Origin of the sequence: Arthrobacter sp. Bi83, assembly GCF_918698095.1 — a bacterium.
Classification (GTDB): Bacteria; Actinomycetota; Actinomycetes; order Actinomycetales; family Micrococcaceae; genus Arthrobacter.
This window is the reverse complement of record NZ_CAKKLY010000040.1, coordinates 1-43,729: the sequence shown is the minus strand read 5'-3', so window position 1 is coordinate 43,729 and position 43,729 is coordinate 1. Positions and strand designations below refer to the sequence as shown.

Annotated in this window: 39 protein-coding genes and 3 pseudogenes; 21 read left to right on the top strand and 21 right to left on the bottom strand. The window is 66.7% G+C overall.

The features are described from left to right. Positions 1-352: 352 nt before the first annotated feature. Complete coding sequence (locus tag LQ144_RS17085; protein ID WP_230119896.1) at positions 353-919, bottom strand: NADPH-dependent FMN reductase; 567 nt, start codon at positions 917-919, stop codon at positions 353-355. Between the two features lie 127 nt (positions 920-1,046). On the opposite strand from LQ144_RS17085, the gene LQ144_RS17080 reads away from it, so the two are divergent. Then, positions 1,047-1,658, top strand: coding sequence for a TetR/AcrR family transcriptional regulator (locus LQ144_RS17080; protein ID WP_230119895.1), 612 nt, complete (start codon positions 1,047-1,049; stop codon positions 1,656-1,658). Between the two features lie 9 nt (positions 1,659-1,667). After that, on the top strand, positions 1,668-2,771 hold the full coding sequence (locus tag LQ144_RS17075; RefSeq protein ID WP_290369785.1) for a Gfo/Idh/MocA family oxidoreductase: 1,104 nt from the start codon (positions 1,668-1,670) through the stop codon (positions 2,769-2,771). 92 nt (positions 2,772-2,863) lie between these two features. On the opposite strand, the gene ald is transcribed toward LQ144_RS17075, so the two are convergent. Continuing rightward, positions 2,864-3,982: an alanine dehydrogenase gene (ald, locus tag LQ144_RS17070; protein ID WP_230119894.1), complete on the bottom strand. Its 1,119-nt coding sequence runs from the start codon at positions 3,980-3,982 to the stop codon at positions 2,864-2,866. Between the two features lie 235 nt (positions 3,983-4,217). Between ald and LQ144_RS17065 the strand changes: the two genes are divergently transcribed. Further along, on the top strand, positions 4,218-5,432 hold the full coding sequence (locus tag LQ144_RS17065) for a helix-turn-helix domain-containing protein (RefSeq protein WP_230119893.1): 1,215 nt from the start codon (positions 4,218-4,220) through the stop codon (positions 5,430-5,432). Between the two features lie 41 nt (positions 5,433-5,473). On the opposite strand, the gene LQ144_RS17060 is transcribed toward LQ144_RS17065, so the two are convergent. Together LQ144_RS17060 and LQ144_RS17055 are read right to left on the bottom strand one after the other, a co-directional pair. Beyond that, positions 5,474-5,797, bottom strand: coding sequence for a hypothetical protein (locus tag LQ144_RS17060; protein WP_230119892.1), 324 nt, complete (start codon positions 5,795-5,797; stop codon positions 5,474-5,476). 119 nt (positions 5,798-5,916) lie between these two features. After that, positions 5,917-6,315 carry a helix-turn-helix domain-containing protein gene (locus LQ144_RS17055; protein WP_230119891.1) on the bottom strand — a complete coding sequence of 133 codons (399 nt, stop codon included), beginning with the start codon at positions 6,313-6,315 and terminating at the stop codon, positions 5,917-5,919. Positions 6,316-6,381: 66 nt separating this feature from the next. Between LQ144_RS17055 and LQ144_RS17050 the strand changes: the two genes are divergently transcribed. Then, positions 6,382-7,284 (top strand): alpha/beta hydrolase, encoded by a 903-nt coding sequence (locus tag LQ144_RS17050; protein ID WP_230119890.1) that lies wholly within the window; start codon positions 6,382-6,384, stop codon positions 7,282-7,284. 18 nt (positions 7,285-7,302) lie between these two features. Here the strand turns inward: LQ144_RS17050 and ptsP are convergent, their stop codons facing one another. Next, entirely contained in the window at positions 7,303-8,988 is a 1,686-nt protein-coding gene (gene ptsP / locus LQ144_RS17045; protein ID WP_230119889.1) for a phosphoenolpyruvate--protein phosphotransferase, read from the bottom strand. Positions 8,989-9,148: 160 nt separating this feature from the next. Between ptsP and LQ144_RS17040 the strand changes: the two genes are divergently transcribed. Genes LQ144_RS17040 through LQ144_RS17030 form a run of 3 tightly spaced genes read left to right on the top strand, consistent with a single transcriptional unit; the run spans position 9,149 to position 13,110 of the window. Then, positions 9,149-9,877, top strand: a complete 729-nt coding sequence (locus LQ144_RS17040) for a TetR/AcrR family transcriptional regulator (RefSeq protein ID WP_230119888.1) — start codon at positions 9,149-9,151, stop codon at positions 9,875-9,877. Between the two features lie 57 nt (positions 9,878-9,934). Continuing rightward, positions 9,935-11,947 (top strand): PTS mannitol transporter subunit IICBA, encoded by a 2,013-nt coding sequence (locus LQ144_RS17035; RefSeq protein WP_230119887.1) that lies wholly within the window; start codon positions 9,935-9,937, stop codon positions 11,945-11,947. Then, positions 11,947-13,110 carry a mannitol-1-phosphate 5-dehydrogenase gene (locus LQ144_RS17030; RefSeq protein ID WP_230119886.1) on the top strand — a complete coding sequence of 388 codons (1,164 nt, stop codon included), beginning with the start codon at positions 11,947-11,949 and terminating at the stop codon, positions 13,108-13,110. The genes LQ144_RS17035 and LQ144_RS17030 overlap by 1 nt, the downstream gene beginning before the upstream one ends. 88 nt (positions 13,111-13,198) lie before the next feature. On the opposite strand, the gene LQ144_RS17025 is transcribed toward LQ144_RS17030, so the two are convergent. Continuing rightward, on the bottom strand, positions 13,199-14,071 hold the full coding sequence (locus tag LQ144_RS17025) for an SDR family oxidoreductase (protein ID WP_230119885.1): 873 nt from the start codon (positions 14,069-14,071) through the stop codon (positions 13,199-13,201). Between the two features lie 104 nt (positions 14,072-14,175). Between LQ144_RS17025 and LQ144_RS17020 the strand changes: the two genes are divergently transcribed. Further along, a complete protein-coding gene (locus LQ144_RS17020; protein WP_230119884.1) occupies positions 14,176-14,595 on the top strand; it encodes a helix-turn-helix domain-containing protein in 420 nt (139 codons plus the stop codon). Here the strand turns inward: LQ144_RS17020 and LQ144_RS17015 are convergent. After that, positions 14,592-15,269 (bottom strand): DUF2306 domain-containing protein, encoded by a 678-nt coding sequence (locus LQ144_RS17015; protein WP_230119883.1) that lies wholly within the window; start codon positions 15,267-15,269, stop codon positions 14,592-14,594. The genes LQ144_RS17020 and LQ144_RS17015 overlap by 4 nt on opposite strands. 102 nt (positions 15,270-15,371) lie before the next feature. Between LQ144_RS17015 and LQ144_RS17010 the strand changes: the two genes are divergently transcribed. Then, positions 15,372-16,121, top strand: a complete 750-nt coding sequence (locus LQ144_RS17010) for a TetR/AcrR family transcriptional regulator (RefSeq protein WP_230119882.1) — start codon at positions 15,372-15,374, stop codon at positions 16,119-16,121. Positions 16,122-16,125: 4 nt separating this feature from the next. Next, entirely contained in the window at positions 16,126-17,061 is a 936-nt protein-coding gene (locus LQ144_RS17005; RefSeq protein WP_230119881.1) for a hypothetical protein, read from the top strand. A gap of 76 nt (positions 17,062-17,137) precedes the next feature. Here the strand turns inward: LQ144_RS17005 and LQ144_RS17000 are convergent, their stop codons facing one another. Further along, the gene (locus tag LQ144_RS17000) at positions 17,138-18,598 is read right to left on the bottom strand and encodes an amino acid permease (protein WP_230119880.1); all 1,461 of its coding nucleotides are present in this window, start codon (positions 18,596-18,598) and stop codon (positions 17,138-17,140) included. 252 nt (positions 18,599-18,850) lie between these two features. Here LQ144_RS17000 and LQ144_RS16995 point away from each other — a divergent pair, with 252 nt between their 5' ends. Beyond that, entirely contained in the window at positions 18,851-19,294 is a 444-nt protein-coding gene (locus LQ144_RS16995; protein ID WP_230119879.1) for a MarR family transcriptional regulator, read from the top strand. 27 nt (positions 19,295-19,321) lie between these two features. Beyond that, positions 19,322-20,563, top strand: coding sequence for an MFS transporter (locus LQ144_RS16990; protein WP_230119878.1), 1,242 nt, complete (start codon positions 19,322-19,324; stop codon positions 20,561-20,563). A gap of 120 nt (positions 20,564-20,683) precedes the next feature. Here the strand turns inward: LQ144_RS16990 and LQ144_RS16985 are convergent, their stop codons facing one another. The 3 genes from LQ144_RS16985 to rraA form a co-directional block, all read right to left on the bottom strand. Then, positions 20,684-22,123, bottom strand: coding sequence for a sugar porter family MFS transporter (locus LQ144_RS16985; protein ID WP_230119877.1), 1,440 nt, complete (start codon positions 22,121-22,123; stop codon positions 20,684-20,686). Between the two features lie 261 nt (positions 22,124-22,384). Beyond that, a complete protein-coding gene (locus tag LQ144_RS16980; RefSeq protein WP_230119876.1) occupies positions 22,385-24,049 on the bottom strand; it encodes an MDR family MFS transporter in 1,665 nt (554 codons plus the stop codon). Between the two features lie 163 nt (positions 24,050-24,212). Continuing rightward, complete coding sequence (gene rraA, locus LQ144_RS16975; RefSeq protein WP_230119875.1) at positions 24,213-24,734, bottom strand: ribonuclease E activity regulator RraA; 522 nt, start codon at positions 24,732-24,734, stop codon at positions 24,213-24,215. A gap of 104 nt (positions 24,735-24,838) precedes the next feature. Between rraA and LQ144_RS16970 the strand changes: the two genes are divergently transcribed. From LQ144_RS16970 to LQ144_RS16945, 6 genes are all read left to right on the top strand, one after another. Beyond that, positions 24,839-26,140: an MFS transporter gene (locus LQ144_RS16970; RefSeq protein WP_230119874.1), complete on the top strand. Its 1,302-nt coding sequence runs from the start codon at positions 24,839-24,841 to the stop codon at positions 26,138-26,140. Positions 26,141-26,266: 126 nt separating this feature from the next. Then, positions 26,267-26,866 (top strand): TetR/AcrR family transcriptional regulator, encoded by a 600-nt coding sequence (locus tag LQ144_RS16965; protein ID WP_230119898.1) that lies wholly within the window; start codon positions 26,267-26,269, stop codon positions 26,864-26,866. 275 nt (positions 26,867-27,141) lie between these two features. After that, the gene (locus tag LQ144_RS16960; RefSeq protein ID WP_230119873.1) at positions 27,142-28,347 is read left to right on the top strand and encodes a malic enzyme-like NAD(P)-binding protein; all 1,206 of its coding nucleotides are present in this window, start codon (positions 27,142-27,144) and stop codon (positions 28,345-28,347) included. Between the two features lie 130 nt (positions 28,348-28,477). Further along, positions 28,478-28,981, top strand: coding sequence for a DUF456 domain-containing protein (locus tag LQ144_RS16955; protein WP_230119872.1), 504 nt, complete (start codon positions 28,478-28,480; stop codon positions 28,979-28,981). 26 nt (positions 28,982-29,007) lie between these two features. Beyond that, complete coding sequence (locus LQ144_RS16950) at positions 29,008-29,970, top strand: hypothetical protein (protein ID WP_230119871.1); 963 nt, start codon at positions 29,008-29,010, stop codon at positions 29,968-29,970. 86 nt (positions 29,971-30,056) lie between these two features. After that, positions 30,057-30,416, top strand: coding sequence for a nuclear transport factor 2 family protein (locus LQ144_RS16945; protein ID WP_230119870.1), 360 nt, complete (start codon positions 30,057-30,059; stop codon positions 30,414-30,416). A 25-nt stretch (positions 30,417-30,441) separates the two neighbouring features. Here the strand turns inward: LQ144_RS16945 and LQ144_RS16940 are convergent, their stop codons facing one another. Next, positions 30,442-31,089 (bottom strand): LysE family translocator, encoded by a 648-nt coding sequence (locus LQ144_RS16940; protein ID WP_230119869.1) that lies wholly within the window; start codon positions 31,087-31,089, stop codon positions 30,442-30,444. Between the two features lie 103 nt (positions 31,090-31,192). Here LQ144_RS16940 and LQ144_RS16935 point away from each other — a divergent pair, with 103 nt between their 5' ends. Further along, positions 31,193-31,648 (top strand): Lrp/AsnC family transcriptional regulator, encoded by a 456-nt coding sequence (locus LQ144_RS16935; RefSeq protein ID WP_230119868.1) that lies wholly within the window; start codon positions 31,193-31,195, stop codon positions 31,646-31,648. Between the two features lie 132 nt (positions 31,649-31,780). Here LQ144_RS16935 and LQ144_RS16930 read toward each other — a convergent pair whose 3' ends face one another. Continuing rightward, a complete protein-coding gene (locus tag LQ144_RS16930; RefSeq protein WP_230119867.1) occupies positions 31,781-34,495 on the bottom strand; it encodes an FG-GAP-like repeat-containing protein in 2,715 nt (904 codons plus the stop codon). Between the two features lie 185 nt (positions 34,496-34,680). Continuing rightward, positions 34,681-35,148 (bottom strand): Lrp/AsnC family transcriptional regulator, encoded by a 468-nt coding sequence (locus tag LQ144_RS16925; RefSeq protein ID WP_230119866.1) that lies wholly within the window; start codon positions 35,146-35,148, stop codon positions 34,681-34,683. 367 nt (positions 35,149-35,515) lie between these two features. Here LQ144_RS16925 and gluQRS point away from each other — a divergent pair, with 367 nt between their 5' ends. Together gluQRS and LQ144_RS16915 are read left to right on the top strand one after the other, a co-directional pair. Beyond that, positions 35,516-36,397 carry a tRNA glutamyl-Q(34) synthetase GluQRS gene (gluQRS, locus tag LQ144_RS16920; protein WP_230119865.1) on the top strand — a complete coding sequence of 294 codons (882 nt, stop codon included), beginning with the start codon at positions 35,516-35,518 and terminating at the stop codon, positions 36,395-36,397. Positions 36,398-36,423: 26 nt separating this feature from the next. Then, positions 36,424-37,011, top strand: a pseudogene (locus tag LQ144_RS16915) (phosphohydrolase); the annotation flags it as partial. 343 nt (positions 37,012-37,354) lie between these two features. On the opposite strand, the pseudogene LQ144_RS16910 reads toward LQ144_RS16915, so the two are convergent. From LQ144_RS16910 to LQ144_RS16880, 7 genes and pseudogenes are all read right to left on the bottom strand, one after another. Further along, positions 37,355-37,480 (bottom strand): annotated as a pseudogene (locus LQ144_RS16910) (low temperature requirement protein A); the annotation flags it as partial. Positions 37,481-37,575: 95 nt separating this feature from the next. Continuing rightward, entirely contained in the window at positions 37,576-38,214 is a 639-nt protein-coding gene (locus tag LQ144_RS16905; RefSeq protein ID WP_230119863.1) for a hypothetical protein, read from the bottom strand. Between the two features lie 8 nt (positions 38,215-38,222). Then, entirely contained in the window at positions 38,223-39,539 is a 1,317-nt protein-coding gene (locus LQ144_RS16900; protein ID WP_230119862.1) for a GNAT family N-acetyltransferase, read from the bottom strand. A 126-nt stretch (positions 39,540-39,665) separates the two neighbouring features. Then, positions 39,666-40,154, bottom strand: a complete 489-nt coding sequence (locus LQ144_RS16895) for a universal stress protein (protein WP_354962169.1) — start codon at positions 40,152-40,154, stop codon at positions 39,666-39,668. A 37-nt stretch (positions 40,155-40,191) separates the two neighbouring features. Further along, on the bottom strand, positions 40,192-41,559 hold the full coding sequence (locus LQ144_RS16890; RefSeq protein WP_230119861.1) for an MBL fold metallo-hydrolase: 1,368 nt from the start codon (positions 41,557-41,559) through the stop codon (positions 40,192-40,194). A gap of 137 nt (positions 41,560-41,696) precedes the next feature. Beyond that, positions 41,697-43,073: an FAD-binding oxidoreductase gene (locus LQ144_RS16885; RefSeq protein WP_230119860.1), complete on the bottom strand. Its 1,377-nt coding sequence runs from the start codon at positions 43,071-43,073 to the stop codon at positions 41,697-41,699. Between the two features lie 410 nt (positions 43,074-43,483). Then, positions 43,484-43,729, bottom strand: a pseudogene (locus LQ144_RS16880) (L-asparagine permease); the annotation flags it as partial.

Sequence of the window (43,729 nt, the reverse complement as noted above, 5' to 3'; positions counted from 1 at the left end):
GGGGTGTGTCCGGCGCCGGCATTTTCGGAAAATGCCGGCGGAGCCGCGCAGGACCCCAGCCACAACGGAAGCAACAGGCAAAAGGCGGCAGACGCCGTCGTACGCGCCCTTCCGCCCTGGCTGCTCGTCATGACTGCACCGCACTTCCTGCTCCGGTACGTCCGGTAACTCAACGTTACGGCGGCGGAAGTCGGCGGGGAACGGAGTGGCGGTGACAGTTCGGCCGCAGCTCAGTCACGGAATGGTTGCGCCGGTGGACCGCCAACCGGGCTGCCATGCCGGGCGAGAAGCGGAAAGGCAAACGCCCCCGGCAACGGTGACGTGCCGGGGGCGTTTGCTGAAAGAGCCTGGACTAGGCTGCTGCCTCGGCCTTCTCGGCAGCGGCGAGGGCGCCGAAGATGCCCTTGATCTGCTCAACAACCTCGGCGTCGTCCTTCGGGTGGGTCTCCGCGAAGCGGACCATGGAACCGGGTACGGCCAGCTTGACGTCCTCAAGGATGCGGGCACCGGCGATGCCGGCGGCCTTGCGGGCCTCGTCCTGGGCCCAGACGCCACCGAACTGGCCGAAGGCGGTACCGACGACGGCGGTGGGCTTGCCTGCGAGGGCGCCGGCGCCGAACGGGCGGGACAGCCAGTCAATGGCGTTCTTCAGCGAGGCGGGCATGGTGCCGTTGTGCTCCGGGGTGACCAGAAGCAGGGCGTCGGCCTCATTGGCTGCGGCGCGCAGGGCAGCGGCAGCTTCGGGCACCTGGCCTTCGACGTCGACGTCCTCGTTGTAGAAGGGGAGGTTGCCCAGGGTTTCGTGGATCACGATTTCAAGGTTCTCCGGGGCGTTCAGCTGGATGGCCTCGGCGAGCTTGCGGTTGGTGGATTCGGCGCGGAGGCTGCCGACCAGGGCGAGTACGGTGCTCTTGGACATGTGAACTCCTTGATATCAGGCCGCGGAACGCTCCGCCGGCTGGTTGGTTGTTGGAGGCGTCTTAGGCCTTCACCGATACTAAACGGACTACGGTCCGGATATTATTCCCCGGTCTAGAATGTTTTGTGTGAGCCTCATCCCAATCCGCTCCGGAACCCCCTTCGGGTCCGGCCAGGAACGCAGCGATGCCGCCCGGAACCGGGAACTGCTCCTCTGCGCCGCCCGGGAACTGATCGACGAATGCGGCGTGGACGGCCTCACGATGGACAAGCTGGCCGAACGCGCCGGCGTGGGTAAGGGGACCGTTTTCCGCCGCTTCGGCAGCAGGGCCGGGCTCATGATGACCCTGCTCAGTGCCGCCGAGGCCGAGTTCCAGAGCCGTTTCATGTTCGGGCCGCCGCCGCTGGGCCCGGGGGCTCCGCCCCTTGAGCGGCTCATCGCCTTTGGTGCCGGGCGCATCGGCTACGTCCTGGAGTACGGCGACCTGGCCCGGGCCGCGGACCACTCGCCGTACAACCGGTTTGAGGTGCCGGCCGCTGTCCTGTGGCACCGGCACATTGAGCATCTGCTGCGCGCCGCCGGCTTCGACGCGGACCCGTGGCTTATGGCGGTGTCCCTCAGCGCTACCCTGGATCCGGAGCGGCTGCTCCATGCGGTACGGGTGCACGGGGTTTCCCCGGGGCGCCTCGAGGAGTCATGGCGCCAGCTTGTCACGCGTGTGGTGGGGCCTGCGGAGTAGCGTTGCACCATGAGCACCGACTCCTCCTCCTCGCCCCTGTCCGCGGCCTCCCGGCCCGAGCCGGCTGACGCCGGCCAGCCCATTCGCACCGCCGTGATGGGTTACGGCCTGTCCGGAAGCGTCTTCCACGCGCCGCTGATCGCGGCCAATTCCCGGTACTCGCTGGACGTTATCGCAACGTCCGATGCCGGACGCCAGACGGCCGCGCTGGGACGTTATCCGGGTGTGAAAACAGTGGCCGACGGAGAGGCCGTCCTCGCGCTGGCGGCCGACCTTGACCTCGTGGTCCTGGGGACGCCTCCGGCCACCCACTACCCCTTGGCGAAGGCCGCCCTGGAGGCGGGGCTCGACGTCGTGGTGGACAAGCCCTTCGCGGTGACCAGCGGGCAGGGTCAGGAACTGATCGAACTGGCAGCCCGTCTGGGCAGGGTGCTGACAGTGTTCCAGAACCGCCGCTGGGACGGCGATTACCTCACCGTCAAGGAGCTGTTGGCTGAAGGTTCGCTGGGGAAGGTAACGCGGTTCGAATCCCGGTTCGAGCGGTGGTCCCCGGAGGTGTCCAAGGCCTGGAAGGCGGAGGCCACGGCGGCCGACGGCGGTGGCGTCCTGTTCGACCTTGGCACGCACCTGCTGGACCAGGCACTCGTGCTCTTCGGGCCGGGCGAGGTGGTGCACGCGGAGCTCCTGGCGCGGCGCCCCGGCGAGAGGGTGGACGACGACTGCTTCCTGGCGGTGCGGCACGAGTCCGGCGTGCTGAGCCACCTCTGGATGAACATGCTGTGCGCCCAGCAGGGTCCCCGCTACCGGGTGCTCGGATCCGAGGGGGCCTTCACCAAGCACGGCGTGGACCCGCAGGAGCCCTACATTGTTGCCGGCGGGGGACCGCTGGACGAAGAGTACGGTGTCGAAGCGCCCGAGTGGGCCGGGAAGCTGGGCCGCGACGGGCACCTCGACCGGCTGTCCACAGAGCGCGGCGCCTACCCGGAGTTCTACCGGATCCTTGCGGACAAGATTTCCGACGGCGGCGCATCCTCGCCGCTGCCGGTTCCGGTCGATCCGGCCGGCCCGGTCGACGTGCTGAAACTGATTGAGCAAGCCCGGGCCTTGGCTTAAGGCGGGCTTAAACAGCGATCGGCTGCTCCGTAACTGCCGTTCTGGGGGTCCAAAAGGGCGGCTATGGAGCAGCCGATGCTAACTCCGGCGGGCTACGCGGAGACCAGCTCGTGCCAGTCGGATACCAGGGGCAGGTCGTGGGCCTCGGAGACCGAGTGGTGTGCCACGTGTCCTGCGGCGATGTTCAGGCCTGCGGCCAGGGCGGGATCGCGGTCGAACGCTGCACGGACGCCGAGATTGGCCAGGGCGACGCCGTAGCGGAGCGTGACGTTGGTCAGGGCGTAGGTGGAGGTGTTCGGGACGGCGCCGGGCATGTTGGCCACGCAGTAAAAGATCGTGTTGTGGACCTTGTACGTGGGTTCCTGATGCGTGGTGGGGTGGGTGTCTTCGAAGCAGCCGCCCTGGTCCACGGCGATGTCGACGAGCACGGAGCCGGGCTTCATGCGGGCGACGAGTTCGTTGGTGACGAGCTTGGGGGCCTTGGCGCCGGGGATCAGGACGGAGCCGATGACCAGGTCGGCGTCGACGACGGACTTTTCGATCTCGTACTTGTTGGATGCGACGGTCTTCAGGCGGCCCTGGTACTGGGCATCGAGTTCCCGCAGGCGGTTGATGTTGATGTCCAGGATGGTGACGTCCGCGCCCAGGCCCAGGGCCATGGCGGCGGCGTTGGTGCCGGCCACACCGGCGCCGAGGACGACGACCTTGGCCGGGCGGACGCCCGGGACGCCGCCCAGGAGCACGCCCTTGCCGCCGGCGGGGGCCATGAGGGAGGTGGCCCCGACCTGGACTGAGAGCCGGCCTGCGACCTCGGACATCGGGGCGAGCAGCGGAAGGGTGCGGCCTTCCTGGACGGTTTCGTAGGCGATGGCGGTGACGCCGGAGTTGATGAGCTCGGCGGTGAGTTCAGGTTCGGCGGCGAGGTGGAGGTAGGTGAAGAGAATCAGGTCCTTGCGGAAGCGGTGGTATTCCGCGGCGATGGGTTCCTTGACCTTCATGACCATGTCCGCGCGGGCCCAGACCTCGTCGGCGTCGGTGACGATTTCGGCGCCGGCGATGGCGTATTCCTCGTCCGTGATGCCCGAGCCCAAGCCTGCGCCGCGCTCAAGAAGGACCGTGTGGCCGTGGGTGCGGAACTCGTGAACGCCGGCAGCGGTGATGGCGACTCGGAATTCGTTGTTCTTGATCTCTTTGGGGACACCGATGATCATTTTCTGGGCTCCATGTTCTATGGCTTTGTGGGCCGGAAGTTGCGGGGGAGTTGTGCTTCCAGAATAGATCCGGCTGTGAGGTACACGACAGGTTGAGCCGAGGCTGACCGCAGCGAGAACCGCGACTTTCCGCGATTTTTGGAGTCCGCGCCTAGACGTTTGTCGAGCATGGGGGCGTCAAGTGTCGCCTGCTGTCCGTTCGCCCGGAATGCCTTCCGGGACGTAGTCTTGCTGCATGCAGCAGGACGTGGAGGAGCTCGTGGAGCGCGTGGCGCAGAAGCTGGGCCGCGGCCTGTCGCTTGAGGACCTGGACGGGCTCTTGCTCGCCTACAGTTCCAACCAGTCGCACGCCGACCGGGTCCGGGTGAACTTCCTGCTCAGCAAGCGCGTGCCGGTCGACGTCAAGGCGTGGCAGCTCTCGCACGGGATCGCCACGGCGGTGCGCCCCGTCGTGGTTCCTGCCAACCAGGAGCTGGGAATGCTGGGACGCGTCTGCGTCCCGCTGATGGTCCGCGGTTTCCGCGTCGGTTACCTCTGGGTGCAGCAGGACCTTGAGGAGGAAAGCGCGACGGCGATTCTCACCCAGCTGCCCGACGTCCGGAACGAGCTTGAGCTGCTTTCCGGGCTGCTCCTGGACTCCAACACGGCTGAATCCGAGTTCCGGCGCAGCCGCGAACGCGAGTTCCTGGCCGCTTGTGCCGGGGAGGCCAACGCTGTGGCCGCGGTGGCAGGCTGGAAGGAAGTGCAGGACCGCGGCCCCTGGCAGCTGGTGACGGTCCTCGACGCCGACGGCTGGGCGGCGCCTGATCCGATCGCCTCCACGCTCATTCACAGGTCCGCGGCGCTGCAGGCAACCATCGGCGTGGACGCGGCCCTGTTCAGTGCCGGCGCCGAAACCCATGCCGTGGTGCTGTTCCGGGAATCCACGGGCCGCGCCAACCACGCCCAGGTGCTGGTCCACTACCAGCTGGAGCTCGCTAAACGTTCGGGCCGACACGTGCACCGCATCATCCTCGGAATCAGCGAGGGCTTCACCCGGACCAAGGACTTCGCCGAGGCCTACCGGCAGTCGCGGGTGGCCGCCCAGGCCGCGGCGGTGGACGCCCAGCTGGGGGAACTCGTGGATTGCCGGGCGACGGGCGTCTACCAACTCCTTGCCTCAGCCGGCGGAGGCGCCGGCGTCTGGGGCGATGCGGGGTCCGTGAACTTCCGGGCGCTGGAGGACCACGACCGCAACGGGGAACTGCTGCCCGTTCTTGAGCTGCTCTACGACAACGACGGTTCCGTGCAGGATGTCGCGGAGAAGCTCCATCTGCACCGCAGCAGCATTTACAACCGGCTGGGCCGGATCCGGCAGCTGCTGGGGGTGGATCCGCTGAAGGGCATGGTCCGGCTGGAGCTGCACGCCGCACTCAAAGCGCGGCGGTGGGCGGCGCGGCCGCGGATCTAGGCCGCGGGTCCGTTCCTGCGTCCAGCCGTCGGATCCAGCCGTCAGGCGGCATTTCCGTCCAGCAGCGGCCGCTGTTCCACCGGGCGCTGCTCCCCGCCGGGCTGCTCGCCCGGGAAGTGTTCCTTCACAAGCTGCTCAGGCGGGTGCTCCAGCGCCGTGGCGTCCGGGATCTGCGGCAGCAGGCCCTGCAGCTGGCCGCGGCGCCGGGAAATCCTGCTTTCCGCCCACATTGAGACGGCCACATAGGCTACGCAGCTGGACGTGAAGATGGCCGTGTTGTTCAGTTCCACGATCATTCCGAGTACGGCTGCCACACTCATGGCGGCAATGCCCGCCACGATGTGCAACCCCCGGAATCTCAACACGAGTAAAGAGTAACCCCGCCCAGTGGCTCGATTCCCTGGTTTGGCGGGATCGTTGCTTGATCCTTATCACGCCGTCACCGGGGAGTGGAGGCACGTCATTTTGCGTCCCGCAAACATTGTCAGGAGCCGTCGGCGCGTTCCGCGGCGGCCTGTTGCTTCTTCTGCCCTTCCAGCCAAGCCATGATCGCCGCCAGACGGATCCGGCGGTGCGTTCCGCGGTATTCCACGGCTATCTCACCCCGGTCCGTCATGTTCCGCAGGTACGTGTGGGAAATTCCGGCGAGTTCCGCGGCCTGGGACGTGGTGAGCACTTCTTCCACGCTGCTCACCGTCACAGCCTCGCCGCGGCTGAACCGCGCCAGGAGGTCGACGACGGCGTCCCTCGCCGCGGGTGGCAGGCGGTGGACAGTGCCGTCCACGAACACGGTGATGTCGGTGCCGCCGTCAAGCGCATGATGGAGTTTCTGTGCATCCTCGGCGGGAAGTGCGGCCGCCACCCTGGGAGCTATCAATGCCATGGCAGAAGCCTAACCGCTGCCATGGCGATGGCCCCGGGCTGTGCCAGCGGCGGGTATGCTCAGCGGATGAAACTGGACGACGGAGTGGATGTTACGGCGAACGGCCTGACCGGCCGCCTTTACGTGTCCCCGGCCGGCCCGGGACAGGCAACCGGCATGGGGCAAACCGGCCCAGAACAGGCGGCCGGTATGGGGGAACAGGCGTCCGGTATGGGGCGCGCGGGCGAGCCTTCGACCGCAGGGCCTCAGGTCTTCGTGCTGCTCCACGGCATCGGGGTCTCGCACCGCTACCTGGCCAAACTTCACCTGGAATTGGCTGGGGGCAGCGGGTTGGCGGGCGGCCGGCAGGCGCGCGGCGCCGTCGTCTACTCCTTCGACCTGCCCGGTTTCAGCGAAACGCCGCGGCCGGGCCGCCAGGTGACGGTGGGCGAATATGCAGCCTTCGTCGCGGCGGTCCTCGCCGACGCCGGCGTCCAGTCCTGTGTGGTGGTGGGCCATTCCATGGGGACGCAGTTCGCCGCGGAGCTCGCCCTCCAGGAACCGGGCCTCGTAAGCCGCGTGGTGCTCATGGGCCCGGTGGTGGATCGAGCGCGGAAGAGCGCCGTCTGGCACTCGCTTGCCCTGACCCGTGACTCACTGTTCAGCGAAAGCCCGTCCACCAACGTTGTGGTCTTCACCGACTATTTCAAGACCGGGCTCCGCTGGTACCTGACGCAGCTGCCCGTGATGATGGAGTACCCGTTGGACACGAGGGTGTGCGGCATAACCCAGCCCGTGCTGGTGCTCCGCGGCGGCAGGGACCCCATTGCCCGCCGTCCCTGGTGCGAATTCCTCGCACGCCAGGCGCCGCAGGGGACATTTGTGGAAGTGCCCGGCTTCGGGCACGTGGTTCAGGACAGCGCGCCGGCGGCCGTGGCCCAGGCCATTGTCCACTGGGCCAGCACAGCCGCCGACGGCATCACAGCCTAGGCAGAACAGTCACCTCGGCTACAGGCCGAGCTCTTCGAGGACCGGGAGCTTCTCCCGTACCCAGGCTCGCGCTTCGGTGGCACTGGGCGCGGACAGCGCCAGTTTGGCAAGCTCCTGCGCCTCGGCCAGTGTGACGGTCTTGAGGACCGCGGCCACGGCAGCCAGTGAACGGGCCGTCATGGACAGGGTGGTCACGCCGAGGCCGGTCAGGACGACGGCGAGGGCGGGGTCGGCCGCTGCCTCACCGCAGACGCCCACGGGCTTGTTGTGGCCCTCGATTGCCGCCCCTTCCACTGTCAGCCCCACCAGTCGCAGTACTGCCGGCTGCCAGGGCGTGTTCAGGCCGGCCAGCGGACCGAGCTGGCGGTCGGCGGCCATCGCGTATTGCGTGAGGTCATTGGTGCCCAGGCTGGCGAAGCCCACTTCTCGCAGGATGGTGTCGGCGGTGAGGGCGGCGGACGGAACCTCCACCATCACGCCTGGGGTCTCGATTCCGGCTTCGGCGCACATCGTGGCGAACCGGGCAGCCTCCTCGGCCGTGGAAATCATCGGGGCCATGACCCAGACATCGGCCGCTGACTGCTTCTCGGCGAGGGCGATCGCCTCCAGCTGGCGCTCCAGGACGCCCGGAGTGGTGAAGTCCGTCCGGTAGCCGCGGACGCCCAGAGCCGGGTTGGGCTCGGTGGAGTCTGTCAGGAACGGGAGCGGCTTGTCAGCGCCGGCGTCGAGGGTCCGGAGGACCACCTTCTTGCCGGGGAAGGCATCAAAAACACCCTTGTAGGCGGCAGCCTGCTCCTCAACCGAGGGCTCGGTGTCGCGCTCCAGGAAACAAAATTCGGTCCGGAACAGACCCACGCCCTGCGCTCCGAGCTTGGCTGCGGCCTCGGCGTCCTTGGCACCTCCCACATTGGCGAGCAGCGGGACCAGGTGCCCGTCCGCCGTCGCGCCCGTGCCGCTGAACTCGGCGAGAAGGGAGGCGGTGGCCGCCCAGGTCTCGGCTGCAGCGCGCAGCGAATCGTCAGGGTTGGCGGTGATGGAGCCTGCCGCGCCGTCCACATAGACCTCGGTGCCGTCCGGCAGTTCGTCCACGCCCACCGCGGCCACCACGGCCGGCAGCCCGAGCGAACGCGCAATGATGGCGGTGTGTGACTGCGGGCCGCCGCCGGCCGTCACCAGCGCGAGCACCTTGTTCGGGTCCAGGGTTGCGGTATCGGCGGGCGCAAGATCTTCGGCCACGAGGATGAACGGAGACTCTGAGGTGGGAATGCCCGGGGCAGCTACGCCGCGGAGCTGGGCCACGATGCGGGCGCGGACGTCGAGGATGTCGGTTGCCCGTTCCGCCATGTAGCCGCCGAGATTGTGGAGCATTTCCGCGACCGATGAGCCCGATTCCCAGATTGCGCGCTGCCCGGACATGCCACGGGCGATCAGCTTCGCCGCGCCCTTGATCAGCATGGTGTCCTTGGCCATCAGGGCCGTCGCTTCAAGGACGGCTTTGCCGTCTCCGGTGGCGTGGTCTGCGCGGGCCTTGAGCTCATCGTGCACGGCATTCGCTGCTGCCTTCAGCGCCGCCGTCGCGTCCTCCGGGGACGTGCCGGCCGGCAGCTGTTCGCTGGCCGGGGGTTCGCTGATGGGCTTGGGCATCTGCCGGACGGTGCCGATGATGCGGCCTGGGCTGACGCCAACTCCTGGGAAGTTCTGCACTGAAGGTCCTCGTTCTCTGCCGGTAGCCAGGCCCGCCGGTCCCTGCCCGGACTGGTCCGGGCGGTTCGGAACGGCTGCGTCCGATGTTGTGTGCGGTGCCTGAAAAAATTGTATGTGATGCAGTTCATATAGCGTTGCTATAGGTGATAGGGTAGCGGTTATGAGTTTCGATGGCCAGCTTCCGCCAAAGATGAGGTTGTTGCGTGCGGCGGCCGAATTGCTGGCCAAGTCCTCGGGAGCAGCCGTATCAACCCGCCAGATCACACAGCTGGCAGGGGTTACAGCGCCCACCCTGTACCACCACTTTGGTGACAAGGAGGGCCTGTTTGACGCGGTAGTTGCCGCGGGATTCGAAGAATATGTGGCGGGCGAACGCGATTTCGCCCCGTCCGGACATCCGCTGGAAGACATCCGGCGGATGTGGGACAACCACGTGCAGTTCGGGCTCAACCAGCCGGAACTGTATCTGGTCATGTTCGGTAACATCCGCCCCGAGAGTCGCCCGTCCATCGTTGCCGATGCCGAGGCCCTCATGGAGGAAATGCTGAACAAGGCCGCCGCGGCCGGGCAGCTGAACGTCCAGCCGCGGGAAGCGGCAAGAAGCATCCTGGCCGCCAACGTAGGCGTGACGCTCATGCTGATCGCGGAACCGGTGGCGGAGCGCAACCTCGAACTGTCCACCATGACCCGGGACGCCATGATCTTCGCGGTGGCCGCCGACCAGGGCCGGGAAGCCGGCCCGGAGGATTCCGGAAAGTCCTCAGTGGTGGTGGCTGCCATAGCGCTGAACGCGGCGCTGCAGGCATCCCACTCAGACCAGCTCTCCAGCTCGGAACTCAAGCTCTTTCTCGAATGGCTCCACAGGATCTCCACCAGTTCCACCAGCTAGTCGTCGAAAATATCGGACCATCCTGCGGTGCAGCAGGGATCACGGTTAGGAAATCACATGGCAACAGAGACAGTTGCAAAACCCCGTACCAGTGCGCGCGTTCACGTCCAGAAGTTCGGGACGTTCCTGTCCGGCATGATCATGCCGAACATCGGGGCGTTCATAGCCTGGGGCATCATCACGGCGCTCTTCATTGAAAAGGGCTGGATACCCGTCCCTCAACTTGGCGGCTTTGGCACCAACGCAGCGGGCGCGCCTAACGTCGGCCTTGTCGGCCCCATGATCACCTACCTGCTGCCGCTCCTGATCGCCTACACCGGCGGCAAGATGGTCTACGACGTCCGCGGTGGCGTGGTTGGCGCCATCGGCACCATGGGCGTGATCGTCGGCGCCGGTATCCCCATGTTCATTGGCGCCATGATCATGGGTCCCCTCGGCGGCTGGACCATCAAGAAGCTCGATGCCCTCTGGGACGGCAAGATCAGGCCCGGCTTCGAGATGCTCGTGAACAACTTTTCCGCTGGCATTTGGGGCGCATTACTGGCCATGCTCGGCTTCTACGGCATTTCCCCGTTGGTTCAGGCCTTCAGCACGGCCGCCGGCAATGTGGTCCAGTTCCTGGTCAACAATGGCCTCCTGCCGCTGACCAGCATCTTCATCGAACCTGCCAAGGTCCTCTTCCTCAACAACGCCATCAACCACGGCGTGCTGACCCCGTTGGGCATCCAACAGTCGCTTGCGCAGGGCAAATCCATCCTGTTCCTGCTCGAGGCCAACCCGGGTCCGGGCTTGGGCATCCTCCTTGCCTACATGTTCTTCGGCCGTGGCGCGGCGAAGGCCTCAGCCCCCGGCGCCGCCCTCATCCACTTCTTTGGTGGCATCCACGAAATCTACTTCCCGTACGTCCTGATGCGCCCGCTGCTGATCCTGGCAGCGATCGCAGGTGGCATGACGGGTATCGCCACCCTGGCAGTCACCGGCTCCGGCCTCGTCGCTCCGGCGGCCCCGGGCTCCATCATCGCCGTGATCGCCCAAACCTCCAGGGACAGCTATGTGGGCGTAATCCTCTCGGTTCTGCTTGCCGCCACCGTGTCATTCCTGGTCGCCTCGGTGATTCTGAAGACCACTCGCCACAGTGACGAGGGCGACCTCAGCGCCGCTACCAGCCGCATGGAGGGCATGAAGGGCAAGAAGAGCTCCGTCTCCTCCGTCCTCACGGGTGCGGGCGCCGGCGGAACCGCGGTCCTGACGCGTCCCGTCGAGAACATCGTGTTCGCGTGCGACGCCGGCATGGGCTCCAGTGCCATGGGCGCCTCCGTGCTGCGGAACAAGATCAAGGCGGCGGGCTTCCCGGGCGTCAAGGTCACCAACGCGTCCATCGCCAGCCTCAACGACACCTACGACGTGGTGGTCACGCACCAGGACCTCACCGAGCGGGCCAAGCCCGTCACGTCCAGCGCCGTCCACTACTCCGTGGACAACTTCATGAACAGCCCGCGCTACGACGAGATCGTGGAACTGGTCAAGAGCAGCAACGCACCGGAATCTGCCGGCGGGGATGCTGCGGCACCCGCCGCCCCCGCTGCTGCGGCTGGCGCCGCCGCTGGCGAGATGCCCGCGGAAGCCGGCGCCCCGCCGTCGGACATCCTTGTGGCTGACAGCGTGGTCCTCAACGGCTCCGCCGCAACCCGAGACGCCGCGATCGACGAGGCGGGCCAGCTGCTGCTGGCGCGCGGCGCCGTGGACAACGACTACATCCTCGCCATGCACGAGCGCGAGGAATCCGTTTCCACATACATGGGCAGCTTCCTGGCGATCCCGCACGGCACCAACGCCGCCAAGGACCACATCAAGAAGTCCGCAGTTTCCGTGATCCGCTACCCGGACGGCATCGACTGGAACGGCAAGCAGGTCAAGTTCGTGGTGGGCGTTGCCGGCATCAACAACGAACACCTCCACATCCTTTCCTCCATCGCGAAGGTTTTCACGAACAAGGCGCAGGTGGCGCAGCTTGAGGCCGCAACGTCAGTGGAGGAAGTGCTGGATCTGTTCGGAAAGGTCAACGCATAGTGAAGGCTGTACATTTCGGAGCCGGGAACATCGGCCGCGGGTTCGTGGGGCTGCTGCTGCACCAGGCCGGGTACGAGGTGGTCTTCGCGGACGTGGCGGAAGCCCTCATCTCCCAGTTAGCGGCCGCGGACAGCTACGACGTGCACGAGGTGGGGGAGAACCCCACGGTGCGCACCGTGGACAACTTCCGGGCGGTCAACTCGGGCACGCAGGAGCAGCAGCTGATCTCGGAGATCGCGACGGCGGATATCGTCACCACCGCTGTTGGGCCGCACATCCTGAAGTTCGTGGCCCCGGCAATCGCGAAGGGGATTGCGGCCCGTGCCGCCGACCTGGCGCCGCTGCAGGTGATGGCTTGCGAGAACGCCATCAACGCCACGGACATCCTGCGTGAGGCGATCGTCTCGTCATGGGACGACGCCGCCGGGCCGCTGGAGGACGTGGCCGTGTTCGCCAACACCGCCGTGGACCGGATCGTGCCCAACCAGGAGGCGGGCCAGGGGCTGGACGTGACGGTGGAGACGTTCTACGAGTGGGTCATCGACCGCACGCCCTTCGGCGGCTCCGCGCCGGTCATCCCCGGGGCGACGTTTGTGGACGAACTCGGGCCTTACATCGAGCGCAAGCTGTTCACGGTCAACACGGGACACGCCTCTGCGGCGTACTTCGGGTTCGAGGCCGGACTGGAGAAGATTTCCGACGCCATGGCGGACCAGGACGTGGCGGCCGATGTCCGGGCAGTGCTCGACGAAACCAAGCAGCTGCTCGTTTCCAAGCACGGGTTCAACCACGAGGAGCAGGAAGCCTACGTCCAGAAGATCCTGGGCCGGTTCTCCAACCCGCACCTGCCGGACACCGTGAACCGCGTGGGGCGGGCGCCGCTGCGAAAGCTCAGCCGGAACGAGCGGTTCATTGGTCCGGCCGCGGAACTCGCGGAGCGCGGAATTGTCCCGGAGGCGCTCCTTGGGGCCATCGCGGCGGCCCTGCGCTTCAACGACCCCGCCGACACCGAAGCGGTGGAACTCGGTCAGATTCTGGCCTCCACCGAGCCGGCCGACGCGACCGAGCAGATCACCGGGCTGACGGCCGACCACCCGCTGTTCGCCGCCGTCTGCGGGCTCGTAGAGGAGCGCAAAGCAGAGGGCGTCACGGCGCCGGCATAGGCGTACCCAGCCACCGGCACAAGGCACGACGCCGGAGCTCAGGTGAGTTCCGGCGTCGTGCGTTTGCGCCGTGCGTTTGCGTCGTGCGCTAGCCGGCGGACACGGTGCCGGCCGCTGCCTGCACGGCCTCGCGCATGGGAGTCGCGGGCCGGCCGATCAGCGAGCTCAGATCACCGCTGGTCACGAGCAGATCGCCCCGGGCGATGCCGAGGTCGCTGTCCGCAAGGATGGCGGCGTAGGCCTCAGGCAGCCCGGCATCGACGAGCACCTGCGCGTACTGTTCCGCCGGCAGGTCCTGGTACTTCACCGGCGTGCCCGTGGCGGCGCTGACCTCTCCGGCGAGATCGCTGAGGGTAAACGGCTCGTCACCCCCGAGCTCGTAGACCTTGCCGGCCTGGTCGTCCCTGAGCAGCACCTCTGCAGCGGCCTGGGCGTAGTCGGCCCGGGTGGCGGCGCTGACCTTGCCATCCCCGGCGCTGCCGAGCACGGAGCCGTACTGGAGCTGCACGGCAAGCTGGTCGGTATAGTTCTCCAGGTACCAGCTGTTGCGGAGCAAAGTGAAGGGCAGGCCCGAATCACGGAGGGCCTGTTCCGTGGCCTGATGTTCGGCGGCCAGTTGCATGCCGGTCCTGTCAGCGTTGGCGATGCTGGTGTAGGCGATCAGTCCGACGCCCGCCTCACGGGCGGCGTCGATGGCCTTCCGGTGCTGCTCAATACGCTGGCCGACCTCGCTGCCGGAGACCAGCAGCACCTTCTCGGCGTCCTTGAACGCCTGATGCAGGGAATCGGCGTCGTTGTAATCGATGGGGAGGACCTGGACGCCTTGCTCGGCGAAGTCGGCGATCTTGGCAAGATTCCGGCCGGCGGCCACGATCTGTTCCGCGGGAACGTTGCGGTTGAGAAGTGCTTCGACGACGAGGCGGCCGAGCTGGCCGGTGGCGCCGGTAACGACGATGGTCATGGTTTATTGCCTTTCACCAGTGGAGTGAGTGTCACTGATGCAAACCGTCCGCCCGGTTGGATGCTTCCCAGAAGAGAGTACGCACTTTAAGGTAAGGTACCTGCATGAAGGTTAGTGCCCAGGTCAGCGAGCCTGTATTTCCCTTTGCTGACGGTATTTTCCCCGCGGGCTGTCCCAGCAGGACTGTTCTCGACCATGTCACGAGCAAGTGGGGCGTCCTGATTCTGGTCGCCCTGTCCGAGGGGCCGCAGCGCTGGAGTGACCTGCGCCGGCGCGCCGAAGGCATCAGCGAGAAGATGCTGGCACAAACCCTGAAGACCCTCGAAGGCGACGGGTTCGTGCGCCGCGACGCCCAGCCGATCATTCCTCCCCGGGTCGACTACAGCCTCAGCGCCAGCGGCCATGACCTTGCCTCGCTGATGCTGCCCCTGGTCGCCTGGATTGCCGAGCACGCGGACGGGATCGTCAACCCTCGGCCGGGTTCCGCGGATTCTGGGCCGGCCTCTAAAGCCGTTCGAAGCTAAGCAGCCTGCCGGGACGCCCGCGCGGACAGCTGAGAGCGCCGACGGATGACGTACTCCGCCGCCGCGACGTTGATCACCCAGCCCGCCCCCAGGAGCACCGCGCGGGTCGGAACGTCGGTTGGGCCCACCAGCAGTAGCCAGGGGATGCTGACCAGGGCTTGGGTTCCCGCGCCGACGGCGATCGCATAGGCGCGCGTCATCCAGGCGCTGTGCCGTACGAAGTCACGGCGCCAGATCGCGACGAGGCCCAGGACGATGCTCACCAGCATTGCCGTCCCGAAGAACAGCCGGAGCGGGACGTCGGTGTGGCCGTCCGGGAGGGCGTAGAAGACAGACATCCACAGGCCGGAGAGGGCGGCGAGCAGGCCGGCTGGTATCAGGATGCGGCCGGCGATGCGGTGCCAGCCATGCCGGCGTCGCAGTGAGGGAACGAACTGGAACGCTCCGAGCAGGGAGTACACGGTGACGCTCGCAATGTGCGTCACCACCGGGACTGGTGACGCGAAAAACCGCGCGTTCTGCGGCGTGATGGTAGCCCCGGCCGTCAACTCGGTCAGGCGCAGGGCCCCGAAAATCACCGGGATCAGGCTGAGGAGGATCAGCCCGGCAGGCACGGGCCACTGGGCCCGGGGGAGCCTGACGAGCGTCGGGGCACCGATGATTTCAGTTGGCATGTCGAATCCTCCGCTTCCCGGTGTACGGTGTACACCTCATGCCTGACCATAGGTGTACGGTGTACACTTGTCAATGGAAAACGGCAAAGGGAAGGTGCGCACATGACTCAGCAGATGGAGACTGCGCGCCGGGTCCCCCTGAGTCGGGACCGCGTGCTGGAGGCCGCCGTCCGGCTTGCCGATGAGGTGGGCATCGAGCTGGTCAGCATGCGCAGGCTGGCGCAGGAGCTCGGCGTGGTGCCCATGGCGCTGTACAAGCACGTGGCGAATAAAGAGGAACTTCTCGACGGGATGGTGGGCACGCTGGTCGGCGAGATCGATCCTCCAGTCGGCGATGCAGGCTGGAAAACTGCGGTCAAGCTGAGGGTGCTCTCGGCGAGGCGGGCGCTCCTCAGGCATCCCTGGGGCCGCCCGGTGCTGGAATCCCGTACCAACAGGACGCCGGCCGTGCTTGGGTACATGGACTCGTTTATCGCGATGTTCCTGGCCGGCGGTTTCTCTGTCGATCTCACCCACCACGTCATGCATGCCCTCGGCAGCCGCATGTGGGGCTTTACCCAGGAGCTGTTCGACGATCCGGCAGGCCAGGCGGCGGGTGGCCAGGCCGAGATGCACCCGGAGGTGCAGGCCGCAATGTACCGGGAGATGGCTGCACGCTATCCGAGCATATTGCAGGTCGCCATGGCGGCCACACACGATGACGGCCAAGTGGTTGGGCAGGGCTGTGACGACCAGTTTGAGTTTGAGTTCGCCCTCGATCTGCTCCTTGACGGCTTTGAGCGACTTCATCACCAGGACTGGACCTCGAAGAGGGCGAAGCTGGACCAGGGATGGTCCGACGCCATAGGTTGAGGGGATGGAGGTCCTCGACTGGCTGCTCGACTCTGACCCCTCGGTCCGCTGGCAGGTCTTGCGTGACCTCACCGACGCGCCGGAGGAGGATGTACTCGCCGAGCGGGCCCGCATTTCTTCAGAAGGCTGGGGTGCCCGCATGCTCGAGCTGCAAGGCGAGGACGGCCAATGGGACGGGGGCACGTTCTTCCCGTCATCCTACGATGGCTCCGAGAATGGCCAGCCCTGGACCGCCACGACCTATAGGGTGCTGCTCCTGCGCGACCTCGGCCTGGATCCCCGCAGCGATGCGTCCCGCCGCGCCGTCGAGCTCGTCCGGGAGAACAGCCGCTGGGAAGAGGGTGGCCAGCCGTTCTTCGAAGGCGAGGTGGAGCCGTGCATCAACGGCAAGGCCGTCGCCCTCGGCGCCTACTTCGGGGAGAACGTCGACGGTGTGGTTGCGCGCCTGCTCGGTGAGCAGCTTACCGACGGCGGCTGGAACTGCGAGGCGGAACGAGGCTCCACGCGGTCGTCATTCGCGACGACGATCAACGTACTCGAAGGGCTTCTGGAACATGAACGGGCCACCGGGGGGACGCCGGCGTCGGTCGCGGCCCGGCGGCGTGGCGAGGAGTATCTGCTGGAGCGCGCCCTTCTCCGGCGCAAGAGCACAGGGGAGCTGATCGACCGGGACTGGCTGCAGTTCTCGTACCCCACACGCTGGTTCTACGACGTGCTCCGCGGACTTGAGTACTTCCGGGCTGTCGGGGGACCGCCGGATGAACGCATGGCCGAGGCGGTCGGGGTGCTGCGCTCGAAGCGGCGGTCCGACGGGACCTGGCTGCTGGAGAACACCCATCCCGGGCGGGTGCATTTCGCCCTGGAGGTCGGCGACGGACGGCCGAGCCGGTGGAACACGCTCAGGGCGCTGCGTGTACTCGAGTGGTACGGGCACCAGTAACCTCGAGCCCTGGAACGACGACAAAAAAGGCAGGGACCGGGGCGAAGATCCCGGTCCCTGCCTTCGGAAATTCGAGCTAGCTGGCTGACGCCGTCTCGGCGGCCGCCATTGCCTTCCATTCCGCCACGCGTGCCTGGTGCAGCGGCGAGCGGCGGACCACAGCGTAGGCCGCGCCAAGGACGGCGAACCAGATCGGCGTGACCAGCAGCGCCGTGAGCGTGTCCGGCTGCGTCGTCAGTGCCCAGACCAGGAACGCGAAGAACGCGAAGACCACCCACACCACGGGAATGCCGCCGGGCATCTTGAAGGTTGAGGCCCGGTGGAGTTCGGGGCGGCGTTTCCGGAACACGAGGTAGCTGGCAAGGATGATGGACCAGACGAACATGAAGCAGACGGCGGACACGGTGGTCACCATGTCAAACGCCACTCCCACGTCCTTGCCTGCATACAGCAGTGCCACGCCGGCGAGCAGCAGCACGCAGGAGAGGAACAGGGCGTTCTGCGGGACCTTGCGGCTGGAGAGACGGCCGAAGACCTTGGGGGCGTCGCCGTCGTTGGCAAGCCCGTAGACCATGCGCGAGGTGGAGTAGATCCCGGAGTTGGCCGAGGACATGGCGGATGTCAGCACCACGAGGTTCACTACGGTTGCCGCGATCCCCAGCCCGGCCAGCGAGAACATGCCGATGAACGGGCTGTGGCCCGCCTGGAACTCGGTCCACGGCGTGACGGACATCAGGATGACGAGTGCGCCGACATAGAACAGCATGACGCGCAGCGGGATAGCGTTGATGGCGCGGGGCAGGTTGTGTTCCGGGTTCTTGGTTTCGGCCGCGGCTGTTCCCACCAGCTCGATGCCCACGAATGCGAAGACCGCGATCTGGAAGCCAGCCACGAAGCCCATGAACTCGCGCGGGAAGAAACCGCCGTGGTTCCAAAGGTTCGTGAAAGTGGCCGTGCCGGCGTCGGACTGGAAACCGGTGAAGATCATCACCAGGCCCACGGCGATCAGCGCCACGATGGCCACGATCTTGATCAGCGCGAACCAGAACTCGGTCTCGCCGAAGGTCTTAACCGTGGGCAGGTTCAGCAGCAGCAGGATCACGATGGTGGCCAAGCCGGGGTTCCACAGCTGGATGCCTGGCCACAACTCGTTGGCGTAGCCGGCAATCGCGATCACGTCGGCCACGCCGGTCACCACCCAGCAGAACCAGTAGGTCCAGCCGGTGAAGAAGCCTGCCCAGGGGCCCAGGAGGTCCCCGGCGAAGTCGCTGAACGACTTGTAGTTGAGGTTGGACAGCAGCAGCTGGCCCATGGCCCGCATCACGAAGAACAGCATGAAGCCGATGATCATGTATACGAAGATCACGGACGGCCCTGCCACCGAGATGGTCTTGCCGGAGCCCATGAACAGCCCGGTGCCGATGGCGCCGCCGATGGCCAGCAGCTGGATGTGCCGGTTGCTCAGCGAGCGTGAAAGGTGGGGCTCGCTGTCCCGGCTGGAGGCAGTTCTCTGCCCAGTGGTTGTCTGCTCAGACATGTGCAAAATCCTTTGGAAAGTCCGCCGCGAGGGTGGTGGCGGTTACAAAATCAGCGTCTCCAACCTACATCCTGGTCGCGCAGGACGACGTATCACCCGTCTCAGCTGCCCCATCCCCGGCCCGCCGGAGCGGCGGGGGCTGTACGCCCTGTCTTCGCGAGGGGGCAGACGGCGACTTCCAGGGGCCCCAAGTGTTCGTTCGGGCTAACTGCACTTGACTGTTAGGGCGCCTAACTATTAGGCTACCTAACTATGAGCACACGCGAACAAACCGAGCTGCAGACCCTCGCCCAGGACTTCCGTGAGGCGCTGCGCCACAGCGTGTACCTCGTGCGCCGCCTCGACGCCGACGGCGATCTCAGCGCCGCCCAGCTCAGCACGCTCAAAATGCTGCTCGACGACGGCGTCCGCGTGGGGGAGATCGCCCGCAACCTCGGCGTGAAAGTTCCCAGCGCCACCGAACAGGTCATCAAGCTCGAACGTGCCGGCCTCGCCCGCCGCGAAGCGGACCCGGACGACTCACGTGCCGTCCGGGTGGTGCTGACCACGGAAGGCCGTGCCGCCGTCGACTCCGCCAATGAGCGCCGCAACGCCGTCATGGCCGGGATCCTGGCGGCGCTCACGGAGGACGACCGGAAGGCCCTCGCCGCCGCGCTGCCCGTTATCGACAAAATCAACAGCTCACTTCAGAACTGAAACAGCCAACACTTAGGAGTGCCATCCATGGACGGCCAGCGCGCAGAGACTCTGCCGGCAGTGCAGGAAAACGCAGTGCAGGAAACGCTCGAGGCGGAAAAGGCCTCGATCCTCAAACAGCCCAAGGCGGTGTGGGCCACTGCCCTCGCGGCGGTGTTCGCGTTCATGGGCATAGGCCTCGTGGACCCCATCCTGCCGGCCATCGCCAAGAACCTGGATGCCAGCCCCAGCCAGGTCTCGCTGCTGTTCACCAGCTACTTCCTGGTCACCGCCGTCGCCATGCTGATCACCGGCTTCGTTTCCTCGCGGATCGGCGGCAAGCGGACCCTGCTGGCCGGCCTGGCCGTCATCGTGGTGTTTTCCTCCCTGTCCGGAACGTCGGGCAGTGTGGGTGAGCTGATCGGGTTCCGCGCCGGCTGGGGTCTGGGTAACGCGCTCTTCGTGGCCACGGCGCTGGCCGTCATCGTGGGAGTGGCCAGCGGCGGTGCAGGCACCGCGATCATCCTGTACGAGGCCGCCCTGGGGCTGGGCATCTCCCTGGGCCCGCTCCTCGGCGCGTTCCTTGGTGGCTGGCAGTGGCGGGCACCGTTCTTCGGCACCGCCGTACTCATGGCGGCCGCTTTCATTGCCCTCATCGCCCTGCTGCCCAAGACGCCTCTCCCCGAACGCAAAGTACGGCTCCGTGACCCGCTGCTCGCCCTGGGCCACAAGGGACTGCGGACGACCGCGGCCAGCGGCCTGTTCTACAACTACGGCTTCTTCACGGTTCTCGCCTTCACGCCCTTCATCCTGGGCATGGACGCGTACGGCATCGGCGGAGTGTTCTTTGGCTGGGGCGTCGCCGTCGCGGTATTCTCCGTTTTCGTGGCGCCGGTGCTCCAGAACCGCTTCGGCGCAACCAGGGTGCTCACCGATACGCTCGCCGTGCTGATGCTTGACCTGATCGGGCTGGGCCTCGCCGCCGGGCACTCGGTGCCGGTGGTTGTGGTGCTGGTGGTGGTCTCGGGTGCGCTGCTGGGAATCAACAACACGATCTACACCGAACTCGCGATGGGCGTATCGGACTCGCCGCGGCCGGTTGCCTCGGCAGGCTACAACTTCGTCCGCTGGATGGGCGGCGCGCTGGCCCCGTTCGCCGCGGCACAGCTGGGCGAACACTTCGGTCCCCAGGTGCCGTTCTTTGCGGGAGCGGCAGCCATGGTGGTGGCCATCGCCGTTGTGTTGGGCGGGCGCCGGTACCTGGCGGCCCACGAGCCCCACGTGGTCTGAGCGGGACGTCCGCAGCCAGGCGTCTGCGCTGGCATGGGACGCGCTGATATAGGAAAAGACGCCCACGTTCCTGAGGAACGTGGGCGTCTTCCGTTTCATGCCGGGGGAGCCAAGAGCCGGTCAGACCTTAACGGACCCCTTGGGAACAAACAGGGTCTCAGCCTGTTCCAGCGACATGCCGTTCGTCTCCGGCACCTTGTACATGACGAAGAAGAACGATGCTGCGGCAAACAGTGCGTACATGGCGTACGTCAGCGGCAGCGAGCCTGCGGCCATCATGGGGAAGCTCAGGGTGATGGCGAAGTTGGCGATCCACTGGGCGGCGGCGGCCAGCCCCAGGGCGCGGGCGCGGATCCGGGACGGGAAGATCTCGCCCAGCAGCACCCAGACGAGCGGGCCCCAGGAGGCGCCGAAGCTGACCACGAAGACGTTGGCCGCGACGAGGGCAACGGGGCCCCAGGCGCCGGGGAGCGAAATGTCAGAACCGGTGCCCTTGGCCGAGGCGAAGGCCAGGGCCATGGCGCCCAGCGATACCGCCATGCCGATGGAGCCGGCGAGCAGGATGGGCCGGCGGCCGATCCGGTCCACGAGGGCGATGGCCACCAGGGTCACCAGGATGTTGGTGATGGAGGTGGCCACTGAGATGGTCAGCGAGTCCTTCTCCTGGAAGCCCACGGCCTTCCACAGCGTGGTGGAGTAGTAGAAGATCACGTTGATGCCCACGAACTGCTGCAGCACGGAGAGCGTGATGCCGATCCAGACCACGGCCTGCAGCCCGAACACCTTGCCGCGCAGTGAACCCTTCTTGCCTGCGAGCTGGTCTTCCTCGATCGCTTCGCGGATTTCACGGAGGTGGCGCTCGGTGTCCTCATCCGGGGCGATGGATTCGAAGACCTTGCGCGCCTGATCCTCCTTGCCCTGGAAGACCAGGAAGCGCGGGGATTCGGGCAGCGTGTAGGAGACGGCGCCGTAGACAACTGCGGGGACGGCGGCGGCGAGGAACATCCAGCGCCAGGCCTCGATGCCCAGCCAGAGCGGCTGGTCGGCGCCGCCGGCGGAGGTGGCGAACAGTGCATCGGACAGCAGTGCGGCGAAGATGCCGGTGGTGATGGCCAGTTGCTGGAGCGATGCGAGGCGCCCGCGAACGTGCCGCGGTGAGATCTCGGAGATGTAGGCCGGCGCGATCACCGAGGCCAGGCCGATGCCCAGGCCGCCCACGAGCCGCCAGAAGATCAGGTCCCAGACGCCGAAGCAGAAGCCGGTGCCGATGGCGCTGATCAGGAACAGGAGCGAGCCCAGTTTCATGGCGGGGATCCGGCCGTAGCGGTCGGCCACCTTGCCGGCCATGTACGCACCGGCCGCGCAGCCCAGCAGGGCCACGGCCACGGCGAAGCCGGTGACACCCTCGCTCAGGGCGAATTCTTCCTTCATGGCGTCGACTGCACCGTTGACCACGGACGAGTCGAAACCGAACAGGAAGCCGCCCACGGCGCCGGCGAGCGCGAGCCAAATGACCCGCTGCGGGATCCTGGCGGTTGGTTGCTCCTTGGCGGTGGGCATGGTTCTCCCTCGGGGGTTTGGGGATGGGTGAATGCGGTGCGGACGTCGTCGGCTGCGGTACCGGCCCAGACGGCCGGCGCACACGCGCCTAACAGTGTGCCACGTCACCGCTTGCCGTTCCACTTGGGGACAGAAGACGACGGCGGCGGGGCGGCCCGCCGTCGTCGTCTTCACCGGGGTGCTGACGGGAAAACACAACGGGAGGCAGCCTAAAAGACAGCCTCCCGCGATGTGTTTACGGGGCGTGCCCGCCGAAGATGGCTAGTGCGCCGGCACGGACTCAGATCCTGCTCTCTGAGCGACCGCCTTCGGGTCCGTCAGCTTCTTGTTCGGCAGTGCGAAGCTGATCAGGAAGGCGATCCCGGTAAGCACGGCGGCGGTGAGCATGACGGCGTCGATCGACTGGGCGAAGCCCTCGGTGATGGGCCGGGTGAGCACCGGGTTGGCCGTGTGCAGCCAGCTGGTGTCGTTGAGGGAATCATTGCTGGCGCCGTTCTTGAAGAACTCGTAAAGCTTGGCGTTTGCGGGATCGGCGGCCACGGCGGGATCCTTGAGGACCTTGAGGTAGTCGGCGTTCTGCACGGCGTCCTTCATGCCGGTGGCGATCTTGTCCGCCGCGAGGCTGAACAGCATGGAAATGAAGACGGCGGTTCCCACGGCGCCGCCCATGGAGCGGAAGAACGCAGCCGACGAGGTGCCCACGCCCATGTCCTTAGGCGGGACGGAGACCTGCATGGCCAGGGTGAGCGGCTGCATGCAGAAACCCAGGCCCAGGCCGAAGAACACCGCGATCAGGCCGGGAACCCAGAGCCCGGTGTCCACGCCGAGCGAGAAGCCCATGACGACGGCGGCCGCCGTCAGGATGGCGGTGCCCAGGATGGGGAAGATCCGGTAGGTGCCCGACGACGAGATGGTGCGGCCGGCAGTGATGGAGCCGAACAGGATGCCCACCGTGAACGTGATCATCATGAGGCCCGCCTCGGTGGGGGTGAGGCCCTTCACCAGCTGCAGGTACATGGGGAGCATGGCGATGGCGCCGAACATGCCGATGCCGATGATGAAGTTCAGCAGCGAGGACAGTCCGAACGTGATGTTCTTGAACAGGCGGAGCGGGATGAGGGCGTAGTCGCCGGCGCGCTTCTCGGCCAGCAGGAACGCGACGACGCCGACGACGCCCAGGCCGTAGCAGACGAAGGAGCTTGTCGAGGTCCAGCCCCAGCTGCGGCCCTGTTCGGCCACGAGCAGCAGGGGAACGATGGCCAGGGTGATGGCGGCGGCGCCCCAGTAGTCGATCTTCTGCTTCATGTGCTTCGCCGGCAGGTGCAGGTACAGGAAGACCACTGCCAGGGCGGCCAGGCCGATCGGGAGGTTGATAAAGAAGACCCAGCGCCAGCCGTCGAAGCCGAGGATGTTTGCAGAGCCGGCGAACGCGCCGCCCACCACGGGGCCGAGCACCGAGGAGATGCCGAAGACGGACATGAAGTAGCCCTGGAACTTGGCCCGGTCCTTGAGCGCAACGATGTCGCCGATGATGGTCAGCGCGAGTGCCAGCAGGCCGCCGGCGCCCATGCCCTGGATGCCGCGGGCGACGGCCAGTTCGGTCATGGAATGCACCGAGCCTGCATACAGCGAGCCGGCCAGGAAGATTACGATCGCGGCCAGGTACAGCGGGCGTCGGCCGAAGATGTCGCTGAGCTTGCCGTACAGCGGCGTGCTCACCGTGGAGGTGATGAGGTACGCCGTGGTGGCCCAGGCCTGCAGTGAGAGGCCGTCGAGGTCGTTGGCGATGGTGTAGATGGACGTGGACACGATGGTCTGGTCCAGCGAAGACAGGAACATTCCGAGCATGAGCCCCACCATGACGGTGATGGTCTGGCGCTTGGTCAGGGCCTCTCCGGGCGCGGGTCCTGCGGTGGTTTTGGACATGGCTGCTCCAGGGTCAGAAACGGGGGATCGCGATTGATAGTTGCTTTCAGTAACTATATTACTTCCCGCGTTGTTCCCGCTGGCTGAATTTTCTTGCCGCACCCTTCACCGAGAGGTTAGATCCCGGCACTCAGACGCCTCGTAAGTGCCGGGATCTCACGCATCACCGCTCGATCAGGATGCCGTCCGGGTCGCACCAGATAGTGGTACCCGTGCGGATGGTCACGCCGTCGATCAGCAGGTCCACGTCCGTCTCGCCGGCGCCGGCCTTCGCGCTCTTGCGCGGGTTGCTGCCCAGCGCCTTGACGCCGAGAGGCAGTTCCGCGATCGCCTCGCGGTCCCGGATGGCGCCGTTGATGACGACGCCGGCCCAGCCGTTTGCCACGGCGCTCGCCGCGATCATGTCCCCCATCAGCGCCGTCCGCAGCGAACCCCTGCCGTCCACCACCAGCACAGCGCCGTTGCCCGGTGAGGCCAGGGTGGATTTGACCAGCGCGTTGTCCTCGAAGCACCGGACAGTCCGGACGGGACCGCTGAAATGGGTGCGGCCGCCGAGCGACTGGAATTGCAGGGCGATGGAGGCCAGCTCCTCGCCGCGTTCGTCGTAGAGGTCGGCCGTGTTGACGGCGGCGGGTTCGGCTGGGCCCTGGCTAACCGTGGGATTGCTGGCGGGGGAAGCGGTCATTGTGGTTCTCCTCGATAGCGGCGTGCGCGGCCATAGCAGCGGGTCTGTGATGCCCACGATAGTCTGATTTCACACGATCAAAACCGTTACAAGGGGAGCCTGCCATGAGTCTGTCCGACATTCCCGGTGCAGTTCCCGAGCCTGGATTGGCGGGGCAAAGGGCGGCCACGGCGCTCCCCGAGCCGACTGCCCGGGTCAGGCCGCTGTGGACGACCGGCGTGGTGCTGGTCAACCTGGGCATCAACGCCGCGTTCTTCGGACCGATCCAGGTTCTCCTCGCGCAGCAGGCCGAGCATTTCGACGCCGGCCAGAAGGAAGCCATCCTGGCCCTCGTGACCGGTGCAGGGGCGGCGGTGTCACTGGTGGCGAACCCGCTCTTCGGTGCCTTCAGTGACAAGACAACCTCCCGGTTCGGCCGCCGGGTGCCGTGGGTGCTGGTGGGTGCTGTCCTCGGGGCAAGCGCGCTGATCGGCCTGGCCGGAGCGCCCAACGTTGCCATCATGACCATTCTTTGGTGCCTGGTGCAGGCTGGCTGCAACGGTGCCTACGCCGCCATCACCGCCGCCATTCCCGACCGCGTCCCCGTGCCGCAGCGCGCCACGGTGGGAGGGCTGGCCGCAATGGGCCAGACGGTGGGCATCCTCATCGGCGCGGTGATTGGCGCCGTCGTCAGCGGAAACTTCGCACTCGGCTACGTGGTCTGCGCAGCTGCCCTGGTGGCCGGCGTGGTGATGTACCTCTTCAGGAATGAGGACGCGCCGCTCCCCGCCGGAACCAGGCCGCAGCTGAACTGGGCAGACTTCCTGCTCGGCTTCATCCGCCCGCTGCGCCACCCCGACTTCGCGTGGGCATGGATCACCCGGCTGCTGGTCAACATTGGCAACCATATGGTCACGCTGTACCTGCTGTTCTTCCTGTCGGACGCCGTACACCTGAAGGAGACAGCGGGGCTTGAGCCTGCCTTCGGCGTGCTGGTGCTGACCGGCCTCTACGCGGTGTTCGTCATCATCACGAGCGTGATCGGCGGGCGGCTCAGCGACCGCACGGGCAAGCGTAAGCCGCTGGTTATCGCGTCCTCGGTCATCATTGCGCTGGCATCCCTGATCCTCGCCTTTGCTCCGACGTGGACCGGCGGCATCGTGGGCGCCAGCGTCCTGGGGATCGGGTTCGGCGCCTACCTCGCGGTGGACTTCGCGCTCATCACCCAGGTCCTGCCCAGTGCGGGGGACCGGGGCAGGGACCTGGGCGTCATCAACATCGCGAACTCCCTGCCGCAGGTCATCGCCCCGGCCCTCGCCTGGCCGTTCGTCACGCTCTGGGGCGGCTACGTGTCGCTCTACGTCGCCGCCGCCGTGATCGGCCTGCTGGGCGCCGTCTTCGTGGTCAAGATCAAGGGCGTCGACTGACCTGACGCCCGTGGCCTGCAGGCGAGCCCCAAACCCCAGTGCCGTATAGTTGAGTCCGAATTGCGGGCAGGACTGGGATGGGGACTCTCCTGGCTGCCGCAGGAATCTCAACCCTCCGGACTGATGATGCTTGAATTAAATCCAGATCTTCCGCCCATGGCCGCCCCTCCGTCCCTGCCCCGGCAGCAGGCCCGCTATGCCCGGATCCTGGACGTCGCGGCCGGCTTCGCCCGCAAGGGCCTCAAATCTGTGACCCTGTCCGAAGTGGCTGCGAAGGCAAACGTTCCCCTTGGCACGCTGTACCGCTACTTCCCGTCCGCCACGCACCTCATGCTGGCGCTGTACCGGCACCAGCTGAGCGAACTCAAGGTGGGCAGCTGGCCGGGTGCCGGAACGGTGCGGATCCATGCCCTGTCCGGTGTGGTGATGGAAATTTTTCATATGCGCGTGATGCAGCCTGCCGTGGAGCAGTGCCTGACCAAGGGTGTGTACGTCAACGACCGGGACACCACGGCGCTGCTGCGTGAGATCGATGCCCTGTCGGAGCGGGCTGTCACCGGTGCCAGTGGCGACGCCGCCGTCTCGCGGGTGCTGCTGCTGACCGTCACTGGTCTAGTCCAGTCGGTGCGCTGCCGCCGGTTGTCGCTGTTCGAGGCGGAAGAAGACCTCAAGAAAGCGTGCTCGCTGCTGGTTCCGCGGCCGCGGTCCATGCGCCACACGGCGTAACTGGTCTAGACCAGTAGCCCCTTTTTGCTACCATTTCGGTGAATTAGGCCACAAGAACCCCGCAAACCACGTCAAGTGGTCCCTCCGCTGGCAAACAGGCGGCCGCGCAATGTTTACCATTGCAGGACCGGAGTGGCTAGCAACCCGTACCCGCGGGCTTCCGGACGGACCCCCACCCTTTGGGCCGTCAGCGAAGCACGCACCTGACCATCTTGAGCTCCAATGCTTGAGCCATACTGTGCCGTGCGCCCACGGCTAGCCCAGGAGACAACGACGTGTCCACTGAAACGATCGCCACCATTGACAACACCGCGGCCGAAGCGCTGACGGAGCAGGAAATCTTCGCGGCCCACGAGAGCGGCAAGCTCTCCATCGCCAGCACCGTCCCCCTCGCCAACAAGCGCGATCTTTCCATCGCCTACACACCGGGTGTCGCCCAGGTCAGCCGCGCCATCCACGCCAACCCGGATCTCGCCAAGACCCACACCTGGGCCCAGCGCCTGGTGGTGGTGGTCAGCGACGGAACCGCCGTGCTTGGCCTCGGCAACATCGGCGCCCGCGCATCCCTTCCCGTCATGGAGGGCAAGTCCGCCCTGTTCAAGGCGTTCGGCGAGCTGGACTCCATTCCGCTGGTCCTCAACACCACGGACGTGAACGAGATCGTGGAAACGCTTGTCCGCCTGCGCCCCAGCTTCGGTGCCGTCAACCTCGAAGACGTCTCGGCCCCCCGCTGTTTCGAACTCGAAGAAAAGCTCATCGAGGCCCTGGACTGCCCGGTTATGCACGATGACCAGCACGGCACCGCCGTCGTGGTCCTCGCAGCCCTGACCGGCGCCGCGAAGGTCACCGGCCGCGAGCTCGAAGGCTTGCGCGTCGTGGTTTCCGGCGCCGGAGCCGCTGGCATCGCCGTCGCTGAAATCCTGCTCACGGCCGGCGTCAAGGACGTGGTCCTGCTGGACTCGCGCGGCGTCATCAACGCCGAGCGCGCCGATATCGCCGCGGACCCCGCCAGCAAGAAGTCCCAGATGGCGCAGCGCAGCAACCCCCGCGGCATTGCGGGCGGTCCCGGTGAGGCCCTGCTCGGCGCCGACGTCTTCATCGGCGTCTCCTCCTCCAAGCTGGACGAGGAGCACCTCAAGCTGATGAACCACAGCTCCATCGTCTTCGCGCTGTCCAACCCGGACCCCGAAGTGCTGCCCGAGGTTGCCGCCAAGTACGCCGCCGTTGTGGCCACCGGCCGCAGCGACTTCCCCAACCAGATCAACAACGTGCTGGCCTTCCCCGGCATCTTCCGCGGCGCCCTCGACGCGGGCGCCCGCCGCATCACCCCCGCCATGAAGCTTGCTGCAGCCCGCGCCATCGCCGAGCTGGCCGAGGAAGGACTGTCCGCCGACTACATCGTGCCCAGCCCGCTGGACCCGCGGGTGGCACCGGCCGTCACCGCTGCAGTGGCTGCCGCGGCAGCGGAAGACGCCGTCTGACCGGCTGCCAGGGCGGCAGCTGACAACGGCTGACTGAAAGCCCGACGGCGGTGCCTCCCGTGCTGGGGAGGCACCGCCGTCGTCGTTCGTCAGGGAGCGCCCTGACGAGCCGGAACCCTAGACTGGGGGAATGAACGCCCAGACCGTAGTGACCGTCCTGTGTGGCTTGGCCATCCTGGTGGGCGTGGCCGGCACCGTCATCCCCGTGCTGCCGGGCAGCCTCGTGATCGGGCTGAGCCTTCTCGCCTGGGCCATCTGGGGCGGCGAGGGCGCCACCGGCTGGGTGGTTTTCAGCATCGGCATGGTGTTCGTGCTGGCGGGCATGGCGGCCAGTGCGGTGCTGGCGGGACGCAAGCTCAAGGAACACAGAATCCCCAACCGGAGCGTGGCGGCCGGGATCGTGCTGGGTATTGCGGGCATGTTCATCATCCCCGTCGTGGGCCTGTTCGTGGGGTTCGCCGCCGGACTGTTGCTCAGCGAGATGCAGCGCACCCGCAACTTCCGCACCGCCCTGACCACCAGCTGGGCCGCCCTCAAAGCCACAGGCCTGGGCATCCTCGTGGAGTTTGGCCTGGCCTGCCTGGCCGCGAGCACCTGGGTGATCGGCGTGTGGGTGGGCGTGGCTTCGGGCTAGATTCGCGTGGCCACTAGCATGGAGGAATGACCGCCGGGCAGATTCCAGGACCGATCTACCGCGACACCCGCGACCTCACCCCCTTCGGCGCCGGCCAGGTCCGGACGCCCGCACGGGAAATAGCCGAGGGCGTCGGCGGCCTGATCCACGGGGTGTTGGGCGGCCGGGGCGGGGCCCTGATCAGTGTGGACGGCACCGTGCCCAGGCTCAAGCGCCTCGCCGGCAAGGCGGCCAAGTCCGTCTACGACGCCATCTTCGCCAGCACCGACCCCAACCGGTTGATTGCGGTTGGCCGTGAGTACCCTGGCTGGTCGGGACTTTGCTACGTGATGGCTGGCCTGCTCGCCCACAAGCAGGGCGGCTACCTCCGTGCTGTGGAGCTGCTGCAGCGCGGCCTCACCACCAAGAACGACGACGACGCGAACCAGTTCGCGGCCAGCTACCTGACGCGCGTGGTCACCCGGGTGGAAGTCGCCGAGCGCATCGAGGTCCCCGTGCTGTTCAGCGAGGAATCGGTGTTCCTCGCGTTGTCCCATTCCCTGCGGGAGACGGGGCAGACGGAAGCCGCGCTGGAAGCGCTGGGCATGCTGCCGCCGTCGCTGCCTACCGCCCTGGCGAGGTGCGCGCTGGCCCACACGCTCGGGCGGGACCACGAGGTGGTGGTCTGGACCGAGGGGCTGCTCAACGCCGACGACCTGTCCGCCGCCCTGCTGCTGGTCCGCGCGCGCTCGCTGCGCCGGCTTGGCGCCCACGAGCATGCGCAGCAGGCACTGAAGGAGGTCCTGCGGCGGCGCAAGACCAGCATGGCGCTGCGCAACGACGCGCTGACCGACCGCGCATTGCTGGTGCTGGACAACGGCCGCAAGTCCCTGAATCCGCGCGACTGGCGGCGCCGGCGTGCCGAGCTCGAAACCTTCGAGGTCATCCGCAAGGACGTCGAGGAGCGCAGGCTGTGGGAACAGGAATGGAAGCAGTTCGGCGGGGACTGATGCGATGGCCCGCCGGGCTGGCCCTCGGCGTTGCCGGTTGCGGGCTGGCTCTTGTGGGCGTGGGCCGGCGGCGGTACAACGGACAAATGACCGACGCAATCACGCTGTGGATGGAAAAGTACATCACGGCTTGGACCAGCAATGCTCCCGACGACATCCGGGCGCTGTTCACTGAGGACGCCGTTTACGCGACCAGACCCTATGACCCGGACGCATGGCGGGGCAGTGAGCAGATCGTGGAGCGGTGGCTTGCCTCTGCGGACGAGCCCGAGGACTGGAGGTTCGAGTGGTCCGTGCTCGGAGCCGACGGCGACCTCGCCTTCGTGCAAGGACGCACCACCTATCTCGATGACAGGACCAGCTATGAGAACCTCTGGGTGATACGGCTTGGCCCCGACGGTCGGGCGACGGCCTTCACCGAGTGGTTCATGGAGCGTAAGACCTGAGGTCCCGTGGTTGCCCGGCCGGAAACTAGGCGAGCCTGGCAAGGAGGGGAAGCAGCTGTTCGGAGAGCAGTGCTGCGCCAAGGCCCACCATGATGATGCCGCTGGCGAGGGTCACGGTGCGGGCGGCACCAGGCCGGGACTGAAGCAGCTTCCGGGACAGGAGTGCAACGCAGGTGTAGACGATCGCGGCCAACAGCACGAACGTCAGGCCGAGGAGGCCCGACTGAACAGGTACGGGAAGAGGCGCCTCAGCGCTGACAAACTGCGGCACGAGGGCCAGGTAGAACAGCAGTCCCTTGGGATTGATGCCGCTGGTCCCCATCCCCTGGAGGAACGTCCGGAGCTGGTTCTGCCCGGGATTGCCGACGGCGGCCCCTGCGGTGAAGCTTGCACCGCGCCAGGACCTGATGGTCGCAGTTCCGAGCCACAGCAAGTAAGCCGCTCCCGCTATGGTGAGCCAGCCGAGCACTCCCGGCATACCCGCCAGAACAGCCGCCAGCCCGGCGACCATGAGCACTGTGTGGAGTAGATAACCGCTGCACAGGCCGGCTACGGCGGGCACAAAGCTCCGGCGCCCCAGCCCCGCCGTGATGGAGTAGGCCCAGTCCACGCCCGGAGTGCAGGCGAGGGCGGTGGCGACGGCCACGAAGGCCAGAAATAGCTGAAGATTCATGGGGCGCTCCTGAGTGGCGGTTACAGGAAAAGCCTAGGCAAATCCCCGCCATAAGTGCTCCCTGATTTCGCGCAAAACCCGGCTCCCGGCGTAAGATTCTTGCGTGATTGACCACATCGACAGAAATATCTTGCGCCACCTGAAAGAGGACGGGCGCATGACGGCCACGGCCCTCGCGGCGAAGGTGGGACTGACGGTGGCGCCATGCCACCGACGGCTCCGCGATCTGGAGGCATCAGGGGTGATCCGCGGCTACAAGGCGGACATTGACCCGGCCGCCGTCGGCCTCGGTTTTGAGGCGATTGTGTTCGTGACGCTCCGCACCGTGGACCAGTCAACGATGGAGATCTTCGAGAACCGCGTTGCTGAGAACCCGAACATCGTGGAGGCACAGCGGCTGTTTGGGTCCCCGGACTACCTGCTCAAGGTGATCGCCGCGGACCTTCCGTCGTACCAGCGCTTCTACGATAGCGAGCTGACTGTCCTTCCCGGAGTGGAACGGCTGACCTCGACGCTGGTGATGAAGAACCTGAAGTCCAACGCCGGCCCGCCCGTATAGATGGCCGGGCCTGACGACGGGCCGCCATTCCGGGTTAAAAGCGGCCGGCCGCGGAAGGAATCCTCCGCGGCCGGCCCGGCTGTCATCGTTGAACCCTCAGCTCTACTGTCAGTCCTGTCTCAGGAGGATCTGTCAGCGCGGGTTCAGGACGACATTCTGGAACCCCCCGGTTCCAGTGCCTGTGTGAAGCCAGAGGGTGCCGTCGGCCGAAGTGGTGATGACGTTCGGCTTGCCCGTTCCGGCGAAACGTCCCACGCTGGCCAGCGACTGGTACGCGTTCCAGCCCGTGCCGATCTGCTTCCGGGTCAGGAAACTTGAGGCGCCGCTGCCGGGGTAGAGCCAGAGGGTGCCGTCCGCGGTGCGGGCCATCAGGTCGGACTTTCCGTCACCGGTGAAGTCATTCGCTGCAATCACCTGGTTGAAGCCGCCCCACCCCACGCCGATCTGCTTCTTGGTCAGGAATCCGCCCGTGCCGTTGCCGGGGTAGAGCCAGAGCTTTCCGTCGGCCGACTGGCCGATGATGTCGCTCCGGCCGTCACCGGAGAAGTCGCCGGGTGCCAGAATCCGGGTGAACACGTTCCAACCGGTTCCGATCTTCTTCGCGGCCTGGAAATATCCCCTTCCGTCGCTCGGGTAGAGCCACAGCGAGCCGTCCGACCTCCGCGTCACCAGATCCGGACCGCCGGCGCCGTTGAAGTTTCCTGCGGACACCACCTGGGTGAAACTCTGCCAGCCGACGCCCACCTGCCGGGCAGGCCGGAAGCCGCCGGAGCCGTTGCCGGGCTGCAGCATCAACGCGCCGTCCGAGGTGCGGGTCAGGACATCGGGCTTGCCGTCGCCGTCGAAGTCACCTGCCTCCCAGACCTGGGTGTACCGGTTCCAGGCTGTTCCGATGGCCAGCTTGGGTGCGAGGGCGCCGGCTCCGTTTCCGGGGTACGCCGCCAGGGCGCCGGCGCTGCTCGCGGTGAGGACGTCGGTGCGCCCATCGGAGGTGAAGTCCTGGCCGCCGATCAGGTCCGAAGCGCTGCCCCATCCGGTGGCCAGGGTCTTGCGCGGCAGGAAGCCGCCGGTTCCGTTGCCCGGGTAGAGGTATACAGTGCCGTCAGCGCTGCGTGCCAGCACGCCCGCTGTGCCTTGGAGTCCGCCGGCCGCTGCGAGGGCCGTGAAGCCCTGCCATCCTGCCCCGACCTGCTTGGCCGGCAGGAAGCCGCCGGTTCCATTGCCCGGGTACAGCCACAACGATCCGTCGGTCCGCATGGCCAGCAGGTCGGGGCGCTTGTCGCCGTCGAAGTCGCCGGCCGCAACGATGCGCTTGAGGCTGCCCCAGCCACTCGCGATCTGCTTTCGGGCCTGGAAGCCGCCCGTTCCGGTGCCGGGGTACAGCCACAGCACGCCGTCGGACGAGCGTGCAATGAGGTCCGTCTTGCCGTCGCCGTTGAAGTCGCCGTTGCCCAAGACCATGTTGAAGATGTTCCAGCCGACGCCGATCTTAACCGGAGTTCCCACTTTGTTCCCGGCCTGTCCCGCGAGGAGGAACAGTGAGCCGTCGGCTTCCCGTGAGACCACGTCCGCCCGGCCGTCGCCGTTGAAGTCGCCGGGGGAAAACTGGATCTTCGTCCTCAGTGCTAGGTCAGCGTTGATGGTCACAGTGGCCGAGTCGGCCGTCACCGCGTTGACGGTCACCAGCGTTCCGGCGTGGGTTCTGAAGGTGCGGCCGGCCTGCCAGGCGTGGTTCGGGCTGTAGTAGCCGCTGAACGGAATAGTCGAAGGCATGAGCGTCAGCGATGACGACGGAGTTGCTCCGCCGCGCTGGACGATTTTCACGCCCCGATTCCCGGCGTAATCGGAAGCCAGGTAACTGTCGTAGCCCACGGGCTGCCGAAGCTCAAGGTAGTACACCTCGCGGCTTACCGGATCGGTGAACTTCACAGCCCGGTTCGCGAGCGTCCCGCCCCAGGGCCGCAGGGTGTAGCTCTTGACCCCGGATGCCACGCCAAGGTCGCGGACCTCGTCGCCGCGGCCCAGTCCCCTGGCATCCCAGAAGGGTGAGCTGATCACCGGCATGCTGTACCGGGAGGCGCCCATGAGGTCGGTGGTGTCGCCGTACTCCCGGATGTAGCAGGAGGAATCGGCAAACTGGCCGGTGCTGGTGGTGCTGACGTCGTTGATGCCGCTGCCGCACTGCAGCGCGTCCGCATGCATGGAGCCGAGCACGTGGCCGAATTCGTGGGTGAGCACGCTGTTGGTGAAGTTGCTGATCTGCGGCATCAGGACGCGGCCGCTGTTGCCGTTGCTGCTGTAGCCGGCGCCCAGTGCGCCGTAGGAGAGCGTGCCGGTCGGGATGAAGACCACCAGCGCGGTGTTGGCGCCGTACGTCCACTTCAGCTCGGCGGTGATCTTGTTGATGATGTCGTAGTAGGACTGGGACGAAGTGGCGGCGGACTGGTGCCCCGCCAGCCTGCTCGTCACGGTCATGGAGATGCGGCCGCCGGACATCGCCTTCCAGTAGTTACTGGTGGCCACAATCGCCTGGTCCGCCGCGGCCATGGATACGGCGTTCTTGTTGTCGGCCAGCTTGGCCGTCACAAGTTTGACCGTCATGGGAGCGGCCGCCGTTCCTCCGGCTTCCGTCTGGAGGGCAGTCCCGGTGGGCATGCCGGCCATCGGTACTCCCGGTGCCGACTCGTACATGTGGTCCCCGTGCGGGGTTCCGGCCACTTCCTGTGCGGCAGGTCCGTCGGTGGCGGGGTCAGTTGCGGCGAGCGAGGGGCCGGCCGGAAGCGACACGAGCCCAGCCAGGACCAGGAGGCCCGTCACTGAGGCGATTGAGCGGGTAAATGAGCGCATGGAGTTCCTTATTGAGACCGAACCCTGGCGGAGACCTTGGGATGGAGGTGCAACGGCTGCCGGTTGTGACCGCTACAGCGAATGCTGAATCAGGCTACAGTCGGCGCCGCAGCACGACCGGCAGATTATCCGCAGTTTTGTCCAATGGTTTGCGCAGGATCGGCGTGGCGCGTGGGGGCGCGCCGTCAGCCGCTCAGCAACCCGGTGGTCCGGTAAGGAATGACCTCGCGCAGGAACATGCTGGTGGAGGTCCGGACTATCCCGGGGCAGAGCCGGATCTCTTCGGAAACCCGGTACAGATCGTCCGGGCTCGTGGCCACCACCCGGATCAGCAGGTCCGTGTCGCCGGCCGGCGCATGGCACTCCAACACCTCCGGAATTTTCCGCAGGGCAGCAATGGCTTCATTGAGGTGGCTCTGGTCGAGTTCGGCACTGACCGCCGCCGCAACTCCCCGGCCAAGCGCCGCGGGGAGCACCCGGCTGCTGTTGGGCCGGAGGGCCCCCGACGCCGTCATCCGCTCCAGGCGCGACTGCACGGTTCCGCGGGCCAGCCCAAGGCGCTGGGCCAGCACCATGATGGGCAGTCTGGGATCGTCGTCGAGAGCGGCGAGGATCCGTCGGTCCGTGGCGTCAAGCTGCTGCAATCTGATCACTCCCTGTCTGTGGATTGTTCCCAACTTGGTCAGATTGACCACTACGCGGAGAGGCTGTTGCGCCTACTGTATGGCTTCTGCTCAAATTGTGGCAACAAGGCGACGGCTACCGCCGGAACCCGCAGGCTACAGGTCCCCCGGCACACCACCCGGTCCCCTGGAGGACGCTTCCCGCAAAGAGGCCGCCGCTGATTGACACTTGTTCACGCATCGTCTTTCCGCAAGCAGTGCCAAGGTTTCGTGGAACTGAGTTCCGACGCCCGGAGCCGGCACGGCAAGAGCCCCTGAGCCACCGAGCCCCCCCCTTTCACCGGGAGTGCGCGGTAGCTGAGGGGCTCTTGTGGTGTTCCGGCATAGGCTGGAGGACATGAGTAGCGCCGGCCGTTTCGCCCCCAGTCCGTCCGGCGAACTGCATGTGGGCAACCTTCGGACGGCCATGTTGGCCTGGCTGTTCGCCCGGTCCACCGGACGGCGGTTCCTGCTCCGCGTCGAGGACCTGGACCGGGCCCGCGCCGGGGCGGAGGCGAAGCAGCTCAGCGATCTGGAGGCCATCGGCGTGAGCTGGGACGGCGCCGTCGTGCGTCAAACCGACCGCGGGCCGCTGTACACGGAAGCCATCAGCCGGCTCGCGGCGGCCGGGCTCACCTATGAGTGTTTCTGCACGCGCCGGGAGATCCAGGAGGCACCCTCCGCACCGCATGCCCCCCAGGGTGCCTATCCGGGAACCTGCCGGAACCTCCCGACGGCGGAACTCGAGTCCAGGCGGTCGGAGCGCCCCGCCGCCGTCCGCCTGCGTTCGGCCGTGACCGAATGGGCGGTGGAGGACACCCTGCACGGCGTCTTTACCGGTGTTGTGGACGACTTCGTGCTGCGCCGCAACGACGGCGTGACCGCCTACAATCTGGCGGTGGTCGTGGATGATGCCGAGCAGGGCATAGATCAGGTGGTCCGCGGTGACGACCTCCTGCCATCGACGCCCCGGCAGGCATATCTTGCGTTCCTCCTGAATATGCCCGTGCCGGAATATGCCCATGTGCCGCTGGTGGTGAATGCCGACGGCGCACGGCTGGCGAAGCGCGACGGCGCCGTCACGCTGGCCGACCTTGCATCGGCTGGCGTTCCCGCGGATGCTGTCCGCCGGACGATCCTGGATTCCCTGGGTCTGCCGGGCGCCTCCCTTGACTCCGCGCTGTCGGAGTTCGACCCGGCCGCCCTGCCGCGTCAGCCGTGGATCTGGCCGGGCATGTAGTTGGCTTCAGTGGGTACGCTGGGGTTATGCCAGAACAAGGACCACTCGAAGCACGATTCACCGTAGAGACCGCCAAGGTCCTAGCCGAAGTGGCGCACAACCGCCAGAAGGACAAGCTCAAGCGTCCGTACCGGGAGCACGTGCTTGCCGTGGGCGATGCGCTCGCCGATTTCGACGACGACATCCGGATCGCCGGGTACCTGCACGACATCGCCGAGGACACTCCCATGACCCGGCAAGCGCTGCTGGACATGGGCGTCTCTGACCGGGCCGTGGGCATCATTGAGCGCGTGACCAAGCGGCTGCACGACAACCCGGACGACTACCAAGCCGGCATCCGCTTCATCGCCGAGGACCATGACGCCACGCTGGTGAAAATCGCGGACAATGCGCACAACTCCCTGCCGGAACGCGTGCAGGCACTGGCGGAAAAATGGCCGGACAAACCGCCCGTCACCCGGTACGCCGATGCCCGGCCGGTGCTGTACGCGGCCGTTGCCGAGCCGGAGATCCGCAAGATCCTCGAACGCATCAACCCGTTCCTGCTGCCGGAGCTTGACGACATGCTGGACGAGGCGGACGACACCGACTACGAGACGCTGTCCTACGAGACTGTCCCGGCAGTGGAGCCAATCGAGGCAGTGGAACCAGTGGAGCCAATCGAGCCAGTGGAACCGCTCGCACCGCTGGCTGAGCCGTCCGGGACGCTGCCGGTCGAGCCCGTGGAGACCCGCAGGGACTGAAGCAAGGCTCAGGAGGACGGGTGCGGTGCCTTGGCCTGCTGCTCCAGCGTGTCCATTGCCTCCTGGAGCCGTTCGGTGCCGCGGCGCTCATCAATCACAATCGAGGCGCCCAGCGCCAGGACAATCACGAGCAGGCAACGGGCACGGAAACCCCGGCGGCGGCAAGGGCCACGGTGCCGGCGAACACCACCACGACGCCCGCTGCGACGGCGATGGCGGAGCTGATCTCGTGGGCGAACTGGGTGCCGGCCACGCCGAAGGCAATGACAAACGTCAGGTCGAAGAACAGCTCCAGGGGCGTCCCGGTCCTGTGCAGCTCGTGGGGGTCGCGGCCGCCCATCCGGGCCACCGCATGCCGCAGGCGGTTAGGGACATGGCTCAAAGAGCACGCCAGGGACGCCAGCCGCTCCAGAAAAGCCCGGCCGCGCCGGACAATCAGGAGGGCTGAAGGGCGGCAGCGGGCCCGAACCGGACTCCGGCGCGCCAGAGCAGGCCGATGTAGACGAGGTCGAAGACGCTGCAGAGGGCCCCGACACCGAGGACCAGGGGTGAATTCCCAAACCAGCCGAAGACGATGGTGGGCGCCAGCGTCCCGATCCACTTGGCCACGGCGATCAGCAGGGACTGGGCCCTTGGCCCGCCCCGGGAAACGAACATGGCGATGAACAGCCCGGACATCAGGAGGTTCTGGAGGAAGGCGGCGTAGCGGGCGGCGTCCTCCCAGCCGAATTCGACAACGAAGAGCCACTGCACGGCGAATGACGCGATGCCGAGCAGTACGGTCCATCCGACAAAGAGCTTTTGCGAAACCCAGGGCGGCAGTTCGGACCTGCCAAACTTGAAGAAGGTGTACAGGATCAGGACGTCGGCCAGGCCCCAGACGATGTTGAAGACGCCTTGCGCGGTGATTCCTGTGGCCACGGAATGCGACGCATGGATGACTTCCCAGGCGAAGTTCAGCCCCAGCGCCGCTGCCGGAATGGCATAGCTCCGGTCCCTGAACCCGATCCGGATGGCGTCAACGTAGACCACGGTCCAGGCCAGCCCGCTCAGGATCGTCAGGAACAGGATCACTTCGCCCCCTACACCCGGCCCAGGGCGTCTATGTCCTCAAGGAACAGCTCGTGGACCTCCTGGCTCACCGTGGTGCGCGTCTCGCCAATCGCGTCCAGGTAGTCCTCCGTAGCCGGCCCCTTCCGGACGGCCTCGCGGACGGAAACGGTGCCCCCGGACGCCAGCCCGCCGTCGTCGTACACTGCTTTTTCCAGGGCACGCTGGGAGGCGCTGCGGGCCGCGTACTCGATGTCCGCGGGGGAGAAGCCTTCGGTGCGGTCCACGAGGAGTTCCACGTCCACGTCGTCCACCACAGCGGCGGGAATGAAGCGCTGCCACATGGCTTCGCGGGCCTGGCGGTCCGGCAGGCCGATCGGGATCACGTAGTCGAACCGGCCGTGGCGCAGGAACGCGGTGTCCAGGGCGCGGATGAAGTTGGTGGCGCAGACCAGCAGGCGGCCGGGCTGTTCGCGGAAGGCCGGGATGATCTTGAGAAGCTCGTTGGTGACACCCTGCAGCGGCGACGGCGGCTCACCCGAACGCTGGGAGGCGATCTCCTCCACCTCGTCGATGAACACCACGGCGTGCTCCAGCTCGGCGATCTCCAGGAACGTCTCGCGCAGCGCGCCGGCGAGGCCTTTGGGATCGGACGCCAGCCGGGAGGGGAACACTTCCACGAACGGCCACTCCAACCGGGAGGCGATCGCCTTCGCAAAGGTCGTTTTGCCGGTGCCCGGCGGGCCGAAAAGCACGACGGCGCGCGGCGGGACCACGCCGTATTCATCGGCGAGGTCGGCCTCGGCCAGGGGGAGGACCAGACGCCGCTCCAGCAGTTCCTTCTCGCGCCGCATGCCGGCCACGTTCTCCCACAGGTCCCGGGCCAGGACGCGTCCGCCGAGCAGGCTGAGCGGCTCGAGCTCCTGGCGCTGGACGGGAATGGTCCGTTCGAAGTAGCGCAGGTTCTTCTTAAGCACGAACCCCCGGCTCAGGAACGCCTCCACCCGCGTTTCGGATTCGGGCATGAGGGCGGACAGCTTGTTCAGCCCGTGCGGCGCCATGCGGTTTTCGACGGCGGCCAGCAGCGAGGTGCCGATCCCGCGGCCGCGGTACTCGGGCAGCGTGGCCAGGAAGACGATCCAGCCCTGGTCGTGCGCGGCGCGTCCGACTGCGGCGCCCACCACCTGGTCGCCCTGCACTGCCACGACGGCGTGGTCTTTTTCGCAGGACGCAAGCACCTCGGAGAGCGCGTAGACGGGTTCGACGTTGGTGGCCTTGAGCGATTCCCAGAGATGCAGGATGCCGTCCAGGTCCGCTGAATGGAAATCCCTGATCCGCCAGTTGGTCATGAGGTGTCTCCCGTGTGGTTCGTCGCTGAGCCAGGTTGAGCTTGTCTGCTGAGCATATGCGAACCGGCCCCGCAGGAGGTTGCGGCGGCGTTGCGTTACGGCGACGCGGCTGAGCAGGCCGTAGGACTAGGCCTTTGTCTCGCCCTTTCCCTTGGAACCCTTCCAGAGATGGTGGGTGCGGTGGCCGCGCTCGGAATGCACCACCAGGACCGGGCAGTCAGCGTGCGAAACACAGGCTGAACTGACTGATCCCAGGTGCATGCCCATGAAACCGCCATGGCCGCGCCGTCCAACCACCATCATGCGCGCGCCTGTGCCTGCCTCCACCAGTTTTTCCGCCGCCGGGCCGCGAATCAGGTCCTGGCTCAGGCCGTCAGGGGCGTTCGCCCCGAAGGCCTTGTCGAGAGCTTCCTGCAGGGTCTTGGCGGCAGCCGCCTCGAACGCGGCGAAGTCCGGCGGCACATAGCCGGCGTACATTTGCGGGAAATCCCAGCACGCTACTGCGTGCACCCGGGCGTCCAGTGCAGGGGCAAGCCGGGCTGCGAGGCGCAGCGCCTCTATCGAGGAGTCCGAGCCGTCGACGCCGACGACTACTTGGCCTTCTGTATCCATCATTGTTCTCCTTTGAAAAGTGGATCCTTGACTGTGCGCGTCAGTGCGGCGAGGGCTTGTGCAGCGCTACACCCGCCGGCCCGGCATCGCGGAACCGGGCGTCGATCTGCACCACGTCCCGCCCGGCCCTCTGCAGCAGGCTGGCCGCTACGCCGGCGCGGTATCCCGTGGCGCAGTGCACCCAGATTTTCCCGGCCGGAAGCTCGCCGAGCCGTGCCAGCAGCTCATGCAGCGGCACGTTCACCGCCCCAGCGAGGTGCGACGCGGCGAACTCGTCCGTGCGCCGCACGTCCAGCACCGGTTCATTGGCGGGCTTTTCATGCACGACGGCGGCCCAGCCGGCCCGCGGGTAGGAGGCCACGGGGGCGCCGGGAGCAAGCGCGTCCGGCTCGGTGCCGACGGCGGCGTCCGGGCCGTCGATGCCGATCCGCGAGAGGTCGCGGACGGCGTTTTTCAGATCGTCCCGGCTGCCGACGAGCGTCAGCTTCTCACCCCAGGGCAGGACCCAGCCAAGATACGAACTGAAGCTCGACCCGGACCCGTATTCGAAGCTGACGCTACCCCGCAGGTGGCTGCTGGCGAAGGCCATGCGGCGGCGGAGGTCCACTACCCATTCGCCGTTCGACAGCCGTGCGGCCAGCTCACCGGCATCCATAGGTTCCGGCAGGCTCAGGTCCGCAGGCCCGGGGCCCGTCAGGTTGATTGGTGCCATGTGCGCGTAGTAGGACGGGAAGGCCGAGAGGCTGGCCATGAGTTCAGCGAGAAAGTGCTCCGGATCAGGGTCGGTCAGCGCATGGTTGGTGGCGAGCTGTTCGCCGATGGTCGAGGAGCCCGCGCCGGTGGAGGGTCCTGCCGAGCAGAACGATCCGAAGCCGTGCGTCGGGAACAGCCCGGCCCGGGGACCCGCTTCATCAGCCAGTCGGCGGACCGAGGCATACTGGTCGCGCGTCAGCCCGACGGTGTCTGCGGGGCCCAGCAGATCGGTCCGTCCCACCGAACCGTAGAGCAGGCTTCCCCCCGAGAACACAGCCTGTTCCCCCTCAGGGGTCGTGACGATGTAGGACAGGTGGGTGTGAGTGTGCCCGGGGGTGGCCACGGCACGGAGTGAGAGCCCGCCGATCTGCACGGTCTGGCCATCAGCAATCGGATCCCGTTCGAACGCCACCGAATCCTCTGCATTGACCAGGTATTTTGCGCCGTGGGTGCGGGCAAGAATCAGGCCGCCGGTGAGGTAGTCGTTGTGCACGTGGGTTTCGGCCACGTGGGTGATGCGCACGCCGGCCCTTCGAGCGGCGTCCTCGATGCGGTCGGTGTCGCGCTGGGCGTCGATCACCAGGGCCACGCTGCCGTCATGGATCAGGTAGCTGCGGTCCCCGAGCTGCGGGGTCTCGATGACGACAACGTCCATGAGCCGGTCCTTCGACATTCCCGGGCGGCGCCGGCCGGTCGCCCGCCGTGCCCCGGATGCCTCAATCGTAGGCCGATCGGCCGCAGAAGGCTTTTAAACCCCGCAGGTTCGGCGGACACGTGAGCCAGGGGCAGGAATCAGGCGGCCGGCTTGATGTTCTGGTTGACGTGGAACAGGTTGCCAGGATCGTACTTGGCCTTGACTTGGGCGAGCCGGGCATAGTTGCCCGCGTAATTTTCTTCGATATGTGGCTGGTCGTCGGCGTCAAGGAAGTTCACGTAGCCCGCGCCGGAACCGAGGGGGTGGAGCTCGGCATAGTAGTCGCGCACCCACTTGGTGTTCGCCACGTTGTCGGCGGGATCCTCCCACATCCCGGCGATGGCCACGGCGAAGTTGACGTCCCTGTATGGAAACGCGGTCTCGTCCTGCCCGACGCGGTGGACGGCGCCGTTAATGGGGTAGTAGTGGTTTGCGGTCTGAAGGCTTGGGATGCCTTCGCCAAATTTCTGCGCGACCCTGATGGCGTCATCACTCAGCCGGGCCAGGAACTCGGCCTTCCAGTAGGCCTGGAGGCCTTTCGGCAGCATGGGGTCGAAGAGCGTGTTCAGCACCGGATAGGGGATGGGCCCCACGAAGGAGCCGGCCACGGGTGCCACATCCAGGAACTGCTGCCACTGCCGCTCGCCCTCGCTGTGAGGGCCAGTCCAGCCGCCCACCAGCACCACCACTGGCTTCCCGTGGTACTCCTCGGGCAGGAACGGGACCGGCGGGCCCTGGTGGAACCCGAGGAACAGGCCCATTTCCTCGGGGGCAGTGGCGATGTAGTCCCGGTACAGCTGGGCGACGGCTTCGGCGTGCTCCAGCAGGTAAATGACCACGCCGCCGTAGACCACATCAACAGGATGCAGGTTGAACTCCAGGGAGGTCACTGCGCCGAAGTTGCCGGTGCCTCCGCGCAGGGCCCAGAAAAGGTCGTCGTTCTCGGTGGCGCTCGCGACCAGGAACTTCCCGTCCGCCGTGACCACGTCAGCGGACTTCAGGTTGTCGCAGGACAGCCCGTACTTTCTTGCGAGGTAACCGACGCCGCCGCCAAGGGTCAGCCCGGCGACGCCCGTCGAACCGATGATGCCACCGGTGGTGGCGAGCCCGAACGCGCCGGTGGCGTGGTTGAAGTCGGCCCACGTGGTACCGGCTTCGGCCCGGGCCGTGGCGCCGGCCGGATCCACCCGCACGCCACGGCAGTCCGCGAAATCGACCACCAGGCCGCCGTCGCAGGTGCCGAAGCCGGGAGCGCTGTGACCACCGCCGCGGAGTGCGAGGTCGAGGCCCTCGTCTCGGGCAAAATTCACTGCCGCCATGACATCCGCCACCTGCGAAACACGCAGTATGGCTGCCGGACGTTTGTCGATCATGCCGTTGTACACGGCCCGGGCGGCGTCATAATCTGCGTGGTCAGAAGTGATGACTTGGCCCCGCACTTTGTCCTGCAGGGCCTGGAACGAGCTGTTGTCCATGGTGAACTCCAATGCGCCCTGATCATGCTTGCATGATCAGGTCTGGGCGCGGCACTCGGCGGCCGTGCCTGACGACTAGTGTGCAGCCGGTGCAGTACGCGGATGGGTCCGCGGAGAGATCCGCAGATGGTGCATGTCTGCAGCGGCGGAGACCGGATGCACCGGAGCGCCGCGCCTGCCCTGGCGCTCGGCTGCCCCGGCGTGATTGTAAACGGTTGCCCGTCGGGCTGCCGGCGGGCGGGATGCCGGTGTCAGCACATCATTAGGCTGCCCGGCTAGTCGTAAGTTACGCCCGCCCCATTCGGCGGTCAATAAGCAAAAACAAACGCCGACGGCGGCACCCAGGTTCCGTCAGAACAGAACCTGGGCGCCGCCGTCGTGATTCAGGAAGACTGCGCTAAGTGGGGGAGCTAGATGCGGTCAGTGGCTCCCGGAGCTGGGCGGTTGGCGATGACGGGGGACATGCCGGTGAAGCCGTCGCGGGCTTCGGCGATTTCGTGGATTTGTTTGCGGCAGGCGTACCAGCCGGCGACCATGAGGGCGCAGGCGACGAGGGTGACCAGGAGGGTGAGGGGGGAGTCGATGAAGACCATGATGAGGACGCCGAGGAGGAAGAGGAGGGAGAGGTAGCCGGTGTAGGGGGCGCCGAACATGCG

Excerpts from the sequence above, each read along its gene's own strand:
- LQ144_RS17085 (WP_230119896.1), bottom strand. The coding sequence starts at position 919 with ATGTCCAAGAGCACCGTACTCGCCCTGGTCGGCAGCCTCCGCGCCGAA.
- LQ144_RS17075 (WP_290369785.1), top strand. The coding sequence starts at position 1,668 with ATGAGCACCGACTCCTCCTCCTCGCCCCTGTCCGCGGCCTCCCGGCCC.
- ald (WP_230119894.1), bottom strand. The coding sequence starts at position 3,982 with ATGATCATCGGTGTCCCCAAAGAGATCAAGAACAACGAATTCCGAGTC.
- LQ144_RS17065 (WP_230119893.1), top strand. The coding sequence starts at position 4,218 with ATGCAGCAGGACGTGGAGGAGCTCGTGGAGCGCGTGGCGCAGAAGCTG.
- LQ144_RS17055 (WP_230119891.1), bottom strand. The coding sequence starts at position 6,315 with ATGGCATTGATAGCTCCCAGGGTGGCGGCCGCACTTCCCGCCGAGGAT.
- LQ144_RS17050 (WP_230119890.1), top strand. The coding sequence starts at position 6,382 with ATGAAACTGGACGACGGAGTGGATGTTACGGCGAACGGCCTGACCGGC.
- LQ144_RS17040 (WP_230119888.1), top strand. The coding sequence starts at position 9,149 with ATGAGTTTCGATGGCCAGCTTCCGCCAAAGATGAGGTTGTTGCGTGCG.
- LQ144_RS17035 (WP_230119887.1), top strand. The coding sequence starts at position 9,935 with ATGGCAACAGAGACAGTTGCAAAACCCCGTACCAGTGCGCGCGTTCAC.
- LQ144_RS17025 (WP_230119885.1), bottom strand. The coding sequence starts at position 14,071 with ATGACCATCGTCGTTACCGGCGCCACCGGCCAGCTCGGCCGCCTCGTC.
- LQ144_RS17020 (WP_230119884.1), top strand. The coding sequence starts at position 14,176 with ATGAAGGTTAGTGCCCAGGTCAGCGAGCCTGTATTTCCCTTTGCTGAC.
- LQ144_RS17015 (WP_230119883.1), bottom strand. The coding sequence starts at position 15,269 with ATGCCAACTGAAATCATCGGTGCCCCGACGCTCGTCAGGCTCCCCCGG.
- LQ144_RS17010 (WP_230119882.1), top strand. The coding sequence starts at position 15,372 with ATGACTCAGCAGATGGAGACTGCGCGCCGGGTCCCCCTGAGTCGGGAC.
- LQ144_RS17005 (WP_230119881.1), top strand. The coding sequence starts at position 16,126 with ATGGAGGTCCTCGACTGGCTGCTCGACTCTGACCCCTCGGTCCGCTGG.
- LQ144_RS17000 (WP_230119880.1), bottom strand. The coding sequence starts at position 18,598 with ATGTCTGAGCAGACAACCACTGGGCAGAGAACTGCCTCCAGCCGGGAC.
- LQ144_RS16995 (WP_230119879.1), top strand. The coding sequence starts at position 18,851 with ATGAGCACACGCGAACAAACCGAGCTGCAGACCCTCGCCCAGGACTTC.
- LQ144_RS16990 (WP_230119878.1), top strand. The coding sequence starts at position 19,322 with ATGGACGGCCAGCGCGCAGAGACTCTGCCGGCAGTGCAGGAAAACGCA.
- LQ144_RS16985 (WP_230119877.1), bottom strand. The coding sequence starts at position 22,123 with ATGCCCACCGCCAAGGAGCAACCAACCGCCAGGATCCCGCAGCGGGTC.
- LQ144_RS16980 (WP_230119876.1), bottom strand. The coding sequence starts at position 24,049 with ATGTCCAAAACCACCGCAGGACCCGCGCCCGGAGAGGCCCTGACCAAG.
- rraA (WP_230119875.1), bottom strand. The coding sequence starts at position 24,734 with ATGACCGCTTCCCCCGCCAGCAATCCCACGGTTAGCCAGGGCCCAGCC.
- LQ144_RS16970 (WP_230119874.1), top strand. The coding sequence starts at position 24,839 with ATGAGTCTGTCCGACATTCCCGGTGCAGTTCCCGAGCCTGGATTGGCG.
- LQ144_RS16965 (WP_230119898.1), top strand. The coding sequence starts at position 26,267 with ATGCTTGAATTAAATCCAGATCTTCCGCCCATGGCCGCCCCTCCGTCC.
- LQ144_RS16955 (WP_230119872.1), top strand. The coding sequence starts at position 28,478 with ATGAACGCCCAGACCGTAGTGACCGTCCTGTGTGGCTTGGCCATCCTG.
- LQ144_RS16950 (WP_230119871.1), top strand. The coding sequence starts at position 29,008 with ATGACCGCCGGGCAGATTCCAGGACCGATCTACCGCGACACCCGCGAC.
- LQ144_RS16945 (WP_230119870.1), top strand. The coding sequence starts at position 30,057 with ATGACCGACGCAATCACGCTGTGGATGGAAAAGTACATCACGGCTTGG.
- LQ144_RS16940 (WP_230119869.1), bottom strand. The coding sequence starts at position 31,089 with ATGAATCTTCAGCTATTTCTGGCCTTCGTGGCCGTCGCCACCGCCCTC.
- LQ144_RS16930 (WP_230119867.1), bottom strand. The coding sequence starts at position 34,495 with ATGCGCTCATTTACCCGCTCAATCGCCTCAGTGACGGGCCTCCTGGTC.
- gluQRS (WP_230119865.1), top strand. The coding sequence starts at position 35,516 with ATGAGTAGCGCCGGCCGTTTCGCCCCCAGTCCGTCCGGCGAACTGCAT.
- LQ144_RS16900 (WP_230119862.1), bottom strand. The coding sequence starts at position 39,539 with ATGACCAACTGGCGGATCAGGGATTTCCATTCAGCGGACCTGGACGGC.
- LQ144_RS16895 (WP_354962169.1), bottom strand. The coding sequence starts at position 40,154 with ATGATGGATACAGAAGGCCAAGTAGTCGTCGGCGTCGACGGCTCGGAC.
- LQ144_RS16890 (WP_230119861.1), bottom strand. The coding sequence starts at position 41,559 with ATGGACGTTGTCGTCATCGAGACCCCGCAGCTCGGGGACCGCAGCTAC.
- LQ144_RS16885 (WP_230119860.1), bottom strand. The coding sequence starts at position 43,073 with ATGGACAACAGCTCGTTCCAGGCCCTGCAGGACAAAGTGCGGGGCCAA.